Raw genomic sequence first — 57,671 nt, forward strand, 5'->3', positions numbered from 1 at the left:
AGTTGAGAAGACGGAGCCGCAGCGAAAGCGAGTCTGAATAGGGCGAATTAGTACGTGGTCGTAGACCCGAAACCAGGTGATCTACCCATGTCCAGGGTGAAGGTGAGGTAACACTCACTGGAGGCCCGAACCCACGCACGTTGAAAAGTGCGGGGATGAGGTGTGGGTAGCGGAGAAATTCCAATCGAACCTGGAGATAGCTGGTTCTCTCCGAAATAGCTTTAGGGCTAGCCTCGTGATTGAGAATACCGGAGGTAGAGCACTGTTTGGACTAGGGGGGCATCTCGCTTTACCGAATTCAGACAAACTCCGAATGCCGGATATTTATACACGGGAGTCAGACTGCGAGTGATAAGATCCGTAGTCAAGAGGGAAACAGCCCAGACCACCAGCTAAGGTCCCCAAGTAATCGTTAAGTGGAAAAGGATGTGGCGTTGCTTAGACAACCAGGATGTTGGCTTAGAAGCAGCCATCATTTAAAGAGTGCGTAATAGCTCACTGGTCGAGTGACGCTGCGCCGAAAATGTATCGGGGCTAAACGATTCACCGAAGCTGTGGATGCATACTTTGAGTATGCGTGGTAGGAGAGCGTTCTAACAGCGTTGAAGTCAGACCGGAAGGACTGGTGGAGCGGTTAGAAGTGAGAATGCCGGTATGAGTAGCGAAACATGGGTGAGAATCCCATGCACCGTATGACTAAGGTTTCCTGAGGAAGGCTCGTCCGCTCAGGGTTAGTCGGGACCTAAGCCGAGGCCGATAGGCGTAGGCGATGGACAACAGGTTGATATTCCTGTACCACCTCCTCACCGTTTGAGAAATGGGGGGACGCAGTAGGATAGGGTAAGCACGCCGTTGGTTGCGCGTGTTCAAGCAGTAAGGCGTGTATGTAGGCAAATCCGCATACTATAACGTTGAGCTGTGATGACGAGCTCGTATGAGCGAAGTTCCTGATTTCACACTGCCAAGAAAAGCCTCTATCGAGGTGAGAGGTGCCCGTACCGCAAACCGACACAGGTAGTCGAGGAGAGAATCCTAAGGTGTGCGAGAGAACTCTCGTTAAGGAACTCGGCAAAATGACCCCGTAACTTCGGGAGAAGGGGTGCTTCTTTGGGTGCATAGCCTAGAGAAGCCGCAGTGAATAGGCCCAGGCGACTGTTTAGCAAAAACACAGGTCTCTGCAAAACCGTAAGGTGACGTATAGGGGCTGACGCCTGCCCGGTGCTGGAAGGTTAAGAGGAGCGGTTAGCGCAAGCGAAGCTGTGAATTGAAGCCCCAGTAAACGGCGGCCGTAACTATAACGGTCCTAAGGTAGCGAAATTCCTTGTCGGGTAAGTTCCGACCCGCACGAAAGGCGTAACGATCTGGGCACTGTCTCAACGAGAGACTCGGTGAAATTATAGTACCTGTGAAGATGCAGGTTACCCGCGACAGGACGGAAAGACCCCGTGGAGCTTTACTGTAGCCTGATATTGAATTTTGGTACAACTTGTACAGGATAGGTAGGAGCCAGAGATCTCGGAGCGCCAGCTTCGAAGGAGGCGTCGGTGGGATACTACCCTGGTTGTATTGAACTTCTAACCCATGCCCCTTAGCGGGGTAGGAGACAGTGTCAGGCGGACAGTTTGACTGGGGCGGTCGCCTCCTAAAGAGTAACGGAGGCGCCCAAAGGTTCCCTCAGAATGGTTGGAAATCATTCGTAGAGTGTAAAGGCATAAGGGAGCTTGACTGCGAGACCTACAAGTCGAGCAGGGTCGAAAGACGGGCTTAGTGATCCGGTGGTTCCGCATGGAAGGGCCATCGCTCAACGGATAAAAGCTACCCCGGGGATAACAGGCTTATCTCCCCCAAGAGTCCACATCGACGGGGAGGTTTGGCACCTCGATGTCGGCTCATCGCATCCTGGGGCTGTAGTCGGTCCCAAGGGTTGGGCTGTTCGCCCATTAAAGCGGTACGCGAGCTGGGTTCAGAACGTCGTGAGACAGTTCGGTCCCTATCCGTCGTGGGCGTAGGAAATTTGAGAGGAGCTGTCCTTAGTACGAGAGGACCGGGATGGACATACCGCTGGTGTACCAGTTGTCTTGCCAAAGGCATCGCTGGGTAGCTATGTATGGACGGGATAAGTGCTGAAAGCATCTAAGCATGAAGCCCCCCTCAAGATGAGATTTCCCATTACGCAAGTAAGTAAGACCCCTGAAAGACGATCAGGTAGATAGGTTCGAGGTGGAAGTGCGGTGACGCATGCAGCTGACGAATACTAATCGGTCGAGGACTTAACCACATTTTATTGCGCAATTCAATGAAACGTTTATCCAGTTTTGAAAGAATGATCTTTCTAAGGGTTTCAAGACACTTCGTGTATTGAAAGCCAATTAAGGAACGTCTACTAAAAGCACCACGTCCTGTGGTAACGTAGACGCCAGCACATCCATGTGCAAGTGAAGTGATGATGGCAAAGAGGTCACACCCGTTCCCATACCGAACACGGAAGTTAAGCTCTTTAGCGCCGATGGTAGTTGGGGGCTTCCCCCTGTGAGAGTAGGACGTCGCTTCGCTAGAATATTGGAGGATTAGCTCAGCTGGGAGAGCACCTGCCTTACAAGCAGGGGGTCGGCGGTTCGAGCCCGTCATCCTCCACCATTTCTAAATGCCGGTGTAGCTCAGTTGGTAGAGCAACTGACTTGTAATCAGTAGGTCGAGGGTTCGACTCCTTTCGCCGGCACCATTTAGAGAGCCATTAGCTCAGTTGGTAGAGCATCTGACTTTTAATCAGAGGGTCGAAGGTTCGAGTCCTTCATGGCTCACCAGTTTTATAAAATTATACATACTGTCAGAATAAATAGATCTTATGCATTTGTGCGGAAGTAGTTCAGTGGTAGAACACCACCTTGCCAAGGTGGGGGTCGCGAGTTCGAACCTCGTCTTCCGCTCCAAAATGCCGGGGTGGCGGAACTGGCAGACGCACAGGACTTAAAATCCTGCGGTGAGTGATCACCGTGCCGGTTCGATTCCGGCCCTCGGCACCATTTTATAATTCTTATCTCTAATAATGCGCGCCCGTAGCTCAATTGGATAGAGCGTCTGACTACGGATCAGAAGGTTGTGGGTTCGACTCCTGCCGGGCGCGCCATAATATATTTTTATTGACATATTCGGAATGTAGCTCAGCTTGGTAGAGCACTTGGTTTGGGACCAAGGGGTCGTAGGTTCGAATCCTGTCATTCCGACCATTTATGGGGCCTTAGCTCAGCTGGGAGAGCGCCTGCCTTGCACGCAGGAGGTCAGCGGTTCGATCCCGCTAGGCTCCACCATTTATATTTTATTCCCTTTGGAGGTATACCCAAGTCTGGCTGAAGGGATCGGTCTTGAAAACCGACAGGCGGGTAACACCGCGCGGGGGTTCGAATCCCTCTACCTCCTCCATTTTTAATATTCTTCTTTAGATGTTGGTCCCGTGGTGTAGCGGTTAACATGCCTGCCTGTCACGCAGGAGATCGCCGGTTCGATCCCGGTCGGGACCGCCATTTTTTTTTTATGGGTTTGTAGCTCAGTTGGTAGAGCATTAGATTGAAGCTCTAAGTGTCGGCGGTTCGATTCCGTCCAAACCCACCATACTATGGGCCTATAGCTCAGCTGGTTAGAGCGCACGCCTGATAAGCGTGAGGTCGATGGTTCGAGTCCATTTAGGCCCACCATAGTATTATTCCGAAGTAGCTCAGTTGGTAGAGCATCCGGCTGTTAACCGGCAGGTCGCAGGTTCGAGTCCTGCCTTCGGAGCCATTGGCCCGTTGGTCAAGTGGTTAAGACACCGCCCTTTCACGGCGGTAACACGGGTTCGAATCCCGTACGGGTCATACACTTGAATGAAAACACATTGCAAAATTTGCAATGTGTTTTTTTGGTGTGCCCGGCATGCACAACAGCCTGGTGGTGAAAGTCCACTACAGGCTTGGCAGTAGGAACTGTTAGCGAAAGACAAGGGTGTCCATGGTGACGTGGAATCTGAAGGAAGTCGGACGCAAACTCTCGAACTGACGAACAGAAATCAGATAAAAGGCTGACTTGGGACGGATGAGCTTGCCAAACAAAGCGAAGTCCAATACTGCCCAAATCCCATACAGTAAATCTGGCAGTTACATGAGAGGAAGGCGGTTGTGCTTACCCGGGGAGGTCTCTTGAGGGTTATTCAATTAACAATTTGTTTAGTGATAAATGGATGAATCAAGAGAAGTCAGCAGAAGCCATAGTAGTCTTCGACAAAAGATGAAGGGCCGAACAATCTTTTAAATCTTGAAAGAAACAAGGAGGTGGAGACATCCCGCCAAAACACAGAAAACATCAAGGTATAGACCGAATAGATGGCTACTTATAGAGGGATAAGCTGGAAGCGAAAGAGTATATAAGAGCGTGTAGGGATGTAAACATGGAAATGAAGAAACAAGAAAGTATCAATTTAATTGACAGAATTGCGTCCCATAGAAACCTATGGAATGCATATAAGAAAGTAAAAGGAAATGGAGGAGCACCTGGAATCGATGGTATCACGGTTGATGGACTGAAGGCGCATTTAATAAAATATGAGGAACCATTGAAAAGGAAATTAAAAGATGGTTCCTACCAACCTCAACCAGTGAAACGAGTAGCTATCCCAAAAGCGGATGGCTCCAAACGATATCTAGGTATACCATGTGTATTGGACAGAGTTGTTCAACAAGCCATTCTACAAGTCATCCAACCAATAATTGATCCACACTTTTCAGACAAAAGTTTTGGCTTTCGAAAAGGTCGAAACCAACACCAGGCAATTGCCCTCGCTAAGAAATATTACGAGGAAGGTTATCGAACAGTGGTGGACTGTGACTTGAAAAGTTACTTCGATACGATTCATCACCAGCGACTACGAGCTTATTTGGAAGAATTCATAACAGATAAAATAGTACTTAAGCTAATATGGAAATTCTTACGCTCAGGCATATTGGACAAGGACATCCTCATTGAAACGACAGAAGGTACACCCCAAGGGGGTCCACTCTCTCCAATTCTAGCAAACGTGTATTTAAACAAGCTAGATAGAGAGTTAGAAAAACGAGGACACCGATTCATTCGCTATGCGGATGATTTTGTGATTTATGTAAAGTCACCAAGAGCAGGTGAACGCGTCATGACCAGTGTCAAGAATTTTATCGAAGATGAACTGGGTCTCACAATCAATGAGCAGAAAAGTAAAGTGTGTGGCGCAACAGCAGCTACATTCTTAGGGTTTCATCTACAAAATCTGTCGGGAAAGTGGGATACCGACCAATCAAGTCCGCCAAGAAACGACTAAAAGATAAGCTAAGAATACTGACGAGTCGTAAACGAACAGGGACATTTAGTGAGATTGTGAAAAGAATCAATCAAACAACGGTTGGTTGGATTAATTACTATGGAGTTGCCAACATGAAAACTTTCATCCAAGAATTACAGGGATGGTTAAACCATCGCTTACGTCAATTAATATGGAAACGGTGGAAGCTACCACGAACTAAATATGTGAAATTACGCCAATACGGAATCCAACATGATGAAGCGATGAAAACGGCGCATTCAAGAAAAGGGTACTGGCGAATATCACGAAGCGAGGTTCTACACCAAGCCATTCCAAATAAAAGGCTCGTAAAATGGGGACTGAAAGACCTGTCCCAATTTTACGAGCAAAGATACTCAAAAGGTTGAACCGCCGTATACGGAACCGTACGTACGGTGGTGTGAGAGGTCGGCTAGCCAATTAATGGCTAGCCTCCTACTCGATTGTTCTTAAAATAAAACTTAAAATTCCTGTTGGTACATAAATGTATAAATTGCCTTAAACAGTACCGCTATTAACCCGAATTTTGATGGCATATCATTATCATTTTAAATTAACCATCTAATTGTATTTCATGCTGAAACTCATGTCAGGCAGGTATAGCGTCATTTAGAATTGATGCAGCTACAAAAGGGAAAGTATATAGAATCGGAATAACCCACTGTCTGATGAACGTAGAGTAATGTATTATAAAGATACACTAGAGGGGGCTGTCTTGCATGAATTTAACGCAAACCCTTTCGGTCTTATAAAACATTGGAAGCAGGTGGAAAAGTGGATACAATAATAAAAACAGGTAATAAAGCAGTTTACCCAATTATTTTTACGTCTGATTATAATGGATTGGGGAGTATTAACTGTTATGTCTATCAAAATGGAGAAGAATATATATTAATCGATGCAGGAATTAACAGTGAAGAATTTAAGCAGTTTTTCTACCAGAAATTGAAAGAATATAATATTGAAATTAACCAAATTACCTGTATTATTTTAACGCATTTTCATAATGACCATATTGGGGTAGTAAATGAAATTACGAATGAATATCCGATTCCTGTCTATGCCAGTGAAATTGCTATTCCCCGCTTGAAATGTGAAGATGCATACTTACAGCAGAAGCTTGCCTTTTACTATGAGTTGTATGAGCAATACGGCGTAACGGAATTTGCCCGTGAAAGAATGGAGAAAATGGAAAATACTCTTCGTAATAAAGAACAATTGATGATCTATCCGCCGATTAGAAAGCTGGAAGACGGGCAAAAAATTGAAGGGTTATGTGTAGTGGCTGCTCCTGGGCATTCTCCGGATTCAATTTGTTTAATTGATGAGGAGACAGGGTGGTTATTTGCCGGAGACTTTTTACTTGCTAATGGCATGACAAGTGCTTTAATCGATCATGACCATTCAGGAAACGTAACGAACCCGATTACCCAATATATAGAATCGATTGAAAAAATAAAAGTTTATAATGTTCGCAACGTGTATGCAGGCCATAAAGAGATTTATGAAAACTTGAGTGAAGTGATGGAAAAAAGCTTAAGTAAAATAGAATACAAGCTGAAAAAAGTTGTAACTAAAATAGGTGAAGGCCATCAAACTGCGAATCAATTAGGGGAAGCAGTATACGGAGCCCGGTTTTCGAAATATTTTACTTTTATGATTTCTGAAATTATCGGCTTAACGCTTCTTGCAGAACAGCGTGGTTTAGTTGAGCGTGAGTTGAGAGACGGGCAATGGTATTTTACAGTAGCAAGTTTCATTAAAAAATAAAAGGAAACATCAGCAAGGGGTTTTAAATGTGTAGCAAGTCTTTTTCTGTCTCACATAAAGTACCATCGAAGTAGTTGATATAGATTTATTCTATGCCGAAAATATCTACAATGCGGTAAGCAAAAGATATAAACCTCCTATCCCTGTAATTTCCTCCTTGGAAAATATAGATTTTGTTAGAGCAGAAAAAGTTATAGTAATAGTTGAATTGCTAATATGAAAACGGAAAAACCTGTAGGATCTTCTGACAATTTCTTTACAAATACGCTATAATTAACAACTACAGCACACATGCACAAAAGGAGTTTTCGCATGGTCTATTTATCGATGATTTTCTTTAAAATTGTAGCACCAATTTTAGTTTTGCTTATTATAGGTGCTATTTTACAGCGCAAGTTTCAGTTTAACCTTAAAGCATTATCACACCTCATTACATACTGTTTCATGCCGGCTGCGGTATTTATCAATATTTATGAAACATCCATTGAAGTGAGCGTACTTGGGCAGATTACGATTTTTATTATTTTGTTCATCGGTGCACAAATGCTGTTAAGCCAGATGCTTGCAAAGCTCTTAAAGCTTGATAGAAAGGAATCGGCTGTTTTTAAAAACAGTGTTGTCCTTATAAATTCCGGTAACTATGGGATACCGGTTGCACAAATGATATTTGCGACTCAGCCAATTGGAGTAGCGATTCAAGTCATTCTTGTTATTTTTCAAAATATGACGACGTATACATATGGCTTATATAATTTAATCTCATCAACAAAATCAGGAATAGCAATTGTCCGGGACTTTTTGAAAATGCCGATTGTTCATGCACTGATTATAGGGGCGGCATTGAATTACTTTCACGTTCCGATTCCTGAAACGTTCAGTATTCCCCTTGAGCATATAGCAGACGGATTTGTAGCGGTTGCACTTATCACATTAGGTGCGCAGCTTTCTACAATTGAGATGCGTACGATGTTCAATAAAACGATTTTTGTCAGTTGCTTTACAAGGTTAATAATCGGTCCGGCAACGGCACTTATTATTATTTTTGCATTGGGTCTAGATGGGGTGGTGGCACAATCATTATTTATCGCAAGTGCATTTCCGACATCGAGAAACAGTTCCAGCCTGGCGCTCGAGTATGATATTGAATCGGCTACAGCAGCCCAGACAGTACTGTTTTCAACGATTATCAGCTGCTTAACGGTAACGTTCGTTATTTATTTATCGACAATTTTATTTGCATAGAAAAGGGCTGCAGTAAAAGTAAATTACACTTTTACTGCAGCCCTTTTTCCATAAAAAACCGCAAGTACCCCCTCAGATACTTGCGGCTGTAAGCGATTATAGTTGGATATCAATAACGTTTCGTCATCTAGTAAGCACTAAATATGAAAAGCTAGTGAATTTAACAATTTGAGCAAGAAGCTAAATTCATAGAGTACTTCTTAGTACATACTTACCGCATTAGCGTATGGGTTTGAAAGGTCCATACCATCTAATGAAAGACCCATTGCCTTCGCTACACCTTCACCATATGCTGGATCAGCTAAGTAGCAGTGTAAAATATGACGACGTTTGATGAATTCTTCAACACCGTTCATTTCAGCAGCAGTTGTTTCGAATAAACGTTGTTGCTGTTCCGGTGTTTGAAGACGGAATAATTTACCTGGTTGCTCGAAGTAGTTGTTGTCATCTTCACGGAAGTCGTAGATGTCAGCTGGACCATCAAGAGCTAATGCAGGGTCTTTATATTGTGTTTGACCTTGTAATGCGCCATAGCTATTTGGATAGTAAGTAATAGCTGCACCACGGTTTCCATCAGCACGGCCTTGTCCATCACGGTGATATACCATGAATGGGCATTTTGGTGTGTTTACAGGAATTTGGTGATGGTTAACGCCTAAACGGTAACGAGTTGCATCTTGGTATGCGAATAAACGCGCTTGTAACATACGGTCTGGTGAGAATGAAATACCAGGTACAACGTTAGATGGAGCGAATGCAGCTTGCTCAACATCAGCGAAGTAGTTTTCCGGGTTACGGTTTAATTCGAATTCTCCCACTTCAATTAGTGGGTACTCAGATTTGTACCAAACTTTTGTTAAGTCGAATGGGTTGTCTTTAGAGTTGCGAGCTTGTTCTTCAGTCATCACTTGGATGTACATTTTCCATTTCGGGAAATCGCCCTTTTCGATTGACTCGAATAGGTCACGCTGTGAAGATTCACGGTCTTTACCGATAATTTCAGCAGCTTCTGCACCTGTTAAGTTTTCGATACCCTGTTGAGAACGGAAGTGGAATTTCACGTAAACGCGTTCGCCAGCTTCGTTGATCATTGAGTAAGTATGAGAACCGAATCCGTGCATTTTGCGGTAGCCGTTTGGAATACCACGGTCAGACATTACGATTGTTACTTGGTGTAAAGCTTCTGGTAATGAAGTCCAGAAATCCCAGTTTGAGTTACCGTTGTGCATGTTTGTTTTTGGGTCACGCTTAACAACGTGGTTTAAATCCGGGAAGTGTAATGGATCACGGAAGAAGAATACAGGTGTGTTGTTACCAACCATATCCCAGTTACCTTCTTCAGTATAGAATTTTAATGCGAAACCGCGAATGTCACGCTCTGCATCAGCCGCCCCACGCTCACCTGCTACAGTTGAGAAACGTGCGAACATTTCTGTTTTCTTACCAACTTCAGAGAAGATTTTTGCTTTTGAATATTTTGTGATGTCATGCGTTACAGTAAATGTACCGAATGCACCTGAACCTTTTGCGTGCATACGACGCTCAGGAATTACTTCACGGTTAAAGTTTGCTAATTTCTCAATTAGAAATACATCTTGTAATAAAATTGGGCCACGACGACCGGCTGTTTGTACATCGTCGTTTGATACTACTGGAGCCCCAGTAATTGTTGTTAGACGTTCATTTGTCATATGTAGTTCCTCCTAACGTTTTTTGAAAAACTCTTCATAAATAATATAACAAATCTAAATCATAATTTCTACTAGATTATAATAATTCTTTTTAAGTAATCTTTATATTAAAGAATTAGTTATTAAAAATAGATAGTATAGAAGATTCAGTAAATAGATTCTCTGTTAAATTATACCGTTTTTTTACAGGGAAAGGTAAACATTACTCCACATTTTTGGATAATAATTACTTTTATTTTTAAATCCACAAATGTGGGGAATCCTTCTAAAATTTCCTATATAATTGAAGCGATTACCATACGAAAGGACATGGTTATGCAACTTACATTAACTTTTATCATTTTGGCAGTTACGATTATTTTATTTACGACAAATCGATTGCGGGCAGATCTTGTAGCAGTAATGGCATTATTATCATTTGTTATATTGAATATTTTAACACCTGCTGAAGCGCTGGCAGGGTTTTCGAATTCTGTAGTCATTATGATAGCAGGATTATTTGTTGTCGGGGCAGGTATTTTAAGGACGGGTCTTGCAGGAATGGCAGGAAACCTTCTATTGAAATGGTCAGGGGATAATGAGCTCCGTCTATTTATTTTATTGCTTGTTATTGTCGCGATTGTCGGGGCATTTATGAGCAATACAGGTACGGTCGCATTAATGCTGCCGATTGTTGTTTCGATAGCAATCAGTATTAAAGTGAGCCCGTCCAAGTTTTTAATGCCGCTATCGTACATTGCGAGCATGTCGGGGCTGATGACATTAATTGCATCGCCGACAAACTTGATCGCTTCTCAAACACTCGTTGATCATGGCTTTGAAAAGCTGGGATTTTTCACAATAACTCCAATCGGAATTATCGCGACAATTACCGTCATTATTTATTTAGTGTTAGTACGCAACGTGCTGTTGCCGAATGAAGAAAACCGTTCGCAGTCAAGTGCGGGGTATAAGCTTTCTCCAAAGAAAATAGCCAAGGAGTATGATTTGCATGATAAGCTGTTCCGCGTTGTCGTTAGCGAGCATTCGACAATCTTAGAACAAAAGCTTGCTGATTTGAAGCTTCCGGCAACCTATCATATTTATATTATGAAAATAAAACGCGGTGCCGCGCAGGAAGGGATTAATTTACGGCCGATGACGTACCAGGAGCTGGCGGGTCCGACAAGTGTTATACATGTCGGCGATGAGCTGTATGTTCAAGGTTTGGCCGATGATGTAGCACGGTTTGCCCATGATTTTGCATTGACTGTTCAGCCGTTTGAAGATCATGCGAAAGAGCTCGTTACGAAGAAAATCGGTGTAGCGGAAGTATTATTAACACCGCAATCACGTCTTATTAAGGAAACTGTCAGTAAAATCGGGTTTCGTGAAAAATACAATTTGAACATTTTAGGAATCAACCGTAAAGGTGATTACTTACTGAAAAATATGGCCGATCAGAAGCTGCGTTTCGGTGATGCGATTTTAGTGCAGGGGACATGGGATGAAATAGAACTGTTGTCCCGCGAAACGCATGACGTGGTCGTAGTGGGGCAGCCGCGTGAATTAGCAGGGGCCATTGCCGCAAACGGAAAGGCACCGATTGCCGGTATTATTATGTTGCTAATGATCGGACTTATGGTGTTTGAAGTGTTTGATGCGGTAATTGCTGTATTAATCGGGGCTGTTCTTATGATTATTACAGGCTGTCTGCGCAATATGGATGATGCTTACAGTAAAATGAACTTCGAAAGTATTGTGCTTGTAGCGGCAATGCTTCCGATGGCGACAGCGCTTGAGAAGACAGGCGGGATGACGATTCTCGCAGAAGGTATTATCAGTATGCTCGGGGAATTCGGGCCATACGGTGTATTGATGGGGGTTTATTTACTGACAGTTGTTTTCGGGCAATTTGTCAGTAATACGGCAACAGCGGTACTGTTTTCGCCGATTGCCATTACTGCAGCACTTGCTATGGATGCGAACCCGTATACATTTATGATAGGGGTAGCAACAGCTGCGAGTATGGCGTTTGCAACACCGATTGCATCTCCGACAAACTCCCTTGTATTAACAGCGGGTGGCTATAAATTTATGGATTTCGTCAAAGTTGGTGTGCCGTTACAGATTATTATGTTTATTATCATGATGATTGCCGTACCGTTGCTGTTTCCGTTTTAGTCGGTAGAAAGAGGTGTTTAAATGAATGAGTCATTCAAATACCTCTTTATTTTATTTTACGGCAACTGCCTGTACAATTTTATTTTCCTGGATACCTAAATCAATGACCCCATCTTCACTTTTAATTTCCAGGCGCATCACATCACCAGGCTGTAAATAGCCGTTGTCTTTTTGTGAATTGTAGAATGCCTCCACTTTTTCTTCATAAGGGATGGAGTTGTCGTAAATAATGCTTAAAATCTCAGCATTCAGACGTAGACCTACACCAGCAGGAGTACCAGTTAAAATAAGGTCACCTGTTTTCAAATCAAAAATGCTCGACATTTCGGTTAATGTTTCAGTCGGTTTAAATAATAGCTGATCTGTTTTTACCTGTTGACGCGTCTCGCCATTTACGGATAAATGGAGCTCCAATTTTTCCAAATAATCAATTTCTCCGTCTTCCAATAAGTAAATATACGGTCCAGTAGGGCAGAAGCCGCGATAGCTTTTCCCTTTAAACCACTGCTGTTCAACGATTTGTACATCCCGTGCCGAAACGTCGTTCGTAATAACGAATCCTGCTATATAATCTTTTAAATTATGCTCCGTCACTTCTACCGATTCTGTTACATCCCGCTTCATAATGATACCTAGTTCAATTTCATAGTCGAGTAATCGAACATGTGCAGGGCATACGATATTTGCTGTTGCAGAAGTTAACGTACTTGCCGCTTTAGTAAAAAGTAGGTTATAGGGAGGCTTTTGCTGTGAAAAACCGGCTTCTACACGGTGTGCGCTGTAGTTTGTACCTTGGCAGTAAATGTTTGCTTCATCTGTTACAGGCGAAAGAATGGTAATGTCTGATTGATTGGCGATTTGGCCTGTTTGTTTTGCAGTAACAATATCCTCCATACCTGTTGTTAAAATATCTCGTAATGTTCGGTAAGAACCATTGACTACATAAAGTTCATCCTCTAAAATACCCCATTGAATCGAGTCACCTTGCTGAAAGCGTACTAATTTAATTCCCATTGCAACCCCTCCTAAAATAGTAAAAACTAATTTAATTTTAATTGAAAAAACAGAAAATAGTTAGTTGTTAATTAATGGATTTCTAAAAAGAAATCAATAAAAATTAATGAATAATAAAAAAGAGGCTGTATTACTATGGGGAAATCCATAGCGAACAGCCTTTTAATAGGTTAAGCAACTTCTGTCTGACCTTCACTATCATTAATGGATAGTGGAGATTTTCTTGTTATAATAACCGTCCAGACAATTGCTAAAACAAATAGACCAATAGAAGATACTAGTAAAGTAGAGCGCCCGCCTTCTAAGCCAAAAATACCTAGCAGAGTGGCAAACATATAAGGGCTCACAATACCGCCCAAACCTTGACCGGCAGCAGCGATTCCGACAAAGGAAATTCCTTTTGCCAAGTTTGATAGCTCCGATACTCGAGCTAATACACCAGGAAGTACGATTCCTAAACCCATGCCACCTAGTACACTTGCTACAAAAATCATCGTTAAACTTCCTACGGCAGAACACCATAAAATCCCGGTAGCTGTTAACAGTACACCTAGTGGTACAATCATGTTTGGCAACATCGAACGCAGTTTACCGAAGATGAAGCCTGTTATCAGTGTACCTGTTGTAAAGAGTGAAATTGCCAGACCGGCTTCCGTCGCATTTCCTAAACCTTCAGTCTGAATAATGATTGAGATATTTGTCACATAGCCATAAATGAAGGCAGAGAAAACAATTTGACCAATCGTGAAGCCGTATACTGTTTTCGGCGCTTTAAAAAGTACATCTTTAATTGAAGCATTGGGCACCTCTTGCTTTTTCGGTTCCGGTAAGAACAGGAACGTAATAGCTAAAATCCAAATAGGGAATAAGTACACTAGGAATCCATAGTTCCAGCCGTAAGCGTCTGCCAGCATACCGCCGACTACCTGGAAGAAAATTGCACCAACACATGCGATTGTCGACGTACCGAACCCGATCAGGAAATCACGTTCACGGCCATCAAAGAAACCAGTAATAATATCAATGGATAAAGGTAGAGTAATACCAACACCAAGGCCTAAAATGCCACGGAAAACGATAATTGCGAATAGATTGCTTAAGAAGAATGGCATGACCCCGCCAATTATAAATAAGATTAACCCGGTCGTTAATAATGCACGTTTTGAAAATTTATTCGCTAGCTTCCCATAGAAAAGGGAAGGAAAAATCTGAAGCAACCCGGGTATTGTTGCAATTAACATAACCGTAGTAGGGCTAAACTCCGGAAACGCTACAATAAGGTCGGCCATAATCGATCCGGCTACACCAGCAGCTACGTCTTGGAAGGCAATCAGGACAATTAAAAGCTTTAAAAAACCTCTTTTGGATGTTGGAAACATTGAATACCCCCTAATTTTTAATTTGTTCAGAACTCAAAGCCTCAGCATGTTGTACAGAATAACCCCCTCTGTAGTTTGAATATTCAGATATTATCATGTAAGCCCTTTCACGGTAACGATAATAATTTACGGAAAAGTATTTTTTAATTAAACAAAAATTGTTAAATATCGTCACGGAGTTCTTTGTCTAAATACGCTTTTAATCATCAAAAGTAACAATAAATAAAAAAAGTACAAAACTACGGAAATTCCGAAGTTCTGCACTTAAAATCCGGTTATTCTATTTCAATTTCACCTAAAACAATTAATGATTCGATTAAAAGGATTAATTCGAAAAGATTTTTAGAGCTGCGCAGGTTCCGATCAAGCAGTTCCTCAATTTTTTGAATCCTGTAAACAAGCCCGCTCATCGATAAATTCAAGTCAACCATTGTCAGGTTAAGGTTTCCGTTATGATTTAAAAATGTGTATAAAGTCTTCAAAAATTCATCTCTTTTATTTGATTTTAATGACAAAATAGGTTCCAGCTCACGGTGGGCTAATTTCACAATAATATCGCTGTTTTGGTGATTAATTAACGAACCAAGTATATTTGTATGCTCGAAATATACAATCGTGTCGCGCTTATTAATATTTAAAGAAGAAATCGCCTGACGATGTGCCTCCACGATATCATCAATATCGTTAATGACGCGGCTTAGTCCAATACGGAATTCATAATTTCTGAATTTACGTTGCAAATGCTTTAATATGTTCTGGAAAATATCATCGGTATCATCTTTTTTAGGGAACAAGAATACAATTTCATCCTGGAATTCTGTAATGAAGATCGATGTTTGATGCATTTCCAAATAGACGATGACTGACTGAATAATTTTTGAAATAGTGGATGCTTCATGAACGGGAATCCCTTTTTTGGTGACACCAAGACTGCCGATATAAAAATCTTCGTTTAAATCGATTTGTAGGAGGTAGCTGCGGCTGATCATACTTTTCTTTGAAGTGTATTGCTGCTGCAGTAACTGTTCAAAAAAGTATGCTTTAATATTTTCAGTCGCTTCCAGGCTTGATTTTTCATTTAAATAACAGAGGGAGATGGAAACGGCCGAGCGTTGTAAATAATGCATTTCTTCTTTAAAATTCGTATCCTTCGAAAAATAGATAAAGGAAATATAACCAATAATTTGTTTCTGAACGATAATCGGACTAATTAACCGGGTATGATTCGGACAATCTACCTGACTTGGCTGCATAGGATCGATAGGCTGAATTAAAATTTTTCCGGATTTTGTTTGGGGCATTTGCTGAATAAAATCTTCTTTAATAAAATCCAGCTGCGCCTGATCCATCCCGATCGAGTGATGTGTATTAAAGCTTAAATCCTGTACGATGGCAGGGATGTTCAGCGTATTGTAAATGGTCTCCAAAATCTGATCGATATGCATTCCTTGTGAAATACCCATTGTTAAGTTGTTATGAAAAGTCGATACTTTTTCTGTATGTTTTTTCTCCTCGAAAAGTTCCATATATGTTTTGTTCAAGTCATCAATCATACGTGTCTGACTAATTTTTTTTAAATCTGATTGTGTTTCAGGGTCCCAATGCTCCAGCATGCGCATTTCAAATGCACAATGCTCGTCTCCCTTGGCACGACAAGTCGTTTCCACAATGTATACTTCCTTTTTCGTCAAATATGAAGTATAGCCGCTTGAATAACCGGCCAATGTATGACAAATACAGGAGTCACTTTGACCGAAATGTTTCAAATGTTCTTCTACTTCATAAGAGTTCACCCAAATTCCTTTAGCATACATATACTTCACCGTATCATCCGGGTTCAAATGTAAAACTCTTTCCGAAAGGAGATCCGTAATTTGGCCGGAAGCAAGGTGATACCCGACAGCACTGTTTAGTTTTTCGGTTAATGTAAGTGGTAAATAATCGACTTCTTTTGCATGAGTAATGCCGATATTCCAGCCGTAACGCTGCAAGAAAAATTTTGCGTATTCAAGACCCAAACTTTCAATTAATTCCTTCCTTAAAACCCCAAATGTATTAGTAGTAGTATACAACGCTTTATCTACATAAGATGAGCCAGCCATTTTCAACCTCCTGAATATTCGGAATATTATCTATTTTAAAATGAAACATACCATACTTTACATAGAAATGAGAAGGTAATTTTTAATATTTGTTAAATATTAGTGTAAAAATTACTATTTTCAACTTGATGTTATTTATTTATAAACCTTTAAAATCAGGTCTTTCCCTACTGCTTTTTGAGTGGAAATTATTATCCGAAAATCTGTTCGAAACAGATGCAATGTTTATTTTTTATTTGAAATGACTTTGTCAGGATGAAACAAAAAGGTACAAACCTTTCATACAGCCTATATTTTTTATACGATTGGACGTTTGCTGCAGTATCAAGATTCGTTAATTTTTACTTATATTTGATTGTAAATTCCATAGAAATTCACCATATTATTCGAAATTTAAAACCGTAATATTGGATTTAACAAATATAAGGAGTTGAAATGATGACGACAGCGCTTACAGAAAGACAGATTGAAGTAATGAATAAAATGCAGGAAATTGCAGCGAATGTTCGTAAACGTGTAAAGGAAACAGAGGAGATTAGAAGAATACCGGAAGCGACAATGCAGGAATTGAAAGATTCTGGCTTAATGTATATTTTACGTCCCGAACGATACGGTGGTTTACAGGCAAATGTCGAAACTTACAGCCGGGTCATTATTGAACTATCGAAAGCATGTGCCTCAACTGGATGGATTGCTTCTCTTTGTGCGATTCGCGATATTATGGTGGCGGAATCATTCAATGAAAAGGCCCACCTGGAAATTTTCTCTGATAATCCACAAGATGTATTATTTGCCGGTGTATACGAACCAAGATCCTGTACGGTACGCAAAGTAGAAGGCGGTTACCTTGTTGAGGAAGGTCATTGGATGTTCTGTTCCGGTTCGCTGCATGCAACGTGGGGTTACTTTGGTATGTATACAAAAGATGAGAACGACAACATTTTAGAGCAGCTGTTAATGACAGTACCGTTTAATGTATTGGAAATTGAAGATGACTGGCACACATTAGGTCTTCGTGGAACAGGCAGTAATGCTGTGAAAATGAAAAACGTCTTCGTACCGGAACACCGTGTTACATCATTTGTGAAAATTCTGGACGGAGATTTCCAGTCACCGCATCTACGTGACATTCCGTTATATAACTCTGCACTGTTCCCATGCCTAATTTTATCTTTAGGCTTACCGGGGTTAGGTGTTGTAAAAGAGATGCTCGATAATTTCAAACAATCCTTACCGTACCGTACCGCCCAGCATATGGGTGTGAAAATGATCAAAGATGCGGCGAGCACACATCAGTTATTAGCAACAGCCGAGTTAAAAGTAGAAACTGCTGAACTTTACTTTATGAATTTAGCAAAATCGATTGATGAGTGGGCAGCAAAAGGTGAAATTATGCCAAAAGATTTACGCCTGAAAGCTTTGGCGGATATTGGCTATGCAAATGAAATGCTGAACGATGCGGTTCAGGCGATTTTAAGAGCGAGCGGATCCGGCTTTGTGTATGATGCGAGCCCGATGCAGCGTCTCCTTCGTGATTTCTTGACATTGAACTCCCACCGTTCACTGTCTCCTGTTATTACGAGAGAAAACTACGGCAGACAATTGGCGGGTTTACAGCCAAATCAAATTAGATATTAAGTAAAAATTTACGGAATTTTTAGAAAAAACAAAAAAGTTTTCTCGTAGTTTGATAGTTGCGAATTAAAGTACAGTTACTTTTAAGTAAGGGGGGCTAAGTGAATGAAACAAGCAATAGCAAAATTAGGGTATGTCGCGTTACAGTCTTCGAATGTGGAAGCATCACTGCATTTTTTCCAAGATGTTATCGGCCTTGAGTTAACAGAACAGATTGGAGATACGTATTATTTACGGGCGTGGGGGGACTTCCAACACCATACACTATCCATTGCGCCAGGTGAAGCAGGTCGGGTAGCACATATCGGTTTCCGTACAAAGCGCAAAGAGGATGTGGCTTTATTTGCGGATCAATTAGGCGGCAAAGGGTATGAAATCGAGCATATTGCTGCTTGGACAACACCTGGAATTGGTGAAGCAATCCGTTTTACAGCACCATCGGGACATCGGCTGGAGCTTTACTATGATATTGAAAAACCGGTTGTGGAGGAAAGCCGCCGCTCTGTCCTGAAAAACCAGACGTATAAATCGTACAACAAAGGTGCTTCTCCTCGACGTCTTGATCATGTCAATCTTCATACGGATGCGGATTCTAGGGTCACTTATAAATTCTTCACGGAAGAGCTTGGTTTCCGGATCAATGAATGCATTGAAACAGAAGAAGGGGATATTTTAGCCGGGTGGATGAGTGTCACTCCATTAGTACATGATGTGGCATTGGTATCGCATGAAAAACTTGAAACAACAGCGCGATTCCACCACATTTCTTACTGGCAGGACAACTCAGGTGATTTACTGCGTGCTGCGGATATTTGTAAGGAACACGGCCTGCAAATTATTGGACCTGGGAAACATAGCATTTCACAGGCAATTTACTTATATGTGATCGATCCTGGAAGCGGTTGCAGAGTGGAGCTGTTTACAGGGGGTTATTTAATTTTCGAGCCGGACTGGGAAACAGTCGTATGGAGTCCCGAAGAACGTGCATTTGGCAACACGTACTGGGGGGACAGCATTACAGGCAATCCGCTTATCCAGCCAACAATTGATGCAACAGGTATTAAAGAAACGAAAGCAGTACCAGCATTAGAAGTATAGGAGGATGGAAAATGACAGTAGCAAATGAAATGACAATCAAATCAGGTCACGTGAAAACAGGTAAATATACATCGTTTGTCCATGAGGCAGGTTCAAAGACAAATGAAACGATTCTATTTTTACACGGTTCAGGTCCTGGTGTAACATCAATCGCCAACTGGAGTTATGCATTGAATGACTGCGGAAATGAGTTTCACTGTTTAGCACCTGACCTATACGGCTTTGCGGATAGTGATCATCCGGATGAACCGCTTAAAAATCGCCAAATGTGGATGGATTGCTGGGTTGAACAATTAATTGAGTTACTGGATTACTATGAAATCGAAAAAGCACATGTAGTAGGGAACTCGTTAGGCTGTTCCATTGCACTCGAATTGCTGCTTGAATATCCGGAACGCTTTGACCGTGTTGTATTAATGGGTCCGGGTGGTACACCTAATACGAAGCTAAGCCTGGAGTTGGCTCGCGCAAAATCATTCTATGATAATCCTTCTAAAAAGCGTCTCCAGCAAATTATGGGATGGTTCGTTTACGACAAAGACGCGATGCAGCCGGTTATTGACGGCTTAACGGATGCACGTTATGCCAATGCAATGCGTGAGGAAGTGAAGCGTTCAAATAACTCGATTTTCTCAACGGCAGCAGTACCGATTCCGGTCGTAGCATTGAACCGCATCAACCATGAAATTTTACTGATCCATGGTCAAAACGATAAAGTATGCTCAATCGAATCAAGCTATTATTTAGCAGAACACATTCCGAATGCACAATTGCATGTATTCCCTCAATGCGGTCACTGGACGCAAATCGAGAAAAAAGAGTCATTCAATTATTTAATCCAACAATTCTTTAACCGTAAAATTTAAGTTCTACTGGGTGTTTTCCGCTGAATGATAATAAAGCGCTTACAAAATGAAGTGGAAGTGATTTGAAAATGTTAAATGAACAAGCAGATATCGTCGTAGTAGGTGCCGGAAATGCCGCGTTATGCGCGGCCATTTCGGCAGCAGAACATGGCGCGAAAGTAACGGTACTGGAAATTTCCTCTGAAGAAGAAAAGGGTGGGAATACGACATATACGCATGGGTCGATTCGCTTTGCTTTTAAAGATGGTGAAGAGGTTCGGCAATTGCTGCCGGATATGACGGATGAGGAATTTGCGATGACGGATTTCGGCAGCTATCCAAGCGAACAGTTCTTTGATGACGTATGCACGATGTCAAACTTTCGTACAGATTACGATTTAACATCGGTCATGACCGATAAGAGCTTTGAAACGATGCAATGGTTACTCGATCATAATATTAAGTTTATCCCGATCTATGGTCGTCAGGCATACAAAATAGACGGAAAATTCAAATTTTGGGGGAACATGGTCATCGAAGCAGTCGGCGGCGGAAAAGGCTTAGTTGATGCGTTACATAATGAAGCCAATCGTTCAGGCATTACAATCCACTACAATACAGCCGCTGTAGATCTCGTAACGGAGCAGCGAAAAGTAAGAGGGATTATCGTCCGTCATGCCGGTGAAGAACGCCGGATTGACTGTCAGGCGATTGTACTGGCAAGCGGCGGCTTCCATGCAAATGTGGAAATGCGAACGAAATATTTAGGTCCTGGTTGGGATACCGTTCATACGCGCGGCTGTAAATATAATGTGGGAGACGGCTTGCGAATGGCAATGCAGCTAGGGGCCCGAACAACAGGAAACTGGTCCGGGGCACACGCAGTTGGAGGCGACCGTTACTTGCCGGACTATAAGGAAGGCTTCCAGAAACTAAGTTATCCTTTCGGCATCCTCGTCAATAATGAAGGTAAACGCTTTATAGATGAAGGCTCCGATTTCCGAAATTATACGTACGCCAAACTCGGACGTGAAATATTAAAGCAACCGGGGCAGTGTGCATGGCAAATTTTCGATGCAAAAACAAAACCTTTCCTGCGTGAAGAATACGAAGGGCGTCACGTATCGAAAGTGTCCGCGCCTACGCTGGAACAATTAGCAGAAAAGATGGATGGTATCAATAAAGATCGTTTCCTGCAGGAAGTTCATGACTATAATGCAGCGGTCAACCGTGATACGGCATTCAATCCGAATATATTGGACGGCAAAGCAACAACTGGTCTTGACGTTCCAAAATCCAATTGGGCTAACCCGATTGAAGAAGGTCCGTTTGAAGCGTATGCCATCGGGTGCGGTATAACATTTACGTACGGCGGTTTGAAAATCTCAAAAAAAGCGGAAGTCATTCATAATGATTTCACTACGATAGAGGGCTTGTATGCAGCGGGTGAAATTGTCGGTGGTTTGTATTACGACAATTATCCGGGTGGAGCCGGTTTAACTTCCGGTGCGGTATTTGGCCGTATTGCAGGAGAACAGGCCGCAAAATATAGCCGAAGAAAAATTACGATTTAAGGGAGGAAGTTTTATGACAATTATAGAGCGCAAAGTAAAAACAGGGGATTACGAAACATTTATTATGGAGGGCGGTATCGGAAATAAAGATGCGGTTATTTTAATCCACGGATCTGGCCCTGGAGCAAATGGTAAAGCAAACTGGCAATTCGTCATCGATGATTATGCGGAGGATTTCCATGTAGTCGCCCTTGATCTATTCGGTTTCGGCAACACGGACCATCCGGAAGAATATCCGGAAAACGGTGTGCAATGGATGTCGGTACGCGTGAAGCAAGTGCTCGATTTAATGGATGCGCTGAACATTGAAAAAGCAAATCTGATCGGGAACTCTTTAGGCGGCGTAGTAGCGACCTATTTGAACATGGCTGCTCCAGAGCGCTTCAATAAAATTGTGCTAATGGGTGCAGGTGTCTCATTATCACAGCCAACACCGGAGCTGTCGAAACTGGCAAACTTCCATTTAGATCCAACAAAAGAAAACTTGCGCAACTTACTGAGCTGGTTCGTCTATGACTTGGACCGCATGCAGGACTTTGTGGATCAAGTGGTGGAGGCTCGTTGGGAAGCATTCCAACGCCCGGAAATTCAGCGTTCCTACCGTGAAAACTTTACACGTTCAACAATGATTGAATTCCAAATTCCGCAAACGGCACTGGAGCGTATGCAAAATGAGTTTTTATTAATCCATGGTTACCACGATCGTTTCGTGCCGGTACAAAGCAGTCTTTATGCGCTGGAACACTTGCCGAATGCAGAGCTGCGTATCTTAAAAAGATGCGGTCACTGGGCAATGATCGAACAGCGTGAAGAATTTTTACACGCGACAAAGCACTTTTTCACAAAGGATAAAAAAGAAGTACATTCTTGATCATATAAGGGGGCTATATCATGGGAGAAACAGTAGTAAGTACATTGTCTGTAAGCGAAATGCTTGTTGAGAACGCTCGCCAGCTCATTCCGAAATTACGTGAAGCAACATTGGAAATTGATAAAAACAGCCAAATTCCAGATGAAATCATTCAGGAAATGCGTGAAAAAGGATTATTGAAGATTTTACGACCAAAAATTTTCGGTGGACATGAAACAAGCATGCAAAACTATTTTGATGTCGTAACTGAAATCAGCCGCGGAAATCCGTCTGCCGGATGGTTTACAGCGTTAAGCAATATTCGCGATTACATGATTTCCTATGTATATGGCGAAAAAGCGCTGGCAGAGATTTTTGGACCAAACCGCGATAATGATGTGATTTTAGCAGGCAACTTTAAACCGATCCGTATCGATATTGAAAAAGTTGACGGCGGTTACTTCATTAAAGATGCACAGTGGCCTTTCGTATCGGGAGCTCCGTATGCCGACTGGTTCTACTGTGGCGCTCCGGTTGACGATGGCAACGGCGGAATCGAAATGGCGATTTTGATCGTGCCTCGTGAAGACGTAACAGTTTTGGATGACTGGGATGTAGTCGGATTAAAAGGATCAGGCAGTAACAGTATTGTTATTAAAGAAGTGTTTGTCCCGGATCACCGCATTTCATTGGACCGTTTAGCGCAGCAGCGTCATTATATGATCGATGAATTAAAGGACAATCCGTTATACCGTACACCATTCGTACCTTCACTGACATTGTCGATTGCAGCACCGGTACTGGGCACAGCTCTTGGCGGATTTGATGTCCATATGGAACGAGTGAACAAAGCCGGAATCGGCAATACATTCTACAACAAAATGTCGGATGCACCGCTCACACATTTACAGATTGCAGAAATCGATATGAAATTGGAGTGCGCAAGATCATTATTTGAAAATGCGATCAAAATTTTGGATGAATATTCAACGAGCGGCAAGGAATTCACGCAAAAAGTGAGTATTCGCATTAAAGCACAGTACGGCTATGCCAACCAATTATGTAAGGAAGCCTATGATTTGATGCTGGCGGGAGCGGGTTCGGTTTTTGCTTACAACAACAACGTATTTCAGGCATTTTACCGCGACTTTATTACGATGCATTTACATGCATTCATTACACCGTCAAGCTTGCTTGAAACACATGGACGTTTAATGGTGGATCTGGAGCCGAACACATATTTCGCGTAGATAAATAAATAATCAAAAAGGGGAATGCACTATGACAAATCCGGAAATTTCAAAACTTGGCCACTTTGGTTTAGTAAGTACAGATTTAGAAAAATCACTTTGGTTTTTTAAAGAAGTAATTGGTCTTGAAGAAACAGAAGAAGCAGACGGTGTTCACTATTTACGTGCATGGGGTGACTTCGAGCACCATACATTAACACTTCGCGCCGGTGAAGAGTCTCGCCTTGATCATATTGCATGGCGTACAAAACGTCCTGAAGATGTAGATGCGTTTGCTGAAAACCTTCAAAAAGAAGGAATCGAAATCAACTGGGTAGCGGAAGGCACGGAAAAAGGGCAAGGAAAAGCATTCCGCTTCCAGCTTCCTAGTAAGCATACATTCGAAATTTATTTTGATATGGAAAAAACATTGGCTGCACCGGAAACACGTTCAGTACTAAAAAATCAGACACATAAATCATGGAATAGGGGGGTATCACCGCGTCGTATCGACCATGTGAATCTATTAAGCTCTATTCCTGCAAATGAGTTTTCAGATTTTATGATACAGCATTTAGGTTTTAACTTACGTGAATATGTGGAAGCGCCGGACGGAAGCTATTTAGGTGCATGGTTAAGTGTAACACCACTTGTACACGACATTGCATTCAGCTTTGATCCGCATTCCGCTTCTACACACGAAGTACACCATATTTCATACTGGTTGGATAATGCACAGGATTTATTGCGTGCAGCGGATATTTTAAAAGAAAACGGTATTGAGTTTAAAGGGCCGGGGAAACACGGAATTTCACAGGCGATGTACATTTATGCAATTGACCCTGGCAGCGGTGTGCGTCTGGAAATCTTCACAAACGGCTATTTAATTTTCGAGCCGGACTGGGAGCCGATTCGTTGGACATTGGATGAGATGAGCCTGGGCTTCACTTATTGGGGCGACCAAATGGACAATAACCCCGAAAATAACCCGACAATTAAAGCGTAAAATGTTTCGCAGCAAAGCGGATAGTTTACGAAGTGAAAATATAATCTGCAAAGAGGAGGCAACATTATGATGGATGACCGTTTATTCAGAAATGCGATGGGCAAGTTTGCGACAGGTGTTACCGTCATTACAACAGAACACGATAAACAAGAGCATGGTATGACAGCGAATGCATTCATGTCTGTTTCTTTGGAACCGAAGCTAGTTGTCATTTCAATCGGTGAAAAGGCGCGCTGCCTGCCAAAAATTAAAGAGAGCGGCATCTTCGGTGTCAATATTTTAGCTGAAGATCAGCAGGACTATTCAATGGTTTTTGCCGGTCAAAAGAAAGATGAAGTCGTGGAGGTAACTTTCGAACGCTTGGCAGGGGTACCGGTTTTACAAGGTGCCATCGCGCAGATCAGCTGTGATGTTGTGTCGGAGTATGTTGAAGGCGATCACACTTTGTTCATCGGCAAAGTACGGGATATTAAACTGGATGATTCGAAAGAACCGTTACTATTTTATGCGGGCAAATACCGTTCATTGGAAACAATTACTGTATAACAGGGGGATTCAAATTGGATATTCAACACGCTGCCAATGCCTTATTAACTGCTGAACGTTCGAAACAGCCAATTGAACCTTTCACGTCGTCAACTGATATTTCAGTTGACGACGCTTATCATATTCAGCTGTTGCAAATTAAAGAGAAATTGAAGGAAGCTGAACTGGTAGGCATGAAAGTTGGATTGACGAGCGAAGTCATGCAGAAGATGTTCAATGTAGACACGCCTGATTTCGGGCATATTTTGAGCACAATGGTATATGAAAATAACAGTACAATTTCGAAATCGCAGTTTATTCAACCGAAAGTAGAATTCGAAATTGCTTTTTTATTAAAGGAAGATTTAAAAGGTCCGAATGTGACAGTCGAAGAAGTATTACAGGCAACAAAAGCGATTGCACCGGCAATTGAAATTATCGATAGTCGCATTATGGACTGGAAATTTAAATTTGAGGATACGGTTGCGGATAACGGTTCGTCTGCGGGGGCAATTATCGGTACACCATCTGATTTACCACCTTTTGAGGAACTCGCTAACATTCCGATTGTCGTGAAGAAAAATGGTGAAGTGATCGATCAAGGTATAAGCAACGCGGTAATGGGAAACCCGGCGAAAGCGATTGCCTGGCTTGCCAATATGTTGAGTGAATATGATATTTCACTGAAAGCGGGTCAATTCATTTTAGCAGGTGCGATTACAGCGGCAGTATTCTTCGATGCGAATGACGAGTTTGAAATTGATTTCGGTAAGTACGGACAGTTGAAAGTACAGTTTACAGATTGACGATTGAGGTGAGCTAATTGACGAAGTTAAAAGTAGGCATCATCGGTTCAGGCAATATCGGGACCGATTTAATGTATAAAATTGAGCGCTGTGATGCACTGGAGATGGCGGTCATGGTAGGTATTGATCCGCAGTCGGAAGGTTTGGCACGTGCACGTGACCGTGGCTATATCGCGATTGAAAATGGTATTGAAGGATTTAAAGCACAGTTAGATCAAGTTGATATCGTCTTTGATGCGACGAGTGCCTATGCTCACAGAGAGAATTACGAGGTTATTAAAGCTGCAGGTAAAAAGATGATTGATTTAACGCCGGCAGCAATTGGGCCGTTCACTGTCCCGCCGGTAAATTTAAGTGAGCATTTTGAAAAAGACAATGTCAACATGGTAACGTGCGGCGGTCAGGCAACAATCCCGATTGTGGCAGCAATCTCCCGTGTTGTGCCAGTTGACTATGCAGAAATCGTTGCAACGGTCGCAAGCAAAAGTGCGGGCCCGGGTACACGTGCGAACATCGATGAATTTACAAGGACAACGGCAAACGCTATTGAAGCAGTCGGCGGTGCGAAAAAAGGGAAAGCAATTATCATTTTAAACCCGGCAGAACCGCCGATTATGATGCGTGATACCGTCCATGCGCTCGTAGCGGAGACGGGGAAAGAAGATGAAATCCGCGCTTCTATTAAAGAAATGATTGAAGAAGTGAAAACATACGTGCCTGGTTACCGTCTATGTGGCGAACCGATATTTGAAGGCAATAAAATATCGGTTTTATTGGAAGTGGAAGGGATTGGCGATTTCTTCCCGCCTTATTCAGGCAACCTGGACATTATGACGGCAGCAGCTGCGCGTGTAGCAAATGAATTAGCCAAAAATCTAATAGCGCAAGGAGCGGTTGTGCGATGAGAGACATTCATATTTTAGACGTATCGTTACGAGACGGCAGTCACTCCATGAAGCATCAATATTCCGAGCAGCAAGTACGAGACATTGCGAGAGGATTAAATCAGGCGGGTGTTGAGTATTTTGAAGTCGCACATGGTGATGGCTTAGGCGGATCGAGCTTGCAGTACGGCCTGTCTGCAGTGGACGAGCTGAAGTTAATCGAAGCTGCTGCCGCTGAATGTACCGATTCAAAAGTAGCTGTCTTACTAATTCCCGGCATCGGAATTAAGGATGACTTAAAAAATGCCGTGAATGCGGGCGCAAAAATGGCACGTGTTGCAACACATGTGACAGAGGCGGATATTTCAGCACAGCACATTGCCTATAGCCGTGAATTGGGACTGAAAACTGCCGGGTTTTTGATGATGGCACATATGGCTCCGACAAGCGTCATTGTCGAGCAGGCAAAATTATTTGAAAGCTACGGTGCGGAAATTGTGTATGTGACGGATTCTGCTGGTTACCTATTACCGGATCAAGTAACGGAACGCATTCGGGCATTGAAAGAAAATATCGACTGTGAAATCGGTTTCCACGCACATAATAATATGTCACTGGCGATGGCGAATTCTTTAGCGGCAATTGAAGCCGGCGCTACTTATATTGACGGATCATTACGTGCATTAGGGGCAGGCAGCGGCAATACGCAAACTGAAGTATTAGTTGCCGTGTTACAGCGGATGGGTATTCAAACAGGTGTCGATCTGTACAATATTATCGATGTCGCAAATGAGATCGTCGCACCTATTTTACCACGTCCTCAGGAAATATCAGGCTCGAGCTTAATTATGGGATATGCAGGCGTGTATTCAAGCTTCTTACTCCATACAGAAAAAGCTTCAAAACAGTTCGGTGTTGATGAACGCGATATTTTAGTTGAGCTGGGCCGCCGTAAAACAGTCGGCGGACAGGAAGATTTAATTTATGAGGTGGCACAGAGTTTAATGAAATAATAAGAAGCTGTGTTCACAATACAATTATATATGAAACAAACCGATAATTTTTGAATGCTACCTTAATATAAATGAGGTAGCTTTTTATTCATCTCATATTTTAAATACTTATATAGATAGAGAAGGTGAGCGCATGAAAATTTGTGGGAAATACCGCGCGAAGTTTGCAGATGGTCCAATCTGGCATCAGGCATATGGTGTGATTTGGCTGGATATCGCGAATAAAAAAATCATCACATTCAATCCGGAAACCGAAATAGAAGATGTGTATGATGCAATGGGGTGGATTCAGTCCATTATCCCGACTGCAGATGGTCAGTTTATTGGAGTTTACAAAGACGGCCTCTATTTGATCAATTTTAAATTAGGTCTGAAAAAACCGTTTGTTTTGCCGCCAGATCTGTCTGAAATACATTTTTTAAATGATTCTAAATGTGGACCAGACGGACGACTATGGATAGGTTATTCAGACGGTTTTTTTAAAAAGTTCAAAGAAACGCCGCAAACTGCATTTTCCAACTACCCATTCGAAAATGCGAAATTAATCTCCGTTGATGCAGAAGGCGAAATTCAGACGCATTTATCAAAATTAGCGATTTCCAACGGTTTGGAATGGGATCGCAAAACAAATAAATTTTATCATATTGATTCATCAAAACACGCAATCTTTCAATATGAATTAACAGAAAGCGGGCAGCTGCTTTTTGAAAAGATTGTTTATACTTTCAAAATGGTTGAAGGATATCCGGCCGGCATGACGATCGATAGTGAAGGGAATTTGTATGTAACTTTGTTTAAAAGTGGTCTTATGGCAAAAACAAGTAAGGAACAAACACGTGTTGTATGTATAAATCCACAGGAGCAGCAGATCAAAGAAGAATTCATCATTCCTGTTTCCCATGTTACGTCCTGCACGATCGGCGGTAAAAACTTGGACAATCTGTATGTTACAACAGCTTATGAAGCATTGCCGGAAGCGCGTATTAAAGAGGAGCCGCTAGCAGGCTATTTACTGCAGTTTCCGATAAAAACGACAGGTGTATTACCATATGAGTTTTTATTGGCAAGGAACGGAACGGATATCTGAAATTCAGTAATTTTTTACTAAAAGTTAGATTTTTCTGAATAAAAGTTTCCTAGATATCCAAAAGTACATTTTGTAACATTGAAAACAATAACAACCTAAAACAGGTTACTCATATCCATCATTTTAAGGGGGAATTGCAGTGGCACCAGAAATCGCTAAACTAGGCCATGTTGCTTTAGTGTCAACAGATTTGGAAAAGTCATTAGTTTTCTTTAAAGAGATTATTGGATTGGAAGAAACAGCGGAAATCGACGGTGTTCACTATTTACGTGCCTACAGTGATTTCCAGCATCATACTTTGAGCATTGAAGCGGGTGAAAGTGCTCACGTCAAACATATCGGCTGGCGTACAAAAACAGCTGATTGTGTTCAAGGCTTCAATGAACTTTTAGTCGAGCAAGGGGTAGATGTACAGGAATATCCAAAAGGCACAACACCAGGTATCGGTGATTCGATCCGTTTTCAATTACCGAGCGGCCATACATTTGAACTCTATTATGACGTGGAAAAATCAAAAGCCGGTCCGGATAAAGCTTCAGTTCTGAAAAACCAAGTATATAAATCGTGGAACAAAGGGATTTCGCCGCGTCGATTTGATCATGTAAATATTCATACGACGACAGATGTAGCTGAATCCTATGCATTTTTAACAGAAGTGCTTGGCTTCAATATGCGTGAGTATTTACGTGGCGATGACGGTATTTTGGCGGGCTGGATGAGTGTGACGCCCCTTGTACATGATGTGGCGATGATAAAAAAGGAAACGCTTCCAACACCTGCCCGTCTCCATCACATCTCGTACTGGCTGGATGATACACAGGATATTTTACGTGCTGCAGATATTTTAAAAGAAAACAATCTGCCATTTATCGGTCCAGGTAAACATGGTGTATCTCAGGCGATCTACTTATATGTAATGGATCCTGGAAGTGGCTGCCGAGTGGAATTATTCTCGGGCGGTTACTTAATTTTCGAACCGGATTGGGAACCTGTTGAGTGGACATTGGAAGAACGTGCCTTAAGTAATACATATTGGGGCGACAGTGTGCAGGATAAAGAATTAAATAATATTACGATTGAAGCGAGGTAAGAGCCTTAGTTAACCACTAAATTATGACATTTTAGAAAGGTGTGAAGTAGCATGAAAACAATTATCGTAAATGAAAAAAATCTACCGATTGTCCAGCAAAGTAGCGAACCCGCAGTAATGGCATTAGGATTTTTTGATGGTGTGCATAAAGGTCATCAGCAGGTAATTTTAGCAGCAAGAAAAAAAGCCCGGAAAAAAGGCTTGAAATTGGCTGTTATGAGTTTTTTTCCCCATCCGAAAACGGTCTTTTCAAATGAAGAAGTAGACTATTTAATGCCGATGGAGAAAAAGGCCGAACGCTTTCAGTCATTAGGTGTCGATTTGTTCTATATAGTGGAATTTACGAAAACGTTTGCTGCTCTTTTACCGAAGCAATTTGTCCAGCAATATTTAGTGGGGCTTCAAGTGCAGTACGCCGTAGCAGGTTATGACTATACGTACGGTGCTAAGGGAGCCGGTACGGTCGCTACAATCCAGTCAGACAGCGACTGGAAAATTGAAGTCGATGTTGTGAAGCGTTTTGCCATTTCAGGTGAAAAGGTGAGCTCGACATGTATTCGTGAAAAATTGAAACGGGGCTATGTCGAGGAAGTAACAGCATTATTAGGAAAGCCGTATAGCATCCAATACTCGCTGAAAAACGGATTGCACGATTACTATACACTTCCTCAATGCGGAGAATACTATGTCACGATTTTAGCCGGTAAGCGGGCGATCTCGCAAAAAGTTTATGTGAAGAATGCCAAGGACATTATTTTCTACCAAGATTTAAATATCGATGATTGTTCGATTTATTTCCATCAACGCGCAACCCAAAAATACCAAGAAATTAGTTGAGAGGCTGGTTAAACTTGAAAAAAACAGAGATGTTTCAACAGTTATTAGCAGGTAAAGACACATTTATATTGCCGGGCGCCTTTGATGCAATGACCGCCCGCATTATTGAAGAAACGGGATTTAAGGCCATATATGCAACAGGAGCCGGTATTTCAAATGCACAGCTTGGCTGGGCGGATGTCGGGCTGACGACTTTAACGGAAATCGCCCAGGTCGTTTCCTGGATGAGTGAAGTGACAACGACTCCGATTGTTGTCGATGCCGATACAGGTTTTGGCAATGCGATCAACATGCAGCGAACGGTAAAGGTGCTGGAAAAGGCGGGTGCGGCTGCATTGCAGATTGAAGACCAGGTCATGCCGAAAAAATGCGGTCATTTCAACGGTAAAGAAGTGATATCACAGGATGAAATGGTCGGAAAAATTAAAGCTGCCCTTGATGCACGTACCGATGATCAGTTAGCGATCATTGCACGTACGGATGCATTAGGTGTCCTCGGTTTCGATGAGGCGATTGAAAGAGCGAATGCTTATAAAGAGGCAGGTGCGCACGCAATTTTTGTGGAAGCGCCAACTACATATGAGCAATTGTCGCGTATTACAAAAGAGGTAACGGGTATCCCGCATATTATCAATCTTGTAGAAGGTGGTAAAACGCCGTTAGTATCACGTCAGGAAGCGCAAAATTTAGGCTTCCAGATTATGCTGTGTGCGAATTCGGCTTTACGCGGTGCGATTAAAGGTGCTACGGACGCAATGCAGATTTTAATGCGTGACGAAAGCCAGGAAAACATTCATGATGTCATTTGCACATGGGAACAGCGCCAGGAATTGTTTAAGTTAAAAGAAATCCAACAACTGGAAAAACAATATTCTTAATATTCGGAAAGATGGTGTGGATATGAGCGGAGTGGACTACGATTTAGTCATTGTAGGTTGCGGTGCAGCAGGAACAGCGTCTGCATTAGCTGCAGCTGAACGAGCGAAGGAACAAAATGAAAATTTGACGATTGCCATTTTAGAGCGTGCACCTTTTGAACAGCGCGGTGGAAATACACGCTGGACGGCTGCTTATATGCGTATGGAAAATATCGATAAGCCGGCAGACGGACTTGTTGAGGATATGGTGTCGTTTTCGGATTCATTTATGGATCGCGCCTATGCCGAAACATTGCGTGATGAAGCTGGAGAAACATTGCGCTGGGTAGAGTCGAAAGGGGTTGATTTCGACTATTTGCCGACGATGTTTTTGACAGCATCAAAACCCCGTCTGCTACCGATAGGCGGAGGACGCGCGATTATTGATGCCCTCACTTTACGCGCACGTGCTTTAGGTGTGGAAATCATTTACGAAACAACAGCATGGGATTTAACACTAGATGATGAAGGATCGGTCAATGGCATTAAAGTGCGTATGGCTGACGGCACATCACTCGTACTAAAAACAAATGCGGTCATTCTAGGTGCGGGCGGTTTCCAAGGAAATAAGGAAATGATGGCACAGTATATCGGCCGGGATGCCCATAAAATTCCCCCGGTATCTGAAGGTGGCCTGTTCAATAAAGGCGAGGCGATCCGGATGGCACTAAATATCGGTGCTGCCGGAAAAGGGCAGTTCGATGCTTTCCATGCCGAAACAGTGGACCCTCGCAGTAAACGGGAAGAAGCGGGTGTTATGTTGTTCCCGTATGCCGTCCTCGTGAATAAGCAGGGAAAACGCTTTACAGATGAAGGGGTTACGACAATTGATGAGCAGTATGAGGAAGTGGCACGCAAAATCTTTTACGAATGTGAAGACCATATTGCCTACATGATTACCGATCAGAAAATGTACAACATCCCGAATTATGAAGAGGCGCTGCAAACCGATATCCCGGCAATCGTCGGAGAAACAATTGATGATATCGCAAAACAGATTGGTGTGAATGCCGAAAACTTAAAGCACACAATCGATGAATTCAATGCAGCATGTCCGACAGGTGAATTCATTTATAACCGGGTTGATGGCCTTGCAACAACAGGCTTGGCGCTAAATAAGTCGAACTGGTCCATTCCGATCAATGAAGGTCCGTTTATAGCGTATCCGGTTATTTGCTGCAATGTATTTACAAATGGCGGATTAGCGACAGATTTAAATGGCCGTGTCCTAACGGGTGATGAAGTAGCGATTCCCGGTCTTTATGCGGTAGGTGAAACTTCAGGTGTATATTACGGCAAATATCCGGGTGGTACATCGGTGCTGCGCTGCTTAGTATTCGGTCGCCGTGCAGGTCATGATGCAGTTCGCTATATTGCGGAAAAAGAAAAATCATATCAATAGGAGGCTCTTATGGAATTACTAGGTAAAGTTGCGCTTGTAACAGGCGGAGGCCGGGGTATCGGCAAAGAAACAGCCCTATTGTTAGCTTCAAAAGGAGCAAAAGTTGCGGTTTGTGCACGTAATGAGCAAGAGTGTACAGAAGTGCAGCAGCTGATTGAAACGACATATAATGTTCCTTCCATTGGCATTAAATGTGATGTTTCGAATTATGCACAAGTCCAGGAGGCTGTGGCGGTTGTTACGACAGAGCTTGGACCAATCGATATATTGATCAATAATGCAGGGGCGATGGCGTTGAAGCCATTTACGGAAACAACGCCGGATGAGTGGATAAAAATGCACGACATTAATGTACATGGTCCGTATTATTTCTGCTATGAAACGGTTCCATCGATGATTGAAAGGCGTACAGGTGCGATCATCAACATTTCCTCAATATGGGGGACGAAGGGCGGTCCAAATCGCAGTGCCTACATCTCTTCCAAACATGCCGTAATCGGTTTTTCCAAGGCATTGGGAGAAGAGATGAAACCATATGGAATAAGAGTTAATGCCGTTTGCCCTGGTCCGGTGGATACAAGAATGACCGATGAACTTGGAGTAGATCTAAATAAAAGCGGATGGTTAGAAGCCATTGATATTGCCAATGTCATTGTTGACTTAGTATTACCGAAAAGCCGTGCAATTACTGCCACTTCAGTAGAAGCATTCGGTTACGGTGCACCAGTAGGTTTAGCCAAATAATAATTAAAAGGGGATATTAAAATGACAGAATTAACGTATTCATTCCAACAAAACACAGTGACTTTAGATTTAGCAAAGAAGATGTTAGAAAAGGCAGAGGAAAAAGGAAAAGAGCTAGGCATGAAGTTCGCGATTTCAATCGTAGATAAAGCGGGGAATTTAAAGGCATTCTCAGCTATGGACGGCGCACCGGTATTAGCATTGGAAATCTCACAAAATAAAGCATTCTCAGCAGCAGCTTATAATCGTGCCACACATGAATGGTACGACCGTTTAAAAGATGATCCGCCACTAATGGAGGGGCTTGTCCATACGAATCGCCTTGTTATTTTCGGAGGGGGTTACCCAATTCAATTAAACGGTGAATGCATCGGGGGAATCGGTGTAAGCGGCGGTCACTATACACATGATATGCAAGTTTGTGAAGCCGCTCTTGAACTATTGGCCGAAACAGTTAAGGAGGCGTAATACGGATGAGCCGTGACCACCTTATAATTGTTGGTGCGGGTATGGCGGGACTTTGCGCAGCAGTGGAGGCTTCGGCTGCGGGCGCAAAGGTCATTGTCCTGGAAAAACAAGCTGAAATTGGCGGCAGTTCTTTATTAAGCGGCTGTTTTATGGCATTTGCCGAGACAGATTTCCAGAAGAAGCTCGGTATTGAAGATACGACAGAAAGCTTAATGGAAGATTTTTTAGCTGTAGGCCATTATAAAAACAAACGTACACTCATTGAGGCATACGGTAAACATCAGCTTGCTACATACAACTGGCTTGTCGAACAGGGAGTCCAGTTTTTGACATGCCAAGCTGTAAGTGGACATTCCAACCCGCGCGGACATACGATCATTCCTGGCCAGGCGATCGGCCAATTACGTGCAAATGCTGAAACAACCGGCGCAGTAATTAAAACGAATGCACCTGTTGTACGATTACTAAAGGACAACGAGCAAGTTGTTGGTGTGGTGTACGAGGAGAACGGTGAACAGATCGAACTTACAACGGATTACGGTGTCCTGTTAACAGCGGGCGGCTTTTCCCAAAGTGAAGAGCTGCTGGCACAGTTTGCTCCGCAGCTGGCCAATACTGTTCGTCTCGGTGGTGCCGGTAATAAAGGCGACGGGATTAAACTTGCTGCTTCGGCAGGAGCCTGGCTGGAAGACTTTACGTATTTGAAAGGCACATACGGCTTTCATCCAACATCAACAAATGATAAAAAGCGTCAGGCCCATACATTCTATAAAGGCGGAATCATTGTGAACGAGCTAGGTAAGCGCTTCGTGAATGAATCAATTTCCTATAAGCTTCTTGGCGATGCAGCATTACAGCAACCGAATTGCCGGAGCTATCAGGTATGGGATCAGACGGTCATGGACAAAAGTGTCGCTAACGATGCACTTTATGATTTTGAGTTACTTTACAGAGAAGGTTTAATTGAAAGTTTTGACACAATCGAACAGCTGGCAGAAAAAGCAGGACTGCCGGTAGAAGCATTAAAGCAAACGATTTCCACATATAATTCGGATGTGAAGAAAGGGCAGGATACAGCATTTGGCCGTACTTCGCTCACACATAAATTCGGGACTCCTACGGCAATCGAAACAGCACCGTTTTATATTATGGAAACAGCGACAGCGATGCTTGCTACGTATGCAGGTGTTCAAGTCGATGAAAATGGGCATGTAATAGACCCGTTCGGTGAGCCGATCAAAGGTTTATTTGCTGCGGGTGAAATGGTTGGAGGTTTCCACGGAGCGGGCTATATGACGGGAAGCTCGTTAGGAAAAGCCGCAATTTTTGGTCGTATAGCTGCAAGAACGGCAATACAAGCAAACAAGCAGGAGGTACTTAAATGAAGATTTGGCACCAAAGCTTAACATCAATTGAAGATATTCCGGAATACCGCGATGCAGTCATTCAGCATATTTTAAAAATTGCGCGTCCAGATGTGGATGTCGTCCTTCACGGTATGACGAATGATACGTACCCTGAAAATTATCCCGGTCACTATATTACGTACAACTATTTGCAAAGCTTGCATAAGGAGCAGTTCATCCGCAATGCATTAATCGCGGAAAAAGCGGGCTATGATGCGGTGTTTATCGGAACGATTCCCGACGTTGGCTTAATCGAGGCCCGTGCACTTGTTGATATTCCGGTTATCGGTTACGGACAAGCTTCATTGCATATGGCGTCAATGCTTGGATCGAAAATCGGAATCGTTAATTTCCTGGCGCCGTTAGCTGATCAGCTGCGTTTCAATGCACAGCAATACGGGCTGGCACAAAAGCTTGGACCGATCGTACAGGCAGATATCGGATTTTACGATATTATGGATGGCTATAAAAATCCTCAGCCCATCATCGATAAATTTATTGCAGCTGCAAAAATAGCAATAGCGCAAGGTGCGGATGTCATTATACCGGGTGAAGGGCCAATGAATATATTCCTGGCTACCCACCATATCCACCATGTCGGCAATGTCCCGATCATCGATTCATTTGGCACAGGAATTAAAATGTGCGAATCACTTGTCGATCTGCAGAAGGTAAGTGGAATGACGATGACACGTGTCGGCTACTACAACGAAAAACCACCAACGGAAATCGTTGAAAAGTTAAGAGATTATTATAATTTGAAACAAACAGCAGCCGATATGGATTTCGGGCTATCCGTTCGCGCAACGGCTTCTGTATAAAATATAAATACCTGGGCCATTTCAATTTGCGGCCAGGTATTTTTTGTTGTCCTAAACAGAATTACCGGCTGTCTTCCTCACCTGCAATCGGTAGCGGTATGGGGTTAACTGGTAGTATTCCCGAAAAACTTTAGTAAAATAATTGCCGTCCGTAAATCCGACCATTTCCGCAATTGTCCCGATGCCCAAACTCGTTTCTATTAGTAACTTTTCAGCTTGCTGTACACGATACTGCTGCAAATATTTCCGGAAAGGAATGCCGCGTTTTTTTGAAAATACATTGCTCAAATAATTGGTACTAATATTTAATTCATTGGCCGCATGCTGTAATGTCAGCTCGGCATTGATATAGTCGCGCTCGATTATTTCGACAGCCATCTCCGTATAATCGGCAATCTGCTGTTGCTGCAAATTTTTTCTCGCATCGATCAGCCGCTGTGTAAATAAAATGAACTCCTGTACAATCGCATATAAAATCGGATGCTCTAAAATAAAATGGAACAGTGCGCGGTATTGCTGTTCGATTTTCGCCTGCTGCAGCAGATGGTACTTCATCATAAAACGGCGGATTTGCGCTAAAATACTCGTCAAATGAATGCGCACATCATCCTGGTGGTAATAGGTATTACCTTTTGTCAGCGTATATAAAAACGCCTTAATTGCTTTCAAATCGCCGTTTTCAAGACTTGTAATCCAAAGCTGCTGTTCCTCTGGAGTTAAAAGCGGATCAAGCCTCGTCACATGAAGTGTTTGCGAGCTCTTAAAAATATGGGAATACCCTTTATAAAAGCGCTGCGTCAATGTTTTTTTGCATGCTTGATACATTGTCATCAATGTTGTTTCCTTACCATCATAGACAGCAATGTTCAGCGATTCCCCACTGAATTTCTCCCATTCCCGGCTCATGATTCGGAGCTGTCGGAATAGATTGGTAAAACCATCGATTTCAACAATGCAAATTATCCGGTTTTGCAGCGGCAGGGCAATGAGAGTATGAAAAATAGGCAATTCAATGAGCCAATCATACAGCATTAAATTATGCTCATAATCTGCACACTCTATTAAAAACAAGGACTTCCCATCTAAAGAGAAATTTTCAGGTTTATTCAAATACAAATCCGAATATAATTGGGTCTCGACTGGAACGGTACTGCTTAAAGCTGCTGCCGGCTTAGTCATAGGGATTTTCAGCAATGCCGACTTTAATTGCTCCAATGGTACAGGTTTCACAAAAAGGTCGATTGCCTTTACACGTATTGCTTTCATTGCCTGCTGAAAAATAGGCTCCGCTGTAATACCGATAACGGGAATCGCCTGCTTTTGTAAAAACTGCTCTATAGAAGGAGAAACAAGTTCCATTTCAATAAGAAGTACTTCAGGTCGTGTTTCTTCAAATGTTTCAATTATTCTACTGCCATCTATTTCACCAATTACTTCAACATCCCGCATAAAATAATTTTTTAAAAACCATTCAATTCCTGCAATTTCTTCAAAGTCCCGTTCAACAATTAAAATTTTCATTCGAACACCACCTTTAATAATTGCTATTTCATATATAACTTCTAAAAATTATTAAAATTAATTTTATTTTATTTAAATATTACTATAATCGGTGTTTTTATTCTATTTATTCAGAACTGAAAGAAAATTAGACTATAGCTAACGAAGGGTGACAGATGAAGTCCGTCACGCCAATAGTATTTATTCTTACTTCAAATAAAAGGAGAGATTTTATGGTATATAAAACAAACATCCGTGCACCACGTGGTTCCGAGCTTTCATGTAAAGGGTGGACACAGGAAGCGGCAATGCGCATGCTGATGAACAATCTGGATCCGGAAGTAGCGGAAAATCCGGATGAGCTGGTTGTATACGGCGGTATCGGAAAAGCGGCACGTGATTGGGAAAGCTACGAAAAACTTATTGCCACATTAAAAGAACTGGAAAATGACGAAACGATGATTGTGCAGTCCGGAAAACCGGTTGCAGTGTTTAGAACACATGAAAATGCACCGCGCGTACTGATCGCCAACTCGAATCTGGTGCCTGGCTGGGCGAACTGGGACCATTTCTATGAACTGGAAGAGCGCAATTTAATGATGTACGGGCAAATGACGGCAGGCTCATGGATCTACATCGGGGCACAAGGGATTTTGCAGGGTACGTATTTAAGTTTTGTGGAAGCCGGGAAAAAGAAGTTTGGAACAGCCGACCTTCGTGGTAAGTGGATATTGACTGGTGGTATGGGCGGTATGAGTGGTGCCCAGCCATTAGCCGGAAAAATGGCGGGAGCGGTCATTTTAGTTGTTGAAGTGGACCGTGCACGAATCGAACGTAAAATAAATGAAGGCTACTGTGATTACCTTGTCGAAACAGTAGATGAGGCGATAGCACTTGTAAATAAGTTAACTGCCGCAAAAGAACCGGCGTCAATCGGTTTAGTCGGAAACTGTGCGGACATTAACCGCGAGCTGTTAAACCGCGGCATGATCCCGGACTTCGTGACAGACCAGACATCTGCCCACGACCCGATCAACGGCTATATTCCAAACGGGATGACGCTGGTGGAAGCACTTCAACTGCGCAAAACCGATGTGAAAACATATGAGCGCCGTGCGAAGGAAACGATGGCAGAGCATGTACGGACAATGCTTGAATTCCAGCAGGCTGGTGCGGAAACATTCGACTACGGAAACAATATCCGTGCGTATGCAAAGGAAATGGGTGTGGAAAATGCTTTTGACTTCCCTGGGTTTGTGCCTGCGTATATCCGCCCGTTATTCTGTGAAGGAAAAGGTCCGTTCCGCTGGGCAGCACTGTCGGGCGACCCGGAGGATATTTACAAAACGGATGCTCTGGCGAAGGAAATGTTTGCTGAAGATACAGCATTAGTAAACTGGATTAACATGGCGCAGAAAATGGTGAAATGGCAAGGCTTACCTGCCCGGATTTGCTGGCTGGGGTATGGCGACCGCCACCGCTTTGCCTTAAGAGTGAACGAGATGGTCGCGAACGGTGAATTGAAAGCGCCGATTGTATTCGGCCGTGATCATTTGGACTCCGGATCAGTCGCTTCGCCAAACCGCGAGACTGAAGGAATGCGGGACGGATCGGATGCTGTATCAGACTGGCCATTATTGAATGCGCTCGTCAATACGGCGGGTGGTGCAAGCTGGGTGAGCATCCATCATGGCGGCGGTGTAGGAATGGGTTATTCCCAGCATGCCGGGCAAGTACTTGTAGCTGACGGCACAAAGCTGGCAGCAGAAAAGATCAATCGCGTGCTTATTTCAGATCCGGGTATGGGGGTTGTACGCCATGCAGATGCAGGCTACGACATTGCAGTTCAAACAGCAAAAGAAAAAGGTATCAATATGCCGATGCTAAAAGGATGATGAACTTTGGCTATTTTAATAAACAATGCAAATGAAGTATTAACAATGGAATGTGATGTGAAATTACCGCGCCGCCGTGAGCAGATGAGCGAGCTCGGCCTGAAAAAAGAGGTAAGTGTATTAATCGAAGGAGACCGCATTGCAATGATTGCGCCTCTTGATGAAATAAAACAGGAATATCCGCATCTAGTAAGCGATGCCGAGGTTATTGATGCAAGAGGAAAAATTGTCATGCCGGGCCTTGTTGACTGCCATACACATTTAGTGCATGGGGGGACACGTGAGCATGAGCTGAATATGCGCCTTGCCGGAAAGTCCTATATGGATATTATGAATGCAGGCGGCGGGATTCACTATACGACGACAAAAACACGTGAAGCGAGTTTTGATGATTTATATAACAAAACTGTTCAGCACTTAAACGAGTTTTTGCGTCACGGCGTTACGACAGTGGAAGCAAAATCAGGCTATGGCCTTGATCTAGAAAACGAAATGAAACAGCTTCAAGTTGTGAAGAAGCTGCAGGAAGAGCATGTGGTCGATATTGTCTCGACCTTTATGGGCGCACATGCTGTTCCGAAAGAATTTAAAGGCAATGAAGATGAATTCGTAAAAATTATTATCGAGCAGATGATTCCGAAAGTGGCGGAGCTGGGGCTTGCAGAGTTTAATGATGTCTTTTGCGAAAAAGGGGTATTCACACCTGCGCAGACCCGCAGGATTTTGGAAGCGGGGAAAGAATACGGGCTGACACCGAAAATTCATGCAGATGAAATCGAGCCGTATGAAGGTGCCGAACTTGCTGCAGAAGTCGGGGCCATCTCCGCAGAGCATTTGCTCGTTGCGTCAGATGAAGGGATTGCTGCTATGGCGAAGTCCGGTACGATTGCTGTACTCTTGCCGGGTACTGCCTTCTTCTTACGCGCACCGTATGCAAGAGGCCGCCTGATGGTCGATAGTGGCATACCTGTAGCGATTTCAACAGACTTTAATCCGGGATCGTCCCCAACGATCAGCTTGCCGTTCATTCAAAATTTGGCATGCATGAACATGGGAATGACAATGGAAGAAGTGCTTTGTGCAACGACAATCAATGCAGCCCATGCGATAAAACGCGCCGATCAGGTCGGCACGCTCGAAAAAGGAAAACAGGCCGATCTACTGATTTTGGATGTCCCGAATTATAAGCAGCTTCAGTATTTTTACGGGATGAATCATACCGACACTGTCATTAAAGCAGGAAACGTCGTTGTGAAAGGTGGCAGCTTACTGTGAGCGCTTTTCTAGTAAGCCCGGCAACCTCCTGGAATCGTACGGAATGTGAAGACATGAAGGTAAAGGACTGGATTGTCCCAAGTTATGGCGAGCTTTCGGATTCCTTTGATGTTGTCATAACAGGGGTCCCGCTGTCCCGCTCGTCGATCAGTGCTTCGGCGGCTTCGGAATATCCGGATTTTTTCCGTAAAAGCTGGGATCTGTTTACGACGTATTCGATTGATGAAGATGTTGATATTCGTGCACTGCGGGTCGCTGATGTCGGTGATGTGAAAATGCACGGTACGAATATTTTAGAGTGTCATGACAATATCGAACAGGCGATGACGGATGTTTTGAATGATTGTCCGGAAAGCTTTTATGTGCAAATCGGTGGGGATCATTCGATTACTGCGCCGATTGTAAGAGCATTTGCCGGTTCTTCCGGTAAACGAATCGGAATTTTACAGTTCGATACCCATCTGGATTTACGTTCAACAGAATCAGACGGACCGACAAACGGCACGCCGATCCGCCAGCTGCTGGATGCTGGGGTAATACGAGGCGAAGATGTGTACAACATCGGGCTGCACGGTTTTTACAATGCCCCGAGCCTTATACGTACTGCGGATCATTATGGGGTAAACCGTATTACATTAAAAGATTTCCGTCGTTGTGGTGCTGAGTCTGTAATCGCGAATGTCATGGAGGAGCTTTCCAGTAAAGTGGATCTTGTTTACTTGACAGTAGATATGGACGTACTTGATATTGCCTACGCACCGGGAGTACCTGCTTCTACACCAGGTGGCATGCGGACAGACGAGCTGTTCGATTTGCTGTATGAAGTGGGGAAATACGAAATTGTAAAAGGGATGGATTTTGTCTGCGTCGACCCGCACCGTGATACACGCGAATTGCAGACGGTTAAAGCCGGAGTGTACGCGTTTTTAACAATGATGGTTTCGAGATTTGTTCATTTGAAATAATGAGGGTAATGGGCTGTTTGAAAAGTGTAACCGCTTTTCGAACGGTCCGTTTTTTATGCTTTTCTAATAAGTTCAGAGATTTTCTAATATCCGTATTCAAGCTTCTAATAAACCGGCTATTTTCTAATAAAGCACAGGGAACTTCTAATATCGATCCCCGATTTTCGAATATAGAGTCGAAAGTTTCAAATATTGCCCACGAGTTTTCTAATATACTCATAAATCTTCTAATAAAAAGCCAACTGCCGTACAGGAAAATTTATGAAACTTCTCCTCGTCCCCACTCGTAAATAGTAACAATTACTTTCACAAAGGGGGGTCTTGCATGAAACGTAAAATCCTGTTCGCATTCATCGGAGCACTGCTCTTACATATTCTATATTTCACCGCACAGCTGTTAATCGGATTAGTTCAAACATTCTTTTACAAACCGCAATTCGCACCGAATACGGTTGAACTACAATCTGAAATAACATTCGGTTTTGTTAACCAAGGAACCCCGATATTACTGCTTGGAAGTTATATTGGTGTAGCACTTCTTATATTCGCTGTGCTCAGTTTAAAAAAGAAAGGCGTGAACAGCATTGATCGAAATTAACGGAAAATATACAAATGCGAAAATTTATACGAACACACCGCAGGAAGCGGCAATTCAGCAAATTGATGAACTCGTCAATCAGTCGTTTATGGAAGGAACAAAAGTGCGGATTATGCCCGATTACCATGCCGGAAAAGGCTGTGTCATCGGTACAACGATTCAGTTGAATGACCGCGTCGTACCGAATCTCGTCGGTGTTGATGTAGGGTGTGGGGTGCTTGTTTCGGAAATCGGTAAAGGCGAAATTGATTTTAATAAACTCGATGCAACAATCCGACGTTTTGTACCGAGCGGTAATGAAATCCATGGAACGGCGCTAAAAGTAAAAGATGCAGAACGTTTTGCCAACGAAAACTTCATCGCACGTGGCCTGCAAAATGAGTATACAGGACGCTCGCTTGGTACATTGGGCGGCGGCAATCATTTTATTGAGCTTGCAAAGGATGAGACGGGCGTTCATTATTTATTGATCCATACGGGCTCACGCTATGTCGGAGCAAAGATGGCGAACTGGCATCAGAAGCGTGCATTTGAGTCATTGCAGCGTGAAGATTTATCCGAAAGAATTGCGGCATTGAAAGAAGCAGGAAACAGCAGAGACATTCAAAAAATGATTCAAGCATATAAGAATGAAAATCCGGTTGTGCCAAAGGATTTGGCTTATTTGGAAGGCGAACTGTTCGAGGATTATATTGCCGACATGAAACTGGCACAGCGTTTTGCACATGAAAACCGTATGCTTATTGCCAAGACAATCGCGGTGCATATGAAGTGGGAATTCGCGGAGCAGTTTGATTCCGTACACAATTATATTGATACGGATGCCATGATTTTGCGTAAAGGGGCAGTGCGTGCGGCAAAGGATGAAAAGCTCGTCATTCCGATGAATATGCGGGACGGTTCGCTTATTTGTATCGGAAAAGGGAATGCCGACTGGAATGAATCCGCCCCACATGGAGCAGGACGAATTTACTCGCGGACAGCGGCGATGAAAAACTTGTCGATGGATGATTTCAAACAGACGATGCAAGGAATTTGGACAACTTCGGTAAGTGAGGAAACGCTCGACGAAGCACCGATGGCCTATAAGCCGATGCAGGAAATTGTCGAGCAAATCGAAGAAACGGTGACAATCCAGAAGCACGTGACACCGGTTTATAATTTCAAAGCGAGCGATAAATGGAAGAGATAGGTATAATAAAGCTTACTCTATTAAAAGGACAATGTAGCCACTTGGTGCGATAATTATTCGGCGCCAAGTGGCTTCTATTGTTTTCGCTGAGTACTGTAATCGAGCATATTGACCATGTACTACAGCTGCTTTTCTCAATTGTTAGAATTAATGAAATATTCTTATGCTATAATCATCTAAAGTAATAACTGCCAAAATAGAGGTAATAGTATATGGAAAGAAGCTCATTAAATTTTCGTTTTTTTAAGTATAATACCATTCTAGCAATAATGATTTTAGTCATAAGTTTATTTTTAACCTACTTTATTATTGGAGAAATTGTAGAAAAGGAAATGGGTGAGCGGGCACTGGGTATAGCGAAAGTCGCCTCGGAACACCCAGTCATTATAGAAGGACTGAAGCAATCCCAAACATCATCGGAAATTCAAGAAATTGCGCTACAGTTTCAGCAAAATGCCAATGCTGAATATGTGGTTATTGGAGATGAAAATGAAATCAGGTATGCACACCCCGTAAAAGAACGAATAGGGGAAAAAATGGTTGGTGATGATAATGCCAAAGCACTAATCGATGGAGAAGTTTACGTTTCTATTGCGGAAGGGACATTAGGTAAAGCATTACGCGGTAAGGCGCCTGTAAAAGATGAAAGCGGGAAAATCATCGGTGTCGTTTCGGTTGGTTTTTTATTTACCGATATCTTTTCAGCAAATATTATTTATTCCAAGTATTTAGTAATAGTATTTTTTATTACCATTATATTATCTATTATCCTGGCCACTTATTTCTCCAATAAGACAAAAGCACAGCTATTGGATTATGAACCTCAGGAAATTGTAAAAATATTGTCGGAGCGAAATGCTATATTAGAATCGATTCGAGAAGGAATTATTATGGTTGATCGAAACGGTAATATTACATTGATTAATCAATCTGCCAAGGCGATTTTAAGAAGTGGAGAATCTGAGATAGGAAAAAATATTAGTGAAGTTATTCCGAATACACATTTAATTAAAGTGATGGATTCTGGCCACGAACAATTAGACCGGATGATGACCATTAATGGTGTGAAAACTTTAGTAAATCGTGTTCCGATTATTAATAAGGGGAAAGTAACCGGTGCGGTGTCCAGTTTTAGACCTTTTGAAGAAATTGACTTAGTTGCAAATGAACTATCACAGGTAAAACAATATATCGAATCCCTTCGAGCGCAAACACATGAGTACAATAACTTTTTATACACAATTTCAGGGTTGATTCAACTGAAGGAGTATGATGAAGCACTATACTTAATTCACTCTGAGCGAATTGGGAACCATGCGCTAATATCCTTTTTAAATGAAAAAATACAAGATACGTTTATTTGTGGTTTAATCATAGGATTCTATAATAGAGCAAAAGAGTTAAAAGTTACGTTATTACTAGATGAAGATAGTTTTTGTGGGAAACTAGGTCAACATCTTGAAAAGCATTTACTCATTTCAGTCCTAGGAAATTTAGTTACAAATGCCTTTGAAGCGGTAGAGCATTTAGATGAAGAAGAACGTATTGTACGGATTTATATTTATGAAGATGAAAAAGAGGTTATTTGTGAAATTGAAGATTCAGGGAATGGTATTGATGAACAGGTAATCCACAGTATATTTGAAAAAAAGCAATCCACAAAAGGCGAAGAACATCGTGGCTATGGTTTGTATATTGTCGATGAAAACTTGAGAAAATTAAATGGTTCGATCGCAATTGAACGAGGAGAATTAGGTGGGGCACTGTTCATTTTTTCAATTCCAAAAGAGGGGTGAGAAATATGGGGAATACAATTGAAGTATTAATCGTTGAAGACGATATCCGTATTGCTCAAATACATGAAAAGTTTATTGGGCAAATTGAAGGTTTTAAGACAATAGGTATGTCTCATACAGTTGAAGAGGCAAAAATTTGGCTAGATACAATAAAACCAGACTTGATTTTGCTTGATATATACTTTGCCGATAACCTGGGGACAGAACTAATAGATTATATTAGGCAAAAAGATATGGATACCGATATTATTTTAATTACGGCAGCAGCGGAGGTAGAAATTGTAAAGAAAGCATATGCGAGCGGTGTGATTGATTTTTTATTAAAACCTTTAACACTACAGCGTTTCACTGAATGCCTTCTCAACTATAAAGAGAAAAAAACAATTTTAAACTCCACCGACCGGTTGCAGGCCGAAGATATTAAAAAACTGTGGAATAACCTTACATATGCAGGTGAATTTGATAAGGGAAGCAATCCAAAAGGCATTGATTCCGTGACGAAAGGAAAAGTGGTAACCTATATTCAAAATTGTGATGAAGGAATTACTGCTGAAAAGCTTGGCAATGAAATAGGGATAAGTAGAACAACAGCGAGGCGTTATTTGGAGCATCTAATGGATGAAAAGGTAATTTTTGTTGAGCATATTTATGGTTATGTAGGCAGACCAGAGCGCCGATACTTTATAAAAAAATAAATGAACATGAGGCTGGGACATAAGTAGAATTACCGGTGAATAAGAAGAAGCTCTTTATTAAGAAACTAATATTTCGGAAAATTGATTGGAATGCAGGGCGACTCCTACGGGAACAGCACGACGCCTGAGACTACAGGCTCAGGCCGTGCCCGTGGAAAGCGTCCCGGAATGGAAATCAATTTTAACGCTTAGCAAAAAAACACTATTTTCCTCTTAGAGGAAAATAGTGTTTTTGGGTTATGTCCCGGCCTCTTTTTTTTTATGCCGTGAACAATATGAACAATATAGACAGTATGAAAATAAAAGACAATAGTTTCGTTATATATAAAAAAGACACATTATCACTTTTAATTAAGATAACGCTTACATAACGCGTAAAACAGAAGGGGGACTATTTTATGACATTGAAAAAAAAGCTACTAACTTTATTTTCAGCAGCGGCGTTAACACTTGCATTAGCAGCTTGTAATGATAGTGAGGGGACATCATCAGGCGACAAAGAATATCCAACGAGTAACTTAACAATCGTGGCACCATCCGGGGCTGGCGGAGGATGGGATTTAACATCTCGTTCAATTGCAAAAGTTATGAATGAAACAAAATTAATCGAAAAACCAATAACAGTAGAAAATAAACCAGGTGGTGGCGGTGCCGTATTCATGGCAACATACGCAACAAAAGAAGCAAAAAACGACTATATGTTAATGGTAAAGTCACCACCGATTTTAATTAACAACTTAAAGGCAGAAGGTAATAGTCCTTACGGTTATAAAGATACGACACCTTTAGCGCAGCTAACGAAGGATTTTGGTGCAATTGTTGTCCGTACTGATTCTCCTTACGAATCGTTGACCGATTTATTGGATGCTGTTAAAGCTGATCCAACAGCACTTACAATGGCTGGCGGTTCAGCTCCAGGTTCAATGGATCATTTAGTTACAATTTTACCTGCATACGAGTACGGCATTGATCCTAAAGCAGTAAAATATGTTTCTTATGATGGCGGCGGGGAAGCGATGGCGGCATTATTAGGAAATAACGCCGATGCGATCGGAACGGATATTTCAACAGTAACACCTTATGTGAAGAGTGGAGATGTTCGAGTATTGGCAGTTACATCACCGGAAAAATTAGCGCTTGAAGGTCTGGAAGAAATCCCGACATTATATGACTTAGGGATTGAGTCAGAGTTTACTATTTGGCGTGGTATTTTCGGACCGAAAGATATGTCTGATACAGCCAAGGATTATTGGGTTGAAAAATTAACAGAGTTAAATGATAAAGAGGAATGGAAAGCTGAATTAGAGCGTAACGGCTGGGAACAAGATTTCCGTGTAGGCGATGATTTCACGAAATTCCTTGAAGAACAAGAAGGAACGATTACAGAAATTTTAACAGCTTTAGGTATGCAAAAATAATTAAACGATGATGTGGGCATGTAATTGCCCTCATCTGCTTTATAGGAGGTGTACAACGATGAATTTAAAATTTGACCGTGTTGCTAGCGTTGTATTTTTGATGCTAGGAATACTGATTATCGTCGAATCCCAAAAAATATCTGCAAGTGCATACGGCTCTCAAATTGGGCCGAGTACATTTCCGTTTGGATTAGGAATAGCTTTAATTATATTAAGTATTTTACTATTTTTTGAAACGGTTCGTCATAAGGCAATGTACAAAAATATTGAGGATAAAGAAGGGGAGAAATCCTCTAATTATAAGCAATTTTTAATTATTTTTATCTCAGCGGTTGCTTATGCATTTTTACTTGAAAAACTAGGTTATTTAGTTACGACCTTTGCATTTTTATTAATATCATTCCAAACACTTGAGCGAGGAAAGTGGGTTAGTTCGATAATAGTGGCAGCTGCGTTTTCAGCAATTATTTACTTCGGCTTTGTTAACGTATTAGGTGGATCATTACCTAAATTCCCACTCTAAATAGAAAGGAGGAGCTGATATGTCAACGGTACAGTATTTATTAGACGGGTTTGCTATTGCTTTTCAGTGGCATAATATTTTATTCGCATTATTAGGTGTAATTATTGGAACGGCAGTAGGAGTATTACCGGGAATTGGACCAATGAGTGGTGTCGCATTATTAATTCCTGTTACGGCTACATTAACATCTGGTTTACCAATAGAAATGGCTGCAACTAGTTCAATCATCCTGCTGGCTGGAGTATACTACGGTGCAATGTATGGTGGATCTACAACATCTATTTTATTAAATACACCAGGCGAATCCTCTTCAGTTGTTACGACGCTGGACGGGTATCAAATGGCACGGCAAGGAAGGGCCGGTGCCGCCTTATCAATTGCGGCAATCGGTTCGTTTATCGCTGGTATTATTGCATTGATCGGATTGGTTCTATTAGCTCGACCATTATCTAAAGTAGCAATAAATTTTGGTCCGGCAGAATATTTTTCTCTGATGCTGTTAGGGTTGGCAGCGGTAAGTGGTTTAGCGGGGAAATCAATAACAAAGGCATTAATTATGACCGTTCTTGGCCTACTGTTAGGAACAATAGGAATAGATGCTGTTTCAGGAATTGCCCGATTTACATATGACCAGCCTGTTTTATTTAGCGGAATTGAATTTTTAACAATTGCTGTAGGTTTATTTGCTTTAGGTGAAGTCTTCAAAACGATTTTTGAGAAGGATGGCAACGATGAGCCGATTGCAAAAATCAATCGTATTTTACCTACAAAAAAGGATTTAAAAGATAGTGCAGCACCAATTGCACGTGGCTCATTCCTTGGCTTCTTTTTAGGCGTACTACCAGGCGCTGGAGCGACACTTGCTTCTTTCTTTGCTTATATTACAGAAAAGAAGATCAGCAAAAATCCAGAATCATTTGGTAAAGGAAATATTGCAGGGGTTGCTTCACCGGAATCTGCGAATAATGCGGCGTCGGGTGGAGCGATGATCCCTTTATTAACATTAGGGATTCCCGGGTCAGGAACGACAGCTATTTTAATGGGTGCGTTCATTATGTACAATATTCAGCCAGGTCCATTATTATTTGAGGAACATCCAGATGTAGCATGGGGCTTGATCGCCAGTATGTTCCTAGGAAACTTAATGCTGCTTGTATTGAACATGCCTTTAGTTCGCGTTTTCGCTAAAATTATCCAAACACCGAAACGATTTTTACTGCCTATTATTATTGCAATTTCATTTTTCGGTGTATATGCAGTTCAATATACGACGTTTGATTTATTCTTGTTATTAGGATGCGGTGTTGCAGGCTATTTCTTTGCAAAAAATGATTTCCCTGTTGCTCCATTAGTTTTAGCGCTTGTGTTAGGTCCAATGATTGAAAATAACATGCGACGTGCTTTAACAATTTCAAATGGAGAATACAGTATTTTCGTAGCAAAACCACTTTCGTTAATCTTTTTGATTGTTGCAGTTTTATGGATACTAATTCCGATTCTTATGAAATTACGTGGGAAAAATGTAATTATTAATGAAGAAGGATGAGTTAAGCTACTAAGTTGTGTTTAACAGAAAGTTGCCGTCCGAATTCGGGCGGCCATTTTTATTTGCAATAAAAAGAACATGTAGGGGGTTTAAGTAAAATGAAAAATGTGCGTCAATACAAACCAGGAGCGGCAGATGTTTTAATTTTGGAAGATGTGGAGATACCGGCAATTCAACAGGGAGAAGTATTAATACAGGGGCTATATACGAGCGTAAATTATGCTGATATTAAAACACGAATGGGTAATAAAACATAAAAGGTTTCAGTTTAGGTACGACTCATAAGGAAGATCCAGCCCGCTTAGCCCCCGTAGTTGAGCGAATCATTCCATTGTTTGAAGGAGGGCAATTAAGCGTTCCGATTGCTCGATTGTTCGATTTAGAGGAAGTACGGGAGGCCCATCGTCTAATTGAAAGTAGAAAGCATCAAGGGAAGGATTTAATTCGGCTTTTACAAAATGAGATCTATTAATTATAGAACCGAACTTTATGAACAATTTTAGTCATGTATGAAATATACATGTTTTAACCGGTTGTTGTTTCATTGAGTTTCCCTTTCAAAGAGGCCACAATAAGGCTAGAAGGGGATGAAATAGATGGCAACAACGACCACGGTATTGCATGAACGTATAGATTTCCTTACTTTATATAAAAAAGAAACAAACAAAACAGAAGAGTGGTTGGAAAAGCGGCTGGAAGAGGCTCAGCACTCGGACTTCCTCTTAACGACAGATGAGCTTACGCATGGTGCGCGGGTTGCATGGCGCAACAGCAATAAATGCATTGGTCGCCTGTTTTGGAGTAGCCTGAATGTATTTGACGAGCGCCATTTACTAAATGAAGTTGAAATTTATGAAGCGCTAATAAAGCATATTGATTTTGCGACAAACAACGGGAAAATCAGACCGGCCATCACACTGTTTGAACCGAACCGTGTACGTATTTGGAACCACCAGCTCATTCGCTATGCAGGCTATGAAACAGATAATAGGATTGTTGGAGATTCCGATTCGCTCGAGTTCACGAAAATATGCGCCAATCTAGGCTGGCAAGGTGCACGTACAGATTACGATATTTTACCGCTTGTCATTCAAGTGGATGACCGGGAGCCGATGATTTTTGACATTCCGAAAGAGCATGTGCTGGAAGTGGCGATTACCCATCCGGATTATGACTTTTCACCATTGAATATGAAATGGTATGCAGTCCCGATTATTTCAAGTATGCGTTTTAATGTTGCAGGAACGGATTTTCAGGCAGCGCCGTTTAACGGATGGTATATGGGAACGGAAATCGGGGCACGCAATTTAGCGGATACGTACCGCTATAATTTCCTGCCGAAAGTGGCGGAAGCAATGAGATTGGACACTTCGGTGAATGCGTCGCTTTGGAAGGACCGTGCACTTGTTGAACTGAATGTGGCGGTTCTTCATTCGTATAAAAAAGCGGGTGTAAGTATTGTCGATCATCATACCGCTGCCCAGCAGTTTCAGCTGTTTCAAAAGCAGGAAGATAACAGCAATCGGGATGTGACTGGAAACTGGGTATGGCTTATGCCGCCATTATCTCCAGCCACAACGGATCTGTACCATGAACCGATTGCCAACACGATTAAAAAACCAAACTACCTCTACCAGCAACAGCCATATTAAAAATAGGTGTGCAGGAAGCGAAAGCCTCTGCACACCTATTTCTTTACCTTTTATTTAATATAATTTGAATCAATTCATCGCGATCAATTAAATAAACGTCATTGATGTCGGCAAGTTTTTCGGCCTGGCGTGTAAAATGACTGTTTGTAACAACCCATGCTTCAGTTGCCTCATACATTTTCACCGCACCGATAATTTCCTGAACTGCTTTTACACCGACCGTACTGGAATAGCGTTTTGCCTGGACTGCAATAATATCTTTTCCGTCCTTCAAAATAAGGTCGGCACCGTAGTCACCGCTCGTTGCGGTATAGCTCACTTTAAATCCGCGTCGCTTAAATAACTCGCCTAAAAACCTCTCGAAATCCTCGCCGGTCATTTTATCGACTTCGCGAATGCCGGACTTTCGCAATTTCCGCGTCTTCAGCGATCTAAGCCAAATTTTAAATACGATATATAGTACGAAATAAGCGACAATACCGATACCGATGCCTTCAGCCGTTCGCGTTACATAAAATCCAGCTGCCCCAGCCGATGCGATGAAAAATAGGGGGATGACCGGCAGGCGTTTTTTATTTCGTCTTCTCTTTTTACGCAATTGCTTTGAACTCCTTTTATTTACTACCGCTATTATAACATAAAAGGGTACATATGTTTGGTTATATCGTACGATTGTTTGCGCTCATAAAGGAAGTGAAAAATAACAGCACAGAAATCAGAATAAACAGCATAATCGGGATTGACCAGCTATCCGTCAAATCATGGACATAGCCGAACAGGACCGGTCCGATTGCGGCAACGAAATAACCGATTGACTGTGCAAAACCGGAAAGTTCAGCTGCATCGTAGGCCGTTTTTGTGCGTAATGAAAACAACATGAGAACTAACCCAAACGAAGCCCCACCGGCAAAGCCTAATAAAATCATCCATACGACGGCAAGGCTTGTCCATTCCATCAACACACCAGTAAAACCGACTAAGTAACAAATCGTAAAGAAAACAACGATTGGACGTTGTGAAGCGATTTTCCCTGCGATAATCGGAATAATGAATGTCATTGGAATTTGCGAGAACTGCATAACGGAAACCATCCACCCGGCAGCTGTAGCGTCAAGTCCTTGGCTAATGAAAATCTCCGGTATCCATGCAGACGAGCAGTAAAATATAAAGGATTGGAAGCCCATTGCACCTGCGACTGCCCAGGCAAGCGGCGATTTCCACATCTGTGTTTTCTTTGTTTGCGAAGAGGGCATATGTAACTCGACTTTCTCCTGGCGCAAAATCGGCAGCCAAATCAGCAATGTAAGAAACCCTAAAATAATCGTAATGCCTGCTGCAATTTGCCAGCCTGCGCTTGCCGCAATCGGATAACTGAAGCCTGCAGCAAATCCGGAAGAGATGTTCATCGATACGGAATAAATCCCTGTTAATAAGCCGATATGTAACGGGAATTTCCATTTGAAATAACTAGGGATAAGAACATTTCCGAACGCGATTGCGACTCCGATTAATATAGTTCCTAAAACGAGTAAAGACGTTGCCCCAAGAGAACGCAGTAAAATCCCTGCACATAGCAAAATGACGGAATAAAATAATGTCCATTCCAACCCGAACTTACGGGCAATACGCGGTGCAAAGGGTGAAACGACCGCAAAGGCAATTAAAGGGATGGTCGTTAAAAAGCCTGCGAGAAAGTTCGATATCCCGAGCCCGTCGCGAATAAATGAAATAATCGGCCCGATTAATGTAATCGGTGTACGCAATGTGGTGGCAAATAAAAATACGGCAACCATAAAATAGATAAGCGGTCGGTTGGATAGTATTTTTTTGCTGTTTTGATTCAAATGTTCGGTGTCCATATTATGTCTCCTTTTGACTATTGATATATATATATCCGAGTAGTGTGAATACTCTCAAAAAACAGAATAAAGGTAAAGCCATTGCTATCAAAAAAATGTTATGTTAGACTTTTAAACATTGTTTCAATTAAATAAAATATTACCTCATGTAGTTATGAGGTAGAGGTCGCAATCATTAAAACTAGTATAGCTGAGATTAAGAAGAATCGGTGAAGCTTTATGAAAGGAATGGTTGCCGAAGTGTTATTTTTCTTCTTGGAAATAATGCTGGGGCTGTCTCCGACAAGGAACAGAACTGTCACATGTGTGAGCATGTGTTGAGCTATCTTTCAAGTTTGATGAGGTGTAAATATAACCATCACAAAAACTTGTGGTGGTTTTTCTTTTTACGGATTTAGGCGAGAGTGTCTAAAAAGTTGCGGGGATTGGCTAAAAAATACAAAAATTTGGCTAAAAAACTAGCTCAGTAGGCTAAAAAACGTATAAATTTGGCTAAAAAACCACCTCAATTGGCTAAAAAGTTAAAGCGGCTAATGGACAGCCGCCCTTATTGCAACAGTATTGGCTAAAACAAAGGAGTTTTTAAGATCATGAGTGAGATTAAAATAGATCAGCTCGGTAACAAAAGCGGGTTGAAAAAGAGTTTGAAAAGTCGCCATGTAACGATGATTTCGCTTGGCGGAACAATCGGTACAGGTTTATTCTTAGCATCAGGTGGTGCGATTGCACAGGCAGGTCCTGGCGGGGCATTACTCGCCTATGCACTGATCGGCGTTATGGTGTATTTCTTAATGACGTCATTAGGGGAAATGGCTGCCTATATGCCAACATCCGGTTCGTTTAGTACGTATGCAACAAAATTCGTGGATCCGGCTTTAGGTTTTGCGCTTGGCTGGAACTATTGGTACAACTGGGCAATTACAATTGCAGCTGAAATAGCGGCTGTTTCGTTAATTATGAAATACTGGTTCCCGGACAGTTCATCAATTTTATGGACAATCTTATTTATCATAGTCGTTTTATCTTTTAACTTAGCATCTGTAAAAGCTTTCGGTGAAGCGGAATACTGGTTTGCGATGATTAAAGTCGCGACGGTAATTGTCTTCATCATTGTCAGCTTCCTGATGATTTTCGGGATTTTAGGCGGGAACGATCCGGTCGGCTTCACGAACTTCGTGAAAGACGACGCACCATTTAATGGCGGCTTCCTGGCACTGTTCGGTATTTTCCTAGCTGCCGGATTCTCATTCCAAGGTACGGAAATGCTTGGGGTAACGGCAGGGGAAACAGATGACCCGGCCAAAAACATTCCAAAAGCTGTACGTTCAGTATTCTGGCGTATTTTACTGTTTTATATTTTCGCAATCGGTGCAATCGGATTGCTTATTCCGTATACGGATTCACGTCTTTTATCAGAAGATATTGCGACAAGTCCGTTTACTTTAGTATTTGAAAACTTAGGTGTGGCGTTTGCGGCATCTGTTATGAACGCGATCATTTTAACGGCGATGCTATCTGCAGGGAACTCAGGGTTATATGCAGCAAGTCGTATGCTTTATCAGTTGGCGGTAGACGGAAAAGCGCCGAAACTGTTTATGAAAGTAACGAAGCGCGGTATTCCGATGTATGCACTCTTAGCAACATTGGCAGTCGGTTCATTAGCATTCCTCGCATCGTTTTTCGGTGACGGAGTAGTATATATTTGGCTGTTAAATGCTTCCGGTATGTCCGGCTTCATCGCCTGGCTCGGCATTGCAATCAGTCATTACCGATTCCGTCGTGCATATGTCGCACAAGGACATTCACTGAGTGATTTACCGTATGTATCGAAATTCTTCCCATTCGGTCCACTATTTGCGTTTGCCCTATGTATGATTGTCGTGCTAGGCCAAAACTATATGGCGTTCATGGGCGGAACGATTGACTGGTACGGTGTTGTCGTTTCATATATCGGCTTACCACTGTTTGCCGCTTTATGGTTTGGCTACAAATTTAAACACAAAACAAAAATCGTTCCTTTAAAGGACTGCGATTTATCGAATGAATAATTTCTGAAACGCAATGGGAGCTTACAGGCTTATATTGCGTTTTTTATTTATGAGAATTATTTGTTCTGAAGTGAAATAATTTACTCAAGTATGCTGGCTGTAAGAGTGGTATTATAGAAGAAACAAAAAATGAGTAACACTGAAGAATAAGGAAGTGAAAGCATGCCTATTTCAAAAGGTTTCTATAAAAAAGTATATCCGTGGTTAATAGGGGAAGAGAGCCAAGATGTATTGTACCGACCGTTCCTTACAAAGGGAAACCCGTACAAATCCCGAATTTTTCTGGTAAGTTCGCATGCCGTACCGCTATTTAAAATAGAAGGCCAAAGCGAGCAGACTTTTGCGGAGTCATTAGTGAACAGAGAGCTTTTCCACGACCTATATTTAAGTGAAATTAAAGGAGCACCCCGAGAGTTCAAAGGCTCGTTACAGTTTGAAAATTGGCTTGAAAAGCAGCATCAGGAACCGCTCATCTATACATCATTGAATACGTATCAGCTGGCATCAGCGGATGAAGCGAAAGTTGCCAAAAAAGAGGATACCGCTAATTATGAGCGAGGAAATGCCATTTTCAATGAAGTAATGGATGAATTTCAGCCGGAAATCATTGTTTTGCAGGGGACTGCCGCATACGAGCAATTCAAAGCGCGGTATGCCGGTCGGTTAGCCATTTTTAACGAAGATGTGACAAAAGTACAATTGTTGGAACAGGCCGGCCCATTCGCGGAGATGGTGTATGAAGATGGCAAAAAAGTGTCGATTTTTGTTACCCGCAGCATGAGCTACTTCGGCAAGGACGGTTCGAAGTTCGAACAATTTAAAGAGAATTTAGCTAAAATCTTAGAAAATAATGCCTAGAACCGAACATTATACTGAATAATATTTACATTTTAACTAAATTTCCGAAAAATAAGAATAATTTAATTATTTAAATGTTATTGCAAACTATCATTTCCATGATTATAATTGGAACATTCATATTGTTAAATTAAATATTCGCCACTCATATAATAGCAAGGATAAGGCTTGCAAGTTTCTACCGGTTTACCGTAAATAAACCGACTATGGGTGAAGCATGCTTGATGAATGTATTTGTCCAATTATTATAGATTTGTACAATACATTTATTATTACTTTTGAACTTACTCGGAAGTCTTGCTCCACTCATCGTAGGGAGCTTGCCTTTCGAGTTTTTTGTTATCTTCATTCAGCAGCTGCTGAATGAAGATAAGCCTCTGGCAGATGTCACAGATTTTTTAAAGGAAACTTTTTGAGTAAACTCAAAAAAATCTTGACGCAATTACGCCAAGGCGTAATTGATTAAATTAGGAAAGGAGCTTTTATCATGAAGCTTTTAAAGGAAAAAATAGAAAAAGAGGGCCAAGTACTTTCAGATACAGTATTAAAGGTTGATTCGTTTTTAAATCATCAGATTGACCCGTTGTTAATGAAGGAAATCGGCGACGAATTTGCGAAGCGTTTCTCGGACCAGATCATTACGAAAGTATTGACGATCGAATCATCCGGTATTGCACCTTCCACTTTTTTAGGACTGACACTAGGTGCACCAGTTGTCTTTGCCCGTAAACGCAAATCGCTTACTTTGACGGACAACCTGTACACATCAAAAGTACACTCATTCACGAAAAACGAGACAAATGAAATCTCAGTATCGAATAAGTTTATTACCGCAGATGATAATGTCGTGATCATTGATGACTTTTTAGCGAATGGCGAAGCTTTGAAAGGCTTAATCGACATTGCGAA

Annotated in this window: 48 protein-coding genes, 14 tRNA genes, 2 rRNA genes and 2 riboswitches (2 of these 66 only partly in view); of the genes, 57 read left to right on the forward strand and 7 right to left on the reverse strand. The window is 42.1% G+C overall.

From position 1 onward, the window contains the following. The 20 genes from MKZ25_RS01095 to MKZ25_RS01190 all read left to right on the forward strand — a co-directional run. Window positions 1-2,278 (forward strand): 23S ribosomal RNA (locus tag MKZ25_RS01095); it begins 651 nt to the left of the window's first position. Between the two features lie 158 nt (window positions 2,279-2,436). Beyond that, window positions 2,437-2,552: ribosomal RNA gene (gene rrf, locus MKZ25_RS01100) — 5S ribosomal RNA — on the forward strand. A 9-nt stretch (window positions 2,553-2,561) separates the two neighbouring features. Next, a tRNA-Val gene (locus MKZ25_RS01105) sits at window positions 2,562-2,637 on the forward strand. Window positions 2,638-2,646: 9 nt separating this feature from the next. Beyond that, a tRNA-Thr gene (locus MKZ25_RS01110) sits at window positions 2,647-2,722 on the forward strand. A 6-nt stretch (window positions 2,723-2,728) separates the two neighbouring features. Then, a tRNA-Lys gene (locus MKZ25_RS01115) sits at window positions 2,729-2,804 on the forward strand. Window positions 2,805-2,855: 51 nt separating this feature from the next. Next, window positions 2,856-2,930, forward strand: a tRNA-Gly gene (locus MKZ25_RS01120). Between the two features lie 4 nt (window positions 2,931-2,934). Beyond that, window positions 2,935-3,023: transfer RNA gene (locus MKZ25_RS01125), tRNA-Leu, on the forward strand. 27 nt (window positions 3,024-3,050) lie between these two features. Continuing rightward, window positions 3,051-3,127: transfer RNA gene (locus MKZ25_RS01130), tRNA-Arg, on the forward strand. Window positions 3,128-3,150: 23 nt separating this feature from the next. Next, a tRNA-Pro gene (locus MKZ25_RS01135) sits at window positions 3,151-3,227 on the forward strand. 5 nt (window positions 3,228-3,232) lie between these two features. Then, window positions 3,233-3,308 (forward strand) — tRNA-Ala (locus tag MKZ25_RS01140). Between the two features lie 19 nt (window positions 3,309-3,327). Further along, window positions 3,328-3,420 (forward strand) — tRNA-Ser (locus MKZ25_RS01145). Window positions 3,421-3,445: 25 nt separating this feature from the next. Then, window positions 3,446-3,521: transfer RNA gene (locus MKZ25_RS01150), tRNA-Asp, on the forward strand. Between the two features lie 12 nt (window positions 3,522-3,533). Beyond that, a tRNA-Phe gene (locus MKZ25_RS01155) sits at window positions 3,534-3,609 on the forward strand. 6 nt (window positions 3,610-3,615) lie between these two features. Next, window positions 3,616-3,692: transfer RNA gene (locus MKZ25_RS01160), tRNA-Ile, on the forward strand. 9 nt (window positions 3,693-3,701) lie between these two features. Then, window positions 3,702-3,777: transfer RNA gene (locus MKZ25_RS01165), tRNA-Asn, on the forward strand. Between the two features lie 2 nt (window positions 3,778-3,779). Continuing rightward, a tRNA-Glu gene (locus MKZ25_RS01170) sits at window positions 3,780-3,851 on the forward strand. A 575-nt stretch (window positions 3,852-4,426) separates the two neighbouring features. After that, window positions 4,427-5,323, forward strand: coding sequence for a group II intron reverse transcriptase/maturase (gene ltrA / locus MKZ25_RS01175; RefSeq protein ID WP_340799763.1), 897 nt, complete (start codon window positions 4,427-4,429; stop codon window positions 5,321-5,323). Continuing rightward, complete coding sequence (locus tag MKZ25_RS01180; RefSeq protein ID WP_340799764.1) at window positions 5,284-5,712, forward strand: group II intron maturase-specific domain-containing protein; 429 nt, start codon at window positions 5,284-5,286, stop codon at window positions 5,710-5,712. Before ltrA ends, MKZ25_RS01180 begins: the two co-directional genes overlap by 40 nt. Window positions 5,713-6,118: 406 nt before the next feature. Next, window positions 6,119-7,114, forward strand: coding sequence for an MBL fold metallo-hydrolase (locus MKZ25_RS01185; RefSeq protein ID WP_340799765.1), 996 nt, complete (start codon window positions 6,119-6,121; stop codon window positions 7,112-7,114). A 312-nt stretch (window positions 7,115-7,426) separates the two neighbouring features. Then, complete coding sequence (locus MKZ25_RS01190; protein ID WP_340799766.1) at window positions 7,427-8,356, forward strand: AEC family transporter; 930 nt, start codon at window positions 7,427-7,429, stop codon at window positions 8,354-8,356. A gap of 200 nt (window positions 8,357-8,556) precedes the next feature. Here the strand turns inward: MKZ25_RS01190 and MKZ25_RS01195 are convergent, their stop codons facing one another. Beyond that, window positions 8,557-10,047 carry a catalase gene (locus MKZ25_RS01195; protein ID WP_079523934.1) on the reverse strand — a complete coding sequence of 497 codons (1,491 nt, stop codon included), beginning with the start codon at window positions 10,045-10,047 and terminating at the stop codon, window positions 8,557-8,559. Between the two features lie 315 nt (window positions 10,048-10,362). Between MKZ25_RS01195 and MKZ25_RS01200 the strand changes: the two genes are divergently transcribed. Then, window positions 10,363-12,210 carry an SLC13 family permease gene (locus MKZ25_RS01200; RefSeq protein ID WP_340799767.1) on the forward strand — a complete coding sequence of 616 codons (1,848 nt, stop codon included), beginning with the start codon at window positions 10,363-10,365 and terminating at the stop codon, window positions 12,208-12,210. 51 nt (window positions 12,211-12,261) lie between these two features. Here MKZ25_RS01200 and MKZ25_RS01205 read toward each other — a convergent pair whose 3' ends face one another. The 3 genes from MKZ25_RS01205 to MKZ25_RS01215 form a co-directional block, all read right to left on the reverse strand. Beyond that, window positions 12,262-13,224 (reverse strand): fumarylacetoacetate hydrolase family protein, encoded by a 963-nt coding sequence (locus tag MKZ25_RS01205; RefSeq protein WP_340799768.1) that lies wholly within the window; start codon window positions 13,222-13,224, stop codon window positions 12,262-12,264. A 170-nt stretch (window positions 13,225-13,394) separates the two neighbouring features. Beyond that, window positions 13,395-14,603, reverse strand: a complete 1,209-nt coding sequence (locus MKZ25_RS01210) for an MFS transporter (protein ID WP_340799769.1) — start codon at window positions 14,601-14,603, stop codon at window positions 13,395-13,397. A 275-nt stretch (window positions 14,604-14,878) separates the two neighbouring features. Beyond that, the gene (locus MKZ25_RS01215) at window positions 14,879-16,705 is read right to left on the reverse strand and encodes a V4R domain-containing protein (protein WP_340799770.1); all 1,827 of its coding nucleotides are present in this window, start codon (window positions 16,703-16,705) and stop codon (window positions 14,879-14,881) included. Between the two features lie 438 nt (window positions 16,706-17,143). Between MKZ25_RS01215 and MKZ25_RS01220 the strand changes: the two genes are divergently transcribed. From MKZ25_RS01220 to MKZ25_RS01315, 20 genes are all read left to right on the forward strand, one after another. Next, window positions 17,144-18,343 (forward strand): acyl-CoA dehydrogenase family protein, encoded by a 1,200-nt coding sequence (locus tag MKZ25_RS01220; protein ID WP_340799771.1) that lies wholly within the window; start codon window positions 17,144-17,146, stop codon window positions 18,341-18,343. Between the two features lie 102 nt (window positions 18,344-18,445). Next, a complete protein-coding gene (locus MKZ25_RS01225) occupies window positions 18,446-19,438 on the forward strand; it encodes a VOC family protein (protein ID WP_340799772.1) in 993 nt (330 codons plus the stop codon). A gap of 11 nt (window positions 19,439-19,449) precedes the next feature. Continuing rightward, on the forward strand, window positions 19,450-20,304 hold the full coding sequence (locus MKZ25_RS01230; RefSeq protein WP_340799773.1) for an alpha/beta fold hydrolase: 855 nt from the start codon (window positions 19,450-19,452) through the stop codon (window positions 20,302-20,304). A 68-nt stretch (window positions 20,305-20,372) separates the two neighbouring features. Next, window positions 20,373-21,857 carry an FAD-dependent tricarballylate dehydrogenase TcuA gene (tcuA, locus tag MKZ25_RS01235; protein WP_340799774.1) on the forward strand — a complete coding sequence of 495 codons (1,485 nt, stop codon included), beginning with the start codon at window positions 20,373-20,375 and terminating at the stop codon, window positions 21,855-21,857. 13 nt (window positions 21,858-21,870) lie between these two features. Further along, on the forward strand, window positions 21,871-22,728 hold the full coding sequence (locus tag MKZ25_RS01240; RefSeq protein WP_340799775.1) for an alpha/beta fold hydrolase: 858 nt from the start codon (window positions 21,871-21,873) through the stop codon (window positions 22,726-22,728). Between the two features lie 20 nt (window positions 22,729-22,748). After that, window positions 22,749-23,957, forward strand: coding sequence for an acyl-CoA dehydrogenase family protein (locus MKZ25_RS01245; RefSeq protein ID WP_340799776.1), 1,209 nt, complete (start codon window positions 22,749-22,751; stop codon window positions 23,955-23,957). A gap of 31 nt (window positions 23,958-23,988) precedes the next feature. Continuing rightward, window positions 23,989-24,942, forward strand: a complete 954-nt coding sequence (locus tag MKZ25_RS01250; RefSeq protein ID WP_340799777.1) for a VOC family protein — start codon at window positions 23,989-23,991, stop codon at window positions 24,940-24,942. 69 nt (window positions 24,943-25,011) lie between these two features. Beyond that, the gene (locus tag MKZ25_RS01255; protein WP_179946262.1) at window positions 25,012-25,488 is read left to right on the forward strand and encodes a flavin reductase family protein; all 477 of its coding nucleotides are present in this window, start codon (window positions 25,012-25,014) and stop codon (window positions 25,486-25,488) included. 14 nt (window positions 25,489-25,502) lie between these two features. Further along, window positions 25,503-26,273: a 2-keto-4-pentenoate hydratase gene (locus MKZ25_RS01260; protein WP_340799778.1), complete on the forward strand. Its 771-nt coding sequence runs from the start codon at window positions 25,503-25,505 to the stop codon at window positions 26,271-26,273. Window positions 26,274-26,290: 17 nt separating this feature from the next. After that, window positions 26,291-27,178 carry an acetaldehyde dehydrogenase (acetylating) gene (locus MKZ25_RS01265; protein ID WP_340799779.1) on the forward strand — a complete coding sequence of 296 codons (888 nt, stop codon included), beginning with the start codon at window positions 26,291-26,293 and terminating at the stop codon, window positions 27,176-27,178. Continuing rightward, complete coding sequence (gene dmpG, locus MKZ25_RS01270; protein ID WP_340799780.1) at window positions 27,175-28,170, forward strand: 4-hydroxy-2-oxovalerate aldolase; 996 nt, start codon at window positions 27,175-27,177, stop codon at window positions 28,168-28,170. The genes MKZ25_RS01265 and dmpG overlap by 4 nt, the downstream gene beginning before the upstream one ends. Before the next feature lie 133 nt (window positions 28,171-28,303). Then, window positions 28,304-29,257, forward strand: coding sequence for an SMP-30/gluconolactonase/LRE family protein (locus MKZ25_RS01275; RefSeq protein ID WP_340799781.1), 954 nt, complete (start codon window positions 28,304-28,306; stop codon window positions 29,255-29,257). Between the two features lie 139 nt (window positions 29,258-29,396). Further along, entirely contained in the window at window positions 29,397-30,347 is a 951-nt protein-coding gene (locus MKZ25_RS01280; protein ID WP_340799782.1) for a VOC family protein, read from the forward strand. Window positions 30,348-30,398: 51 nt separating this feature from the next. Continuing rightward, window positions 30,399-31,184, forward strand: a complete 786-nt coding sequence (locus MKZ25_RS01285; protein ID WP_340799783.1) for an FAD synthetase family protein — start codon at window positions 30,399-30,401, stop codon at window positions 31,182-31,184. Between the two features lie 14 nt (window positions 31,185-31,198). Next, complete coding sequence (locus MKZ25_RS01290) at window positions 31,199-32,062, forward strand: isocitrate lyase/PEP mutase family protein (RefSeq protein WP_340799784.1); 864 nt, start codon at window positions 31,199-31,201, stop codon at window positions 32,060-32,062. Between the two features lie 22 nt (window positions 32,063-32,084). Beyond that, a complete protein-coding gene (locus MKZ25_RS01295; RefSeq protein ID WP_340799785.1) occupies window positions 32,085-33,503 on the forward strand; it encodes an FAD-dependent oxidoreductase in 1,419 nt (472 codons plus the stop codon). A gap of 9 nt (window positions 33,504-33,512) precedes the next feature. Then, a complete protein-coding gene (locus tag MKZ25_RS01300; RefSeq protein WP_340799786.1) occupies window positions 33,513-34,247 on the forward strand; it encodes an SDR family NAD(P)-dependent oxidoreductase in 735 nt (244 codons plus the stop codon). Between the two features lie 21 nt (window positions 34,248-34,268). Next, complete coding sequence (locus tag MKZ25_RS01305) at window positions 34,269-34,715, forward strand: GlcG/HbpS family heme-binding protein (protein WP_340799787.1); 447 nt, start codon at window positions 34,269-34,271, stop codon at window positions 34,713-34,715. Window positions 34,716-34,720: 5 nt separating this feature from the next. Then, on the forward strand, window positions 34,721-36,100 hold the full coding sequence (locus tag MKZ25_RS01310) for an FAD-dependent oxidoreductase (RefSeq protein WP_340799788.1): 1,380 nt from the start codon (window positions 34,721-34,723) through the stop codon (window positions 36,098-36,100). Beyond that, window positions 36,097-36,942: an aspartate/glutamate racemase family protein gene (locus MKZ25_RS01315; RefSeq protein WP_340799789.1), complete on the forward strand. Its 846-nt coding sequence runs from the start codon at window positions 36,097-36,099 to the stop codon at window positions 36,940-36,942. Before MKZ25_RS01310 ends, MKZ25_RS01315 begins: the two co-directional genes overlap by 4 nt. A gap of 51 nt (window positions 36,943-36,993) precedes the next feature. Here the strand turns inward: MKZ25_RS01315 and MKZ25_RS01320 are convergent, their stop codons facing one another. Further along, a complete protein-coding gene (locus MKZ25_RS01320; protein WP_340799790.1) occupies window positions 36,994-38,463 on the reverse strand; it encodes a helix-turn-helix domain-containing protein in 1,470 nt (489 codons plus the stop codon). 212 nt (window positions 38,464-38,675) lie between these two features. Between MKZ25_RS01320 and hutU the strand changes: the two genes are divergently transcribed. From hutU to MKZ25_RS01385, 13 genes are all read left to right on the forward strand, one after another. After that, window positions 38,676-40,337 carry a urocanate hydratase gene (hutU, locus tag MKZ25_RS01325; protein ID WP_340799791.1) on the forward strand — a complete coding sequence of 554 codons (1,662 nt, stop codon included), beginning with the start codon at window positions 38,676-38,678 and terminating at the stop codon, window positions 40,335-40,337. A 45-nt stretch (window positions 40,338-40,382) separates the two neighbouring features. Beyond that, on the forward strand, window positions 40,383-41,612 hold the full coding sequence (gene hutI, locus MKZ25_RS01330; protein WP_340802949.1) for an imidazolonepropionase: 1,230 nt from the start codon (window positions 40,383-40,385) through the stop codon (window positions 41,610-41,612). Further along, on the forward strand, window positions 41,609-42,577 hold the full coding sequence (locus tag MKZ25_RS01335) for an agmatinase family protein (protein WP_340799792.1): 969 nt from the start codon (window positions 41,609-41,611) through the stop codon (window positions 42,575-42,577). The genes hutI and MKZ25_RS01335 overlap by 4 nt, the downstream gene beginning before the upstream one ends. Before the next feature lie 325 nt (window positions 42,578-42,902). Continuing rightward, the gene (locus MKZ25_RS01340) at window positions 42,903-43,175 is read left to right on the forward strand and encodes a hypothetical protein (RefSeq protein ID WP_340799793.1); all 273 of its coding nucleotides are present in this window, start codon (window positions 42,903-42,905) and stop codon (window positions 43,173-43,175) included. Further along, on the forward strand, window positions 43,162-44,367 hold the full coding sequence (locus MKZ25_RS01345; RefSeq protein ID WP_340799794.1) for an RtcB family protein: 1,206 nt from the start codon (window positions 43,162-43,164) through the stop codon (window positions 44,365-44,367). Before MKZ25_RS01340 ends, MKZ25_RS01345 begins: the two co-directional genes overlap by 14 nt. A gap of 212 nt (window positions 44,368-44,579) precedes the next feature. Continuing rightward, window positions 44,580-46,163, forward strand: coding sequence for a sensor histidine kinase (locus MKZ25_RS01350; RefSeq protein WP_340799795.1), 1,584 nt, complete (start codon window positions 44,580-44,582; stop codon window positions 46,161-46,163). A gap of 5 nt (window positions 46,164-46,168) precedes the next feature. Further along, complete coding sequence (locus MKZ25_RS01355) at window positions 46,169-46,858, forward strand: response regulator (RefSeq protein WP_340799796.1); 690 nt, start codon at window positions 46,169-46,171, stop codon at window positions 46,856-46,858. A 398-nt stretch (window positions 46,859-47,256) separates the two neighbouring features. Further along, window positions 47,257-48,276, forward strand: a complete 1,020-nt coding sequence (locus MKZ25_RS01360) for a tripartite tricarboxylate transporter substrate binding protein (RefSeq protein ID WP_340799797.1) — start codon at window positions 47,257-47,259, stop codon at window positions 48,274-48,276. Window positions 48,277-48,334: 58 nt separating this feature from the next. Beyond that, the gene (locus tag MKZ25_RS01365; RefSeq protein WP_340799798.1) at window positions 48,335-48,799 is read left to right on the forward strand and encodes a tripartite tricarboxylate transporter TctB family protein; all 465 of its coding nucleotides are present in this window, start codon (window positions 48,335-48,337) and stop codon (window positions 48,797-48,799) included. A 19-nt stretch (window positions 48,800-48,818) separates the two neighbouring features. Beyond that, the gene (locus MKZ25_RS01370) at window positions 48,819-50,345 is read left to right on the forward strand and encodes a tripartite tricarboxylate transporter permease (protein ID WP_340799799.1); all 1,527 of its coding nucleotides are present in this window, start codon (window positions 48,819-48,821) and stop codon (window positions 50,343-50,345) included. 98 nt (window positions 50,346-50,443) lie between these two features. Next, complete coding sequence (locus MKZ25_RS01375; RefSeq protein ID WP_340799800.1) at window positions 50,444-50,602, forward strand: hypothetical protein; 159 nt, start codon at window positions 50,444-50,446, stop codon at window positions 50,600-50,602. After that, window positions 50,599-50,817: a zinc-binding dehydrogenase gene (locus tag MKZ25_RS19835; protein WP_445326876.1), complete on the forward strand. Its 219-nt coding sequence runs from the start codon at window positions 50,599-50,601 to the stop codon at window positions 50,815-50,817. Before MKZ25_RS01375 ends, MKZ25_RS19835 begins: the two co-directional genes overlap by 4 nt. A 124-nt stretch (window positions 50,818-50,941) precedes the next feature. Further along, window positions 50,942-51,997, forward strand: coding sequence for a nitric oxide synthase oxygenase (locus tag MKZ25_RS01385; RefSeq protein WP_340799802.1), 1,056 nt, complete (start codon window positions 50,942-50,944; stop codon window positions 51,995-51,997). A 43-nt stretch (window positions 51,998-52,040) separates the two neighbouring features. On the opposite strand, the gene MKZ25_RS01390 is transcribed toward MKZ25_RS01385, so the two are convergent. Further along, on the reverse strand, window positions 52,041-52,595 hold the full coding sequence (locus MKZ25_RS01390) for a restriction endonuclease (RefSeq protein WP_340799803.1): 555 nt from the start codon (window positions 52,593-52,595) through the stop codon (window positions 52,041-52,043). Between the two features lie 61 nt (window positions 52,596-52,656). After that, on the reverse strand, window positions 52,657-53,856 hold the full coding sequence (locus tag MKZ25_RS01395) for a CynX/NimT family MFS transporter (protein ID WP_340799804.1): 1,200 nt from the start codon (window positions 53,854-53,856) through the stop codon (window positions 52,657-52,659). Window positions 53,857-54,008: 152 nt separating this feature from the next. Then, a riboswitch (Lysine riboswitch) is annotated at window positions 54,009-54,189 on the forward strand. A gap of 257 nt (window positions 54,190-54,446) precedes the next feature. Between MKZ25_RS01395 and MKZ25_RS01400 the strand changes: the two genes are divergently transcribed. The 3 genes from MKZ25_RS01400 to MKZ25_RS01410 all read left to right on the forward strand — a co-directional run. Next, on the forward strand, window positions 54,447-55,904 hold the full coding sequence (locus tag MKZ25_RS01400; protein WP_340799805.1) for an amino acid permease: 1,458 nt from the start codon (window positions 54,447-54,449) through the stop codon (window positions 55,902-55,904). A gap of 162 nt (window positions 55,905-56,066) precedes the next feature. Continuing rightward, a complete protein-coding gene (locus MKZ25_RS01405; protein ID WP_340799806.1) occupies window positions 56,067-56,762 on the forward strand; it encodes an RNA 2'-phosphotransferase in 696 nt (231 codons plus the stop codon). A 125-nt stretch (window positions 56,763-56,887) separates the two neighbouring features. After that, window positions 56,888-56,989: riboswitch (purine riboswitch) on the forward strand. Window positions 56,990-57,249: 260 nt separating this feature from the next. Further along, window positions 57,250-57,671 carry the 5' portion of a xanthine phosphoribosyltransferase gene (locus MKZ25_RS01410; protein WP_014824940.1) on the forward strand. 151 nt of this gene lie beyond the right edge of the window, so the window shows 422 of its 573 coding nt (coding positions 1-422); its start codon is at window positions 57,250-57,252; its stop codon lies off the right edge, out of view.

This window comes from Solibacillus sp. FSL W7-1464, assembly GCF_038004425.1.
Taxonomy (GTDB): domain Bacteria; phylum Bacillota; class Bacilli; order Bacillales_A; family Planococcaceae; genus Solibacillus.

Bases quoted from the DNA above. Each gene is read 5' to 3' on its own strand.
- MKZ25_RS01285 (WP_340799783.1), top strand. From the start codon at position 30,399: ATGAAAACAATTATCGTAAATGAAAAAAATCTACCGATTGTCCAGCAA.
- MKZ25_RS01240 (WP_340799775.1), top strand. From the start codon at position 21,871: ATGACAATTATAGAGCGCAAAGTAAAAACAGGGGATTACGAAACATTT.
- MKZ25_RS01395 (WP_340799804.1), bottom strand. From the start codon at position 53,856: ATGGACACCGAACATTTGAATCAAAACAGCAAAAAAATACTATCCAAC.
- MKZ25_RS01230 (WP_340799773.1), top strand. From the start codon at position 19,450: ATGACAGTAGCAAATGAAATGACAATCAAATCAGGTCACGTGAAAACA.
- MKZ25_RS01195 (WP_079523934.1), bottom strand. From the start codon at position 10,047: ATGACAAATGAACGTCTAACAACAATTACTGGGGCTCCAGTAGTATCA.
- MKZ25_RS01275 (WP_340799781.1), top strand. From the start codon at position 28,304: ATGAAAATTTGTGGGAAATACCGCGCGAAGTTTGCAGATGGTCCAATC.
- MKZ25_RS01225 (WP_340799772.1), top strand. From the start codon at position 18,446: ATGAAACAAGCAATAGCAAAATTAGGGTATGTCGCGTTACAGTCTTCG.
- MKZ25_RS01205 (WP_340799768.1), bottom strand. From the start codon at position 13,224: ATGGGAATTAAATTAGTACGCTTTCAGCAAGGTGACTCGATTCAATGG.
- MKZ25_RS01215 (WP_340799770.1), bottom strand. From the start codon at position 16,705: ATGGCTGGCTCATCTTATGTAGATAAAGCGTTGTATACTACTACTAAT.
- MKZ25_RS01365 (WP_340799798.1), top strand. From the start codon at position 48,335: ATGAATTTAAAATTTGACCGTGTTGCTAGCGTTGTATTTTTGATGCTA.
- MKZ25_RS01245 (WP_340799776.1), top strand. From the start codon at position 22,749: ATGGGAGAAACAGTAGTAAGTACATTGTCTGTAAGCGAAATGCTTGTT.
- MKZ25_RS01400 (WP_340799805.1), top strand. From the start codon at position 54,447: ATGAGTGAGATTAAAATAGATCAGCTCGGTAACAAAAGCGGGTTGAAA.
- MKZ25_RS01355 (WP_340799796.1), top strand. From the start codon at position 46,169: ATGGGGAATACAATTGAAGTATTAATCGTTGAAGACGATATCCGTATT.
- MKZ25_RS01200 (WP_340799767.1), top strand. From the start codon at position 10,363: ATGCAACTTACATTAACTTTTATCATTTTGGCAGTTACGATTATTTTA.
- MKZ25_RS01405 (WP_340799806.1), top strand. From the start codon at position 56,067: ATGCCTATTTCAAAAGGTTTCTATAAAAAAGTATATCCGTGGTTAATA.
- MKZ25_RS01300 (WP_340799786.1), top strand. From the start codon at position 33,513: ATGGAATTACTAGGTAAAGTTGCGCTTGTAACAGGCGGAGGCCGGGGT.
- MKZ25_RS01375 (WP_340799800.1), top strand. From the start codon at position 50,444: ATGAAAAATGTGCGTCAATACAAACCAGGAGCGGCAGATGTTTTAATT.
- MKZ25_RS01255 (WP_179946262.1), top strand. From the start codon at position 25,012: ATGGATGACCGTTTATTCAGAAATGCGATGGGCAAGTTTGCGACAGGT.
- hutI (WP_340802949.1), top strand. From the start codon at position 40,383: ATGGAATGTGATGTGAAATTACCGCGCCGCCGTGAGCAGATGAGCGAG.
- ltrA (WP_340799763.1), top strand. From the start codon at position 4,427: ATGAAGAAACAAGAAAGTATCAATTTAATTGACAGAATTGCGTCCCAT.
- MKZ25_RS01305 (WP_340799787.1), top strand. From the start codon at position 34,269: ATGACAGAATTAACGTATTCATTCCAACAAAACACAGTGACTTTAGAT.
- MKZ25_RS01295 (WP_340799785.1), top strand. From the start codon at position 32,085: ATGAGCGGAGTGGACTACGATTTAGTCATTGTAGGTTGCGGTGCAGCA.
- MKZ25_RS01340 (WP_340799793.1), top strand. From the start codon at position 42,903: ATGAAACGTAAAATCCTGTTCGCATTCATCGGAGCACTGCTCTTACAT.
- dmpG (WP_340799780.1), top strand. From the start codon at position 27,175: ATGAGAGACATTCATATTTTAGACGTATCGTTACGAGACGGCAGTCAC.
- hutU (WP_340799791.1), top strand. From the start codon at position 38,676: ATGGTATATAAAACAAACATCCGTGCACCACGTGGTTCCGAGCTTTCA.
- MKZ25_RS01210 (WP_340799769.1), bottom strand. From the start codon at position 14,603: ATGTTTCCAACATCCAAAAGAGGTTTTTTAAAGCTTTTAATTGTCCTG.
- MKZ25_RS01315 (WP_340799789.1), top strand. From the start codon at position 36,097: ATGAAGATTTGGCACCAAAGCTTAACATCAATTGAAGATATTCCGGAA.
- MKZ25_RS01370 (WP_340799799.1), top strand. From the start codon at position 48,819: ATGTCAACGGTACAGTATTTATTAGACGGGTTTGCTATTGCTTTTCAG.
- MKZ25_RS01320 (WP_340799790.1), bottom strand. From the start codon at position 38,463: ATGAAAATTTTAATTGTTGAACGGGACTTTGAAGAAATTGCAGGAATT.
- MKZ25_RS01190 (WP_340799766.1), top strand. From the start codon at position 7,427: ATGGTCTATTTATCGATGATTTTCTTTAAAATTGTAGCACCAATTTTA.
- MKZ25_RS01350 (WP_340799795.1), top strand. From the start codon at position 44,580: ATGGAAAGAAGCTCATTAAATTTTCGTTTTTTTAAGTATAATACCATT.
- MKZ25_RS01310 (WP_340799788.1), top strand. From the start codon at position 34,721: ATGAGCCGTGACCACCTTATAATTGTTGGTGCGGGTATGGCGGGACTT.
- MKZ25_RS01250 (WP_340799777.1), top strand. From the start codon at position 23,989: ATGACAAATCCGGAAATTTCAAAACTTGGCCACTTTGGTTTAGTAAGT.
- MKZ25_RS01360 (WP_340799797.1), top strand. From the start codon at position 47,257: ATGACATTGAAAAAAAAGCTACTAACTTTATTTTCAGCAGCGGCGTTA.
- MKZ25_RS01220 (WP_340799771.1), top strand. From the start codon at position 17,144: ATGACGACAGCGCTTACAGAAAGACAGATTGAAGTAATGAATAAAATG.
- MKZ25_RS01385 (WP_340799802.1), top strand. From the start codon at position 50,942: ATGGCAACAACGACCACGGTATTGCATGAACGTATAGATTTCCTTACT.
- tcuA (WP_340799774.1), top strand. From the start codon at position 20,373: ATGTTAAATGAACAAGCAGATATCGTCGTAGTAGGTGCCGGAAATGCC.